58 protein-coding genes (2 of these 58 running past the window's edge) are annotated in these 56,479 nt (G+C 65.0%); 25 read left to right on the forward strand and 33 right to left on the reverse strand.

Annotation, left to right across the window (positions count from 1 at the left end; genetic code table 11):
• Window positions 1–37, reverse strand: partial view of a bifunctional diguanylate cyclase/phosphodiesterase gene (locus J1M87_RS01900; RefSeq protein WP_206487131.1) — the beginning only. The gene continues 2,186 nt to the left of window position 1, outside the view; the window shows 37 of its 2,223 coding nt (coding positions 1–37); the start codon lies at window positions 35–37; its stop codon lies beyond the left edge, outside the window.
• 198 nt (window positions 38–235) lie between these two features.
• On the opposite strand from J1M87_RS01900, the gene J1M87_RS01905 reads away from it, so the two are divergent.
• Entirely contained in the window at window positions 236–955 is a 720-nt protein-coding gene (locus tag J1M87_RS01905) for a Clp protease N-terminal domain-containing protein (RefSeq protein ID WP_206487133.1), read from the forward strand.
• A 19-nt stretch (window positions 956–974) separates the two neighbouring features.
• Here J1M87_RS01905 and J1M87_RS01910 read toward each other — a convergent pair whose 3' ends face one another.
• The gene (locus J1M87_RS01910; RefSeq protein ID WP_206487135.1) at window positions 975–1,949 is read right to left on the reverse strand and encodes an NAD(P)/FAD-dependent oxidoreductase; all 975 of its coding nucleotides are present in this window, start codon (window positions 1,947–1,949) and stop codon (window positions 975–977) included.
• Window positions 1,950–2,187: 238 nt separating this feature from the next.
• Here J1M87_RS01910 and J1M87_RS01915 point away from each other — a divergent pair, with 238 nt between their 5' ends.
• On the forward strand, window positions 2,188–2,430 hold the full coding sequence (locus J1M87_RS01915; RefSeq protein WP_206487138.1) for a hypothetical protein: 243 nt from the start codon (window positions 2,188–2,190) through the stop codon (window positions 2,428–2,430).
• Here J1M87_RS01915 and J1M87_RS01920 read toward each other — a convergent pair.
• Entirely contained in the window at window positions 2,427–2,585 is a 159-nt protein-coding gene (locus tag J1M87_RS01920) for a hypothetical protein (RefSeq protein WP_206487140.1), read from the reverse strand. The two genes, J1M87_RS01915 and J1M87_RS01920, sit on opposite strands and share 4 nt — an antisense overlap.
• 253 nt (window positions 2,586–2,838) lie before the next feature.
• Between J1M87_RS01920 and J1M87_RS01925 the strand changes: the two genes are divergently transcribed.
• Together J1M87_RS01925 and J1M87_RS01930 are read left to right on the forward strand one after the other, a co-directional pair.
• Window positions 2,839–3,723, forward strand: coding sequence for an SGNH/GDSL hydrolase family protein (locus J1M87_RS01925; protein WP_206487142.1), 885 nt, complete (start codon window positions 2,839–2,841; stop codon window positions 3,721–3,723).
• 81 nt (window positions 3,724–3,804) lie between these two features.
• A complete protein-coding gene (locus J1M87_RS01930; protein WP_206487146.1) occupies window positions 3,805–4,437 on the forward strand; it encodes a LysE family translocator in 633 nt (210 codons plus the stop codon).
• Here J1M87_RS01930 and atzF read toward each other — a convergent pair.
• The 5 genes from atzF to J1M87_RS01955 are packed head-to-tail and all read right to left on the reverse strand — an operon-like array spanning window position 4,371 to window position 11,095.
• On the reverse strand, window positions 4,371–6,116 hold the full coding sequence (gene atzF / locus J1M87_RS01935; RefSeq protein WP_206487152.1) for an allophanate hydrolase: 1,746 nt from the start codon (window positions 6,114–6,116) through the stop codon (window positions 4,371–4,373). The two genes, J1M87_RS01930 and atzF, sit on opposite strands and share 67 nt — an antisense overlap.
• A complete protein-coding gene (locus J1M87_RS01940) occupies window positions 6,106–8,118 on the reverse strand; it encodes a 5-oxoprolinase/urea amidolyase family protein (protein WP_206487157.1) in 2,013 nt (670 codons plus the stop codon). The genes atzF and J1M87_RS01940 overlap by 11 nt, the downstream gene beginning before the upstream one ends.
• Complete coding sequence (locus J1M87_RS01945) at window positions 8,115–8,753, reverse strand: urea amidolyase associated protein UAAP2 (RefSeq protein WP_206487159.1); 639 nt, start codon at window positions 8,751–8,753, stop codon at window positions 8,115–8,117. The genes J1M87_RS01940 and J1M87_RS01945 overlap by 4 nt, the downstream gene beginning before the upstream one ends.
• On the reverse strand, window positions 8,750–9,541 hold the full coding sequence (locus J1M87_RS01950) for an urea amidolyase associated protein UAAP1 (protein ID WP_206487164.1): 792 nt from the start codon (window positions 9,539–9,541) through the stop codon (window positions 8,750–8,752). The genes J1M87_RS01945 and J1M87_RS01950 overlap by 4 nt, the downstream gene beginning before the upstream one ends.
• 6 nt (window positions 9,542–9,547) lie before the next feature.
• Window positions 9,548–11,095: an amino acid permease gene (locus J1M87_RS01955; protein WP_206487166.1), complete on the reverse strand. Its 1,548-nt coding sequence runs from the start codon at window positions 11,093–11,095 to the stop codon at window positions 9,548–9,550.
• A gap of 187 nt (window positions 11,096–11,282) precedes the next feature.
• On the opposite strand from J1M87_RS01955, the gene J1M87_RS01960 reads away from it, so the two are divergent.
• The 3 genes from J1M87_RS01960 to J1M87_RS01970 are packed head-to-tail and all read left to right on the forward strand — an operon-like array spanning window position 11,283 to window position 13,241.
• Window positions 11,283–11,984 carry a TetR/AcrR family transcriptional regulator gene (locus tag J1M87_RS01960; protein WP_206487169.1) on the forward strand — a complete coding sequence of 234 codons (702 nt, stop codon included), beginning with the start codon at window positions 11,283–11,285 and terminating at the stop codon, window positions 11,982–11,984.
• Window positions 11,981–12,430: a cupin domain-containing protein gene (locus J1M87_RS01965; protein ID WP_206487171.1), complete on the forward strand. Its 450-nt coding sequence runs from the start codon at window positions 11,981–11,983 to the stop codon at window positions 12,428–12,430. The genes J1M87_RS01960 and J1M87_RS01965 overlap by 4 nt, the downstream gene beginning before the upstream one ends.
• A complete protein-coding gene (locus J1M87_RS01970) occupies window positions 12,423–13,241 on the forward strand; it encodes a spermidine synthase (protein ID WP_206487175.1) in 819 nt (272 codons plus the stop codon). Before J1M87_RS01965 ends, J1M87_RS01970 begins: the two co-directional genes overlap by 8 nt.
• On the opposite strand, the gene J1M87_RS01975 is transcribed toward J1M87_RS01970, so the two are convergent.
• Genes J1M87_RS01975 through uraD form a run of 5 tightly spaced genes read right to left on the reverse strand, consistent with a single transcriptional unit; the run spans window position 13,238 to window position 17,229 of the window.
• Window positions 13,238–13,999: an IclR family transcriptional regulator gene (locus J1M87_RS01975; RefSeq protein ID WP_206487177.1), complete on the reverse strand. Its 762-nt coding sequence runs from the start codon at window positions 13,997–13,999 to the stop codon at window positions 13,238–13,240. The two genes, J1M87_RS01970 and J1M87_RS01975, sit on opposite strands and share 4 nt — an antisense overlap.
• 44 nt (window positions 14,000–14,043) lie before the next feature.
• Window positions 14,044–15,447 (reverse strand): nucleobase:cation symporter-2 family protein, encoded by a 1,404-nt coding sequence (locus J1M87_RS01980; protein WP_206487178.1) that lies wholly within the window; start codon window positions 15,445–15,447, stop codon window positions 14,044–14,046.
• A gap of 11 nt (window positions 15,448–15,458) precedes the next feature.
• Complete coding sequence (gene pucL / locus J1M87_RS01985; RefSeq protein ID WP_206487179.1) at window positions 15,459–16,358, reverse strand: factor-independent urate hydroxylase; 900 nt, start codon at window positions 16,356–16,358, stop codon at window positions 15,459–15,461.
• A gap of 5 nt (window positions 16,359–16,363) precedes the next feature.
• Window positions 16,364–16,693, reverse strand: a complete 330-nt coding sequence (gene uraH / locus J1M87_RS01990; protein WP_206487182.1) for a hydroxyisourate hydrolase — start codon at window positions 16,691–16,693, stop codon at window positions 16,364–16,366.
• Window positions 16,690–17,229 (reverse strand): 2-oxo-4-hydroxy-4-carboxy-5-ureidoimidazoline decarboxylase, encoded by a 540-nt coding sequence (gene uraD / locus J1M87_RS28470; protein ID WP_307830708.1) that lies wholly within the window; start codon window positions 17,227–17,229, stop codon window positions 16,690–16,692. Before uraD ends, uraH begins: the two co-directional genes overlap by 4 nt.
• A 220-nt stretch (window positions 17,230–17,449) precedes the next feature.
• On the opposite strand from uraD, the gene J1M87_RS02000 reads away from it, so the two are divergent.
• Genes J1M87_RS02000 through allB form a run of 7 tightly spaced genes read left to right on the forward strand, consistent with a single transcriptional unit; the run spans window position 17,450 to window position 24,871 of the window.
• A complete protein-coding gene (locus J1M87_RS02000; RefSeq protein ID WP_206487447.1) occupies window positions 17,450–17,845 on the forward strand; it encodes a gamma-glutamylcyclotransferase in 396 nt (131 codons plus the stop codon).
• 12 nt (window positions 17,846–17,857) lie between these two features.
• Window positions 17,858–18,688, forward strand: coding sequence for a hydroxypyruvate isomerase family protein (locus J1M87_RS02005; protein WP_206487186.1), 831 nt, complete (start codon window positions 17,858–17,860; stop codon window positions 18,686–18,688).
• Window positions 18,689–18,697: 9 nt separating this feature from the next.
• A complete protein-coding gene (locus tag J1M87_RS02010; RefSeq protein ID WP_206487193.1) occupies window positions 18,698–19,579 on the forward strand; it encodes a 2-hydroxy-3-oxopropionate reductase in 882 nt (293 codons plus the stop codon).
• A 1-nt stretch (window position 19,580) separates the two neighbouring features.
• Complete coding sequence (gene gcl / locus J1M87_RS02015; RefSeq protein WP_206487194.1) at window positions 19,581–21,380, forward strand: glyoxylate carboligase; 1,800 nt, start codon at window positions 19,581–19,583, stop codon at window positions 21,378–21,380.
• A gap of 2 nt (window positions 21,381–21,382) precedes the next feature.
• Window positions 21,383–22,516: a glycerate kinase gene (locus tag J1M87_RS02020; RefSeq protein WP_206487197.1), complete on the forward strand. Its 1,134-nt coding sequence runs from the start codon at window positions 21,383–21,385 to the stop codon at window positions 22,514–22,516.
• A complete protein-coding gene (alc, locus tag J1M87_RS02025) occupies window positions 22,513–23,556 on the forward strand; it encodes an allantoicase (RefSeq protein ID WP_206487199.1) in 1,044 nt (347 codons plus the stop codon). Before J1M87_RS02020 ends, alc begins: the two co-directional genes overlap by 4 nt.
• A complete protein-coding gene (gene allB / locus J1M87_RS02030) occupies window positions 23,546–24,871 on the forward strand; it encodes an allantoinase AllB (protein ID WP_307830709.1) in 1,326 nt (441 codons plus the stop codon). Before alc ends, allB begins: the two co-directional genes overlap by 11 nt.
• Window positions 24,872–24,976: 105 nt before the next feature.
• On the opposite strand, the gene J1M87_RS02035 is transcribed toward allB, so the two are convergent.
• The 8 genes from J1M87_RS02035 to J1M87_RS02070 all read right to left on the reverse strand — a co-directional run bounded on the left by J1M87_RS02035 (window position 24,977) and on the right by J1M87_RS02070 (window position 34,388).
• Complete coding sequence (locus J1M87_RS02035; RefSeq protein WP_206487204.1) at window positions 24,977–25,360, reverse strand: hypothetical protein; 384 nt, start codon at window positions 25,358–25,360, stop codon at window positions 24,977–24,979.
• Between the two features lie 953 nt (window positions 25,361–26,313).
• Window positions 26,314–26,682: a hypothetical protein gene (locus J1M87_RS02040; protein WP_206487206.1), complete on the reverse strand. Its 369-nt coding sequence runs from the start codon at window positions 26,680–26,682 to the stop codon at window positions 26,314–26,316.
• A gap of 46 nt (window positions 26,683–26,728) precedes the next feature.
• A complete protein-coding gene (locus tag J1M87_RS02045) occupies window positions 26,729–27,811 on the reverse strand; it encodes an XdhC family protein (RefSeq protein ID WP_206487208.1) in 1,083 nt (360 codons plus the stop codon).
• 1 nt (window position 27,812) lies between these two features.
• Window positions 27,813–29,255, reverse strand: coding sequence for an NCS2 family permease (locus J1M87_RS02050; protein ID WP_206487212.1), 1,443 nt, complete (start codon window positions 29,253–29,255; stop codon window positions 27,813–27,815).
• 119 nt (window positions 29,256–29,374) lie between these two features.
• Window positions 29,375–31,699: a molybdopterin cofactor-binding domain-containing protein gene (locus tag J1M87_RS02055; protein WP_307830710.1), complete on the reverse strand. Its 2,325-nt coding sequence runs from the start codon at window positions 31,697–31,699 to the stop codon at window positions 29,375–29,377.
• Complete coding sequence (locus J1M87_RS02060) at window positions 31,696–33,048, reverse strand: 8-oxoguanine deaminase (protein WP_206487216.1); 1,353 nt, start codon at window positions 33,046–33,048, stop codon at window positions 31,696–31,698. The genes J1M87_RS02055 and J1M87_RS02060 overlap by 4 nt, the downstream gene beginning before the upstream one ends.
• Window positions 33,045–33,518 (reverse strand): (2Fe-2S)-binding protein, encoded by a 474-nt coding sequence (locus tag J1M87_RS02065; protein WP_206487219.1) that lies wholly within the window; start codon window positions 33,516–33,518, stop codon window positions 33,045–33,047. Before J1M87_RS02065 ends, J1M87_RS02060 begins: the two co-directional genes overlap by 4 nt.
• 3 nt (window positions 33,519–33,521) lie before the next feature.
• Complete coding sequence (locus J1M87_RS02070) at window positions 33,522–34,388, reverse strand: xanthine dehydrogenase family protein subunit M (protein WP_206487224.1); 867 nt, start codon at window positions 34,386–34,388, stop codon at window positions 33,522–33,524.
• 146 nt (window positions 34,389–34,534) lie between these two features.
• Between J1M87_RS02070 and J1M87_RS02075 the strand changes: the two genes are divergently transcribed.
• Complete coding sequence (locus J1M87_RS02075; RefSeq protein ID WP_307830711.1) at window positions 34,535–36,040, forward strand: PucR family transcriptional regulator ligand-binding domain-containing protein; 1,506 nt, start codon at window positions 34,535–34,537, stop codon at window positions 36,038–36,040.
• On the opposite strand, the gene J1M87_RS02080 is transcribed toward J1M87_RS02075, so the two are convergent.
• The 4 genes from J1M87_RS02080 to J1M87_RS02095 form a co-directional block, all read right to left on the reverse strand.
• Entirely contained in the window at window positions 36,016–37,878 is a 1,863-nt protein-coding gene (locus J1M87_RS02080; RefSeq protein WP_241256237.1) for a bifunctional diguanylate cyclase/phosphodiesterase, read from the reverse strand. The genes J1M87_RS02075 and J1M87_RS02080 overlap by 25 nt on opposite strands.
• A gap of 82 nt (window positions 37,879–37,960) precedes the next feature.
• Window positions 37,961–40,330: a lysylphosphatidylglycerol synthase transmembrane domain-containing protein gene (locus J1M87_RS02085; RefSeq protein ID WP_206487226.1), complete on the reverse strand. Its 2,370-nt coding sequence runs from the start codon at window positions 40,328–40,330 to the stop codon at window positions 37,961–37,963.
• Window positions 40,331–40,339: 9 nt separating this feature from the next.
• Window positions 40,340–40,927, reverse strand: a complete 588-nt coding sequence (locus tag J1M87_RS02090; protein ID WP_206487228.1) for a GNAT family N-acetyltransferase — start codon at window positions 40,925–40,927, stop codon at window positions 40,340–40,342.
• Window positions 40,896–42,179 carry an MFS transporter gene (locus tag J1M87_RS02095; RefSeq protein ID WP_206487230.1) on the reverse strand — a complete coding sequence of 428 codons (1,284 nt, stop codon included), beginning with the start codon at window positions 42,177–42,179 and terminating at the stop codon, window positions 40,896–40,898. The genes J1M87_RS02090 and J1M87_RS02095 overlap by 32 nt, the downstream gene beginning before the upstream one ends.
• A gap of 92 nt (window positions 42,180–42,271) precedes the next feature.
• Between J1M87_RS02095 and J1M87_RS02100 the strand changes: the two genes are divergently transcribed.
• From J1M87_RS02100 to J1M87_RS02110, 3 genes are all read left to right on the forward strand, one after another.
• A complete protein-coding gene (locus tag J1M87_RS02100) occupies window positions 42,272–42,586 on the forward strand; it encodes a helix-turn-helix transcriptional regulator (protein ID WP_206487232.1) in 315 nt (104 codons plus the stop codon).
• A 33-nt stretch (window positions 42,587–42,619) separates the two neighbouring features.
• Window positions 42,620–43,768, forward strand: coding sequence for a macrolide family glycosyltransferase (locus J1M87_RS02105; RefSeq protein WP_206487234.1), 1,149 nt, complete (start codon window positions 42,620–42,622; stop codon window positions 43,766–43,768).
• 64 nt (window positions 43,769–43,832) lie between these two features.
• A complete protein-coding gene (locus J1M87_RS02110; RefSeq protein ID WP_206487236.1) occupies window positions 43,833–44,681 on the forward strand; it encodes an alpha/beta fold hydrolase in 849 nt (282 codons plus the stop codon).
• 64 nt (window positions 44,682–44,745) lie between these two features.
• Here the strand turns inward: J1M87_RS02110 and J1M87_RS02115 are convergent, their stop codons facing one another.
• Complete coding sequence (locus J1M87_RS02115; RefSeq protein WP_206487238.1) at window positions 44,746–45,072, reverse strand: hypothetical protein; 327 nt, start codon at window positions 45,070–45,072, stop codon at window positions 44,746–44,748.
• A 30-nt stretch (window positions 45,073–45,102) separates the two neighbouring features.
• On the opposite strand from J1M87_RS02115, the gene J1M87_RS02120 reads away from it, so the two are divergent.
• Entirely contained in the window at window positions 45,103–45,855 is a 753-nt protein-coding gene (locus tag J1M87_RS02120) for an alpha/beta fold hydrolase (protein ID WP_206487240.1), read from the forward strand.
• Here the strand turns inward: J1M87_RS02120 and J1M87_RS02125 are convergent.
• The 4 genes from J1M87_RS02125 to J1M87_RS02140 form a co-directional block, all read right to left on the reverse strand.
• Window positions 45,844–46,587, reverse strand: a complete 744-nt coding sequence (locus J1M87_RS02125) for an AIM24 family protein (protein ID WP_206487242.1) — start codon at window positions 46,585–46,587, stop codon at window positions 45,844–45,846. The genes J1M87_RS02120 and J1M87_RS02125 overlap by 12 nt on opposite strands.
• A gap of 9 nt (window positions 46,588–46,596) precedes the next feature.
• Window positions 46,597–47,274, reverse strand: a complete 678-nt coding sequence (locus J1M87_RS02130) for an AIM24 family protein (RefSeq protein ID WP_206487244.1) — start codon at window positions 47,272–47,274, stop codon at window positions 46,597–46,599.
• 1 nt (window position 47,275) lies between these two features.
• Window positions 47,276–47,884, reverse strand: coding sequence for an AIM24 family protein (locus J1M87_RS02135; protein ID WP_206487458.1), 609 nt, complete (start codon window positions 47,882–47,884; stop codon window positions 47,276–47,278).
• Between the two features lie 67 nt (window positions 47,885–47,951).
• Window positions 47,952–48,929: an LLM class F420-dependent oxidoreductase gene (locus J1M87_RS02140; protein WP_206487246.1), complete on the reverse strand. Its 978-nt coding sequence runs from the start codon at window positions 48,927–48,929 to the stop codon at window positions 47,952–47,954.
• Between the two features lie 59 nt (window positions 48,930–48,988).
• On the opposite strand from J1M87_RS02140, the gene J1M87_RS02145 reads away from it, so the two are divergent.
• Window positions 48,989–49,369, forward strand: a complete 381-nt coding sequence (locus J1M87_RS02145; RefSeq protein ID WP_206487248.1) for a VOC family protein — start codon at window positions 48,989–48,991, stop codon at window positions 49,367–49,369.
• A gap of 41 nt (window positions 49,370–49,410) precedes the next feature.
• On the opposite strand, the gene J1M87_RS02150 is transcribed toward J1M87_RS02145, so the two are convergent.
• Complete coding sequence (locus J1M87_RS02150) at window positions 49,411–50,511, reverse strand: S1C family serine protease (protein ID WP_206487250.1); 1,101 nt, start codon at window positions 50,509–50,511, stop codon at window positions 49,411–49,413.
• Window positions 50,512–50,614: 103 nt separating this feature from the next.
• Between J1M87_RS02150 and J1M87_RS02155 the strand changes: the two genes are divergently transcribed.
• Entirely contained in the window at window positions 50,615–51,940 is a 1,326-nt protein-coding gene (locus J1M87_RS02155) for a sensor histidine kinase (RefSeq protein ID WP_241256238.1), read from the forward strand.
• Window positions 51,937–52,602, forward strand: a complete 666-nt coding sequence (locus J1M87_RS02160) for a response regulator transcription factor (RefSeq protein WP_206487252.1) — start codon at window positions 51,937–51,939, stop codon at window positions 52,600–52,602. Before J1M87_RS02155 ends, J1M87_RS02160 begins: the two co-directional genes overlap by 4 nt.
• Before the next feature lie 8 nt (window positions 52,603–52,610).
• Here J1M87_RS02160 and J1M87_RS02165 read toward each other — a convergent pair whose 3' ends face one another.
• A complete protein-coding gene (locus tag J1M87_RS02165) occupies window positions 52,611–52,997 on the reverse strand; it encodes a hypothetical protein (protein WP_206487254.1) in 387 nt (128 codons plus the stop codon).
• Between the two features lie 34 nt (window positions 52,998–53,031).
• On the opposite strand from J1M87_RS02165, the gene J1M87_RS02170 reads away from it, so the two are divergent.
• Both J1M87_RS02170 and J1M87_RS02175 read left to right on the forward strand, forming a co-directional pair.
• Window positions 53,032–53,865, forward strand: a complete 834-nt coding sequence (locus tag J1M87_RS02170) for a DUF72 domain-containing protein (RefSeq protein WP_206487256.1) — start codon at window positions 53,032–53,034, stop codon at window positions 53,863–53,865.
• Between the two features lie 130 nt (window positions 53,866–53,995).
• Complete coding sequence (locus J1M87_RS02175; protein WP_206487261.1) at window positions 53,996–54,967, forward strand: NAD-dependent epimerase/dehydratase family protein; 972 nt, start codon at window positions 53,996–53,998, stop codon at window positions 54,965–54,967.
• Window positions 54,968–55,002: 35 nt separating this feature from the next.
• On the opposite strand, the gene J1M87_RS02180 is transcribed toward J1M87_RS02175, so the two are convergent.
• Complete coding sequence (locus J1M87_RS02180; protein ID WP_206487266.1) at window positions 55,003–55,431, reverse strand: VOC family protein; 429 nt, start codon at window positions 55,429–55,431, stop codon at window positions 55,003–55,005.
• Between the two features lie 62 nt (window positions 55,432–55,493).
• Here J1M87_RS02180 and J1M87_RS02185 point away from each other — a divergent pair, with 62 nt between their 5' ends.
• Window positions 55,494–56,479, forward strand: partial view of a YafY family protein gene (locus J1M87_RS02185; RefSeq protein ID WP_206487268.1) — the 5' portion only. 40 nt of this gene lie beyond the right edge of the window; the window shows 986 of its 1,026 coding nt (coding positions 1–986); it begins with the start codon at window positions 55,494–55,496; the stop codon falls past the right edge of the window.

Consider the following 56,479-nt stretch of genomic DNA (forward strand, 5'->3'; position numbering starts at 1 on the left):
TGTGCATGGCAAAGGGCGCAGCGACCTTCGTGTTCATCGAAGGACCCACTTCCTTCTCGCTCGCGGCGTCCGCGCGGATTCTCGGCGGTGCCTCCACCGGTGAATATACGTCTTGCAGCACTGCGCACGGTGACCAAGTTCGATGTGGAGATGCAGATTTCACAACGGATGTTGCGCCGCACGAATGCGTCAACCTGGGGTTGACGACCAGGGATCGTCAACCTACGGTTGACGAATGACCGAACCGAAGAAAATGACGAACCCCGTCCGACTCGACGACCTCATCGAGGCGATCGAGAAAGTGCATACCGATGCACTCGATCAACTGTCCGATGCGGTGATCGCCGCCGACTCCCTCGGTGAGATCGCCGATCATCTGATCGGCCATTTCGTCGACCGCGCACGACGGTCAGGAGCGTCGTGGACCGACATCGGTGCATCGATGGGTGTGAGCAAGCAGGCAGTGCAGAAACGATTCGTCGCCAAGGGCGGCGACGGCCCCGCAGATCTCGATGCCAGTCAGGGCTTCTCGCGCTTCACCCCGCGGGCGCGCAATGTGGTGGTGGGAGCGCAGAACGAGGCGCGCGCGACCGGACAGGATCAGATCACCAGCGCGCATCTGATCCTGGGATTGCTCGGTGAGCCAGAGGGGATCGGGGCGAAGCTCCTGGTTGCCCACGGGCTGACTGCCGAACAGATCCGTGCGGCGGCGACGGCATCGCTACCGGAACCGGCTGCCGAGCTACCCGCCCTCATCCCGTTCGACGCCGGTGCCAAGAAGGCCTTGGAGCTGACCTTCCGGGAGGCCCTGCGATTGGGGCACAACTACATCGGAACCGAACATATCCTGCTGGCGTTGCTGGAGAACGAGGACGCAACTCTGCTCTCGCTCGGAGTCCGCAAGGAAATGGTCGAGGAAGGCCTGGCGGCGGCGCTGAACAACCTGGGCAACTGAGCACCTGAACGCTGGAAGGTCAACGCACCGTGGCTCTCGCCGACTCCACGGCTGCGCGCACCTCCTCCTCGATCAGATCGCCGTTGATCGCGGCACCTGCTTTGACTCCCGCTGCAGATGCTGCGACCACGGTGTCCATCGGTGTCGCGACATTACCTGCGACCCAGACGCCGGGCACCGAGGTGGCACCGACGGGGTCGGCCTCGATGTACGTGCCGAGAACATGGTCGTTCATCACCATCTCGGTGGTGTCGAGCCCGAGTGAGACCAGGATGTCCGCGCGTGAGCTGAAGGCGGGTCCCACGACCAGCGCCTCCAGTCGAACCTGGCGCCCACTGCCCAGCTTGACGCCGACGATGGCGTCGTTCTCGACGTCCACGCGCGCGATCGCCTCGTCGACGACCTCGATACCGCGTGCGGTGAATCTCTGCGTTTGTTCCGCGGTGAACTCCGGTGCGGTGTGGGAGAACACCGTGACGCGGTCCGTGAGCTGACGCCACATCTGCGCCTGGTGCGCGGTCATGGCGCTGCCGATGATCCCGATCGCGCGGTCTCGCACTTCCCATCCGTGACAGTACGGGCAGTGCAACACATCGCGGCCCCAACGCTCGGAGAGGCCGGGGATGCTCGGCAGGACGTCCGTCAGGCCGGTGGTGACCAGCAGGCGGCGGCCTTCGACGGTGGAACCGTCCGCGAGTGTCACCTCGAAACCTGTTTCGGTCCTGGATGCCGACCGGGCAGTGCCCTCGAGAATGTGCGCGCCGTAGTGCTGCGCCTCGGCACGGCCGAGCCGAATCAGTTCCAGCGGCGACTCGCCATCGCGGGTGAGGTAGTTGTGCGAATGTGCAGCGGGCGCATTGCGCGGGTCGCCGGCGTCGATGACGACTACGGATCGCCGGGAGCGGCCGAGGGCCACCGCAGCGCTGAGTCCGGCGACGCCGCCGCCGACGATGATCACCTCGACCGGTGCCTGCTGAGAAGTGAGTGAAGTCATGCGGAGAGTGTGCGACGACTGCCGAGAAAACGACAAGAAAGTTTGCGATATCGGCAAATGTTAGGAACTGAAAATACCGTTGGAAGATTCTCGGACGCGATAGCGGGGCGAGATCCGATTTAGTTTCCCGACGGCCGACTTCGGGGTCGGCAATGGCCTCGATAAGCGCGGATCTACCGCTTGAACAGGGTGTTCATTCGAGGTCTACTGGTCGGTAGAAATCAAGCCAGGGGGGCTCATGGGGCACTTCGAGATCGGAGCGACCGTCATTGCGGTTCGCGATCTTGGGCGCGTGCGATGGCGAAGCGGCATCCCGAGGGGAACCGTGGGCGTCGTCGTCGGAGTCGATTGGCTCGGTGACGCGCGAGTGAACTTCGCCGTCGGCGCATCGAAGCCGGACCGCGGGGAGTCGGTCGAACACATCGTCACGGCGGACGATGTCCGCATACTGCGTGCCGCTCCCCGCCGTCGGATCGGCTAGCCGTTGTCGGTTCGCTCGTCGTCGGTAGCGGGGCCGGCTTTGGTTGCTCCGCCTTCGCTGGACCAATCGTTGCCCTCGGGAGCCGCAGCCGGATCCGACTGAACGTCTTCCTTGGCGTCGGGGGACGATGTGCTGTCGTTGTTCGGGGTAGTCATGATTGCGGGTTACCCGTGCGGAGCCGATCGAACCGTCGGCACCGCACGGGTGAGCTGCGTGCGGTCTCTACAGCCCGAAGGGCAGCGTGCCCGGTGCCAGCTCGAAGCCGCTGCTGCCGGCAGAGATCGAACCGAAGCCGCTGAGGATTGCGTTGATGAAATTGGTGATCATGAATTGTGCCTGCCTTCGTGGTGTAGATGCATTTCTCTGGACAACCCGGTCGAGATTACCGGTACCGGTAGCGTCGAAGCTGTGAGAAGACATCGAATCGGCGTCGGTCTCGCTGTCATCGCCGGTGTGCTCACGGCCTGCAGCACGGATTCTCCAGCGCAGGAAGCCCTCGCGACCGCTCCTCCCGCACCGCTGAACTACGTTGCGCTCGGAGACTCCGCTGCGTCGGGACCACGTATCCCCGATCAGGTGGGCGAACCGGGATGCCAGCGGTCGGACTCCAACTACCCGCATGTTCTCGCACAGGAACTGGCGGCCGTCTCGTTCGTCGACGTCACCTGTTCGGGGGCCGTCACCGAGAACATCGTCTCCGCTCCGCAAGGCACGTCCAGTGGCGAGGTCCCCGTGCAGCTCGACGCGCTGAGTGCCGACACCGACCTGGTGACGGTCACGATCGGCGGAAACGACATCGGGCTGGTGTCGACGGCCGTACAGTGCCTGACCTTCACGAGCACCTCGGCGACCAACGTCTGCAAGGACCGGCTCACTGCCGGCGGGGTCGACTCGGTCGCCGCCGCCATCGCCGAGCACGCACCGACCTGGGGAGCGATGCTCGACGCGGTGGCAGAGCGCGCGCCCGACGCGAGGATCCTCGTCGTCGGCTACGGCACCTACCTGCCCGACGGTGGCTGCTTTCCCACGCAGCCGATGTTGCCCGAGGATGCCGACTACATCCAGAGCAGCATCACCGCGATGAACGAGGCTCTGAAGATGCAGGCGAACGAGCACGGTGCCGAGTTCGTCGACACCGAACCATTGAGCATCGGCCATGATGTCTGCGCAGCTCCTGACCAGCGCTACTTCGAAGGAGTCATCCCGCAGAATCCTGCCGCGCCACTGCACCCGACGGCGGCGGGGATGGCAGCGATCGCAGACGGTGTCGCCCTGGTCGTGCGAGGGAACTGAGCCGAACAACCGACCAGTAGAGGCCATCAGCCGGGAACTGGCTCTTCTCACGCGGTCGGGTCGTCGTGAAGTCTCGACCGCATGGTCTCGTATTCCGCTGTGATCGGCGTGTTCGCTGTAGCTCTCGCGTTGGTGCTGACCCCGGGACCCAACATGATCTACCTCGTCTCGCGCAGCATCTCGCAAGGCAGGCGGGCGGGAATGGTGTCTTTGGCCGGCGTCGCACTCGGGTTCCTGATCTATCTCACGGCCACCAATCTGGGCTTGGCCGCGGTGTTCACCGCCGTTCCTGCGCTGTACACAGCGGTCAAGCTGGCCGGGGCCGCCTACCTCGCCTGGCTGGCGGTGCAGGCGCTGCGGGGGACGGTCTCGGCATTCGAACCGGCCGAACTGCAACAGGATTCGACCGGTCGACTGTTCACCATGGGCTTGGTGACGAATCTGCTCAATCCGAAAATAGCGATCATGTACATCTCGGTCATCCCGCAGTTCGTCGACCCTGCAGCCGGACACCTTGTGCTGCAGGGCTTCACACTCGGCGGGGTGCAGATCGTCGTCGCGGTGGCGATCAATCTGGCGATCGTGGTGCTGGCCGGATCGATCGCCCGCTTTCTCGCCCTGCGACCGACGTGGCTGAAGGTGCAGCGCTACGTCATGGGTACGGTGCTCGGGTTCCTTGCTGTGCGGGTCGCCGCCGATGGCGGTAGGCCCTGATACGCACGCCAGCCGCCGTACTCGGTGATGTCGGTACCCCGTTCCGCTGCGTCGTGCGCGCAGCAGAATCCGGTGACCCATCTACCGTCGGACAACTCGACCGGACCCAGGCCCATCGGAGCGGGCAACTCTGCCAGGAAGGTGCCGAGCGCTGCGGCAGACATTCGATACAGCTCTCCGGCGATGGGCGCGCCGCCGCCCGACCGCCGTACCAGGCCCGGCTTGGGCGGGGTGGTGTGCAGATCGACCAGCCGATAGTCCGCAGACGTGGTCACCTCTCCACTGAACCGGGCACCGCGATCGATCAACTGACGGTGCACCGGGAAGCCGCGCAGGTGCGCCCCCACGGCGAGCACCTCGATGCCGTCGTCGATCAGTGCGGGTGACGATGTGCCGATCAGTCGCGCGGCGAGATCGATCGCGACCTGATCCTCGAAGGCGGGCACGACGAACATCACTCCGAACGGAGCGCCGTCGGCCGTCGCGGCACCGGGAACAGCCACCGCCGCCATGTCGAGCAGATTGCAGAAGTTGGTGAAGGTACCCAGACGGCGATTGATTCCGATCGGATCGGACTGCACCGCCGCGATGGTGGGATGCTCGGTGGTGGTGGGCAGAAGCAGACCGTCGGTATCGCACAGGAGTTCCCGCGCAGCGGTTTTCGCTCGTGCAAGAGCGTCGAGATCGTCCACGTAGCGGTGCGCGGAGGGTTCGGCCGCAGCTCCGACGATCGCGGCGACCGTGGGATCTGCTCCGGCCGGTGCCGAGTCGAGAAACGGCCCCACCGCCGAATAGCGCTGCGCCACAATAGCTCCGTCGTACAGCAGTGTTGCCGCGTCGAGCAGGGCGGCGATGTCGACCTCGACGTGGGTGAAGCCCTTGTCGGCCAGACCCGCGACAGTATCGGCGAATGCCCGACGGTACGCCGGGCTCAACGATGCGAGATCCTCGGCTCGGGGAACGGCGAGGCGTGGCTGCGGTGCGGCAGCCAGTCGGACTTCGCTCGGCCAGGATCGGCTCCTGGGGTCGGTGACAGCAGGTCCGCTCATGACTTTCATTGCTGCAGTGGCACTGTCGAGGTCCTGGGCCAGTACGGTGACGCAATCGTAGTCGGCGCAGGCGGGCACGACCCCGCTGGTCGGTACGATCCCCAGCGTGCTCTTGATGCCTACCAGGCCGTGGAACGCGGCCGGAACTCGACCCGAACCGGCTGTGTCGGTGCCGATTCCGATGTCGACTATTCCCAGGGCCACGGCGGCTGCGGAGCCCGAACTCGAACCGCCCGCGATCAAGGTGGGGTCCCAGACGCAACGCACCGCTCCGTAGGGGCTGCGGGTGCCGACCAGTCCGGTGGCGAACTGATCCAGGTTGGTCTTGCCGAGCACCAGCGCGCCGCGGCTGGTCAGCCGTTCGACCGCAGCGGCGGATGCCGCTGGTGTGTAGGCGAACTCGGGGCAGGCGGCGGTGGTGGGCAACCCCGCCACGTCGATGTTGTCCTTGACCGCGACGAGCACACCGGCGAGCGGTAGCTCCGCACCGGCCGCGAGCGCCTCGTCGATCGTGACGGCCTCGGCCAGCACCTCGTCCTCGTCGCGGAGCGTGATCCACACCTCGGGTCGGTCCACTTCGGCAATACGCTTGTACGCCTGTAGAACTCGCTCTCGTACCTCAGGTCGCATCGGTTCTGCCCTTCTTCGTGTCGAATTCTCCTGCTGCCGACCATGCGTCGCGCTCGGCTCCGAAGGCCACGGCCTGGGTCGCGCGGAATCGGGCGATCGAGTCGGCGTTGGTCTCGAGGAAGCTCTCGTGTTCGGCGAGGGAGAACTCACCGTCGGTGATCTGCACTCCGCCGCGGCGTCCGGCGGCCAGATCGGCGCGCAGGTCCATCAGCTCCTCGGGTTCGACCGAGTACCAGGAGATGCGGTCGAAGAACCGGAGCAACCACGGGGTGCCCTCCTCGAACGGTCCACCGCTGTAGGTGGCGCTGTGGTTCCACACCTGCGTCGTGCGGCCGACGAACTGGTAGCCGCCGGGGCCTTCCATACCGTAGATGCACAGGTAGGCCCCGCCGATGCCGACGGCATTCTCCGGTGTCCACGTGCGAGCGGGGTTGTACTTGGTCGTCACCAGTCGGTGTCGTGGATCGAGCGGGGTCGCCACCGGTGCGCCCAGATACACATCCCCCAGCCCGAGCACCATGTAGTCGGCGGCGAAGACGGTGTCGAACACCTCGGCCACGGAATCGAGGCCGTTCATGCGCCGGATGAACTCGATGTTCCACGGGCACCAGGGGGCGTCGGCGCGCACCCCGTGCATGTATCGCGCGATGGCCTCCCTCGTCGACGGGTCGTCCCAGGACAGCGGCAGCCGAACCCGGCGACTGGGGACGATCAGCTCGGAGGCGGCGGGCAGATCGTCCTCGACCTCGGCGAGCAGCCCCATCAACGAGTCGATCGACAGGACATCGGGATTCACCTTCACCTGCAACGAACGGATGCCGGGGGTCAGGTCCACCAGCCCGCGCGGTGCGATCGCCTCGATGCGCTGATGCAGGGCGTGCACCCGCGCGCGCAGGGACAGATCGAGTTTCATATCGCCGTACTCGACGAGAACGTTGTCGTCTCCCGAGCGCCGATAGGTGACGCAGGTGTCGGCGTCGCGGCGGGCGATGACCCCGTCGTCACCGTCGCCGCCTGCGGAGAAGACGGCAGGTAGTGACGCGCGTCGGGCCAGACCCAGCGAGCCGAGCGGTGCGGTCGCCGCGGCCCGGACCGGAACGAATCGGATGGTGTCCCCGGGCCGGAGTTGGCCGAGCTTCCAGCGTTCGGCGGCAACCACGGTGACGGGGCAGACGAATCCGCCGAGACTCGGGCCGTCGGGGCCGAGCAGGATCGGGGTGTCGCCGGTGAAATCGAGTGCGCCGACGCTGTAGGCGTTGTCGTGGATGTTGGACGGGTGCAGCCCGGCTTCACCGCCGTCGGTCCTGGCCCATTGCGGCTTCGGTCCGATCAACCGGACACCGGTGCGGTCGGAGTTGAAATGCACCTCGTACCGCGTGGCGTAGAGGGTGTCGATATCGGCGCGGGTGAAGAACTCCGGAGCCCCGTGCGGCCCCTCGGTGACGGCGATGTCCCAGCTCGACGTCAGTACCGGTAGGTGTTCCATCGGGATCGGCCCGAGAATGCCGGGGTCGTCCGAGCGCCCTGCCAGCCCGATCACGTCGCCCTCACCGAGGGTGCCGCCGCGATGTCCGCCGAACTTGCCGAGCGTGAACGTCGCTGCGCTACCCAGATAGTCCTCGACCTCGAGGCTGCCCTGGATCAGAACGTAGACCCGGAGGCCATGCCCGGTGGTGGTGCCGACGTCCAGGGTCGACCCGGCGGGAACCAGCACCGGCCGCCACTGCGGGGCAGGTATTGCGTCGATCGTCACCGGCACCGCGGCACCGGTGACACAGACGTAGGTATCGGCATCGAAGGTCAATGCCGGACCGGCCATGGTGGATTCGAGTCCCGGTGCGCCCTCCGCATTGCCCAGCGCGGTGTTGCCGAGACGGAACGACAGATCGTCCATCGGTCCGGACGGCGGTACGCCCACCTTCCAGTACCCGATGCGTCCCGGCCAGTCCTGCACCGTGGTGAGCATCCCGGGCCGCTGCACGGTCATCTTGGTCGCGTTCATGCCGGAGCCGACTCTCGCGTCACGATCATGCGCACTGCGGTGGGGTCGAATCCGTTGCAGGGGTTGTTGATCTGCGGGCAGTTCGACACCAGTACCAGGGTGTCGATCTCGGCACGCAGCGAGAGCGTCTTGCCGGGAGCCGACAGACCGTCGACGATGCCGAGAGTGCCGTCGGAGTCGACGGGGACGTTCATGAAGAAGTTGATGTTGGGGGCCAGGTCTCGTTTGCCGAGTCCCCACTTGGAGCCCTCGATGAGGAAGTTCTCGACGCAGGCGTGCTGATGCCGGGTGTGGTGGCCGTAGCGCAGGGTGTTCGATTCCTTCGAGCACGCCCCGCCGACGGTGTCGTGGTTACCCACCTCGTCCCGGACGATTGTCATCAGTGGTGTTGAATCATCGCTGCGCAGAACGGTTCCGGTGGTCAGGAACAGGTTCTGCTGCGCGGCGATCGTCGAGGCGGCCGAGTAGCGAATCGAGTGGTCGTGTGCGCTGTACAGCAGGGTGTCGACTGCTTGATTGCCGTACAGGTCGACGATGGTCAGAACATCTCCCGCTTCGACGACGGCGGACCAGGGGCCGAATGCAGGGGCGATCTCGTCCCGCACGATCGTGCTCTCGAGGGTGCTGGTGGTCATTGTGCTGCTGCCTTCCATGCGTTCTCGGTGTTCGTCACTGCGCGTTGGTATTCCGGCTCGGTGTTGGTCAGCTGGAGCAGTTCCTCCGTTGCTCGCCAGGCGAGCACGTCGAGGGATGTCGTGGGGTACTCGGGGCGCGGATCGAGCGGGTGAGCGGTGTTGGCGAGCAACACGATCACCGGCAGGTGGATGAGTAGATCCACCGATCGCCCCGGCCCGGCCGAGCCGGTACTGGTGAGCGCGCCATCTGCTCCGACCGTGATGCCGTGGAAGAACGACAGGGACGGCGCGACGTCCCGCGGTTGGAGTCCGTGCTTTGCCGCGGCGAGCGTGAACAGCTCGCGCCCGGCCGGCGCGGCCGAATGTGGTCCGCTGACTCCGTATTTCGCGGTGTTGGTCGAGGTGGACGTCGTGCCGCACAGTGCGTCGTGACGACCGGAGGTGTCGTCGACGATGGTGGCCAGAACGCGGCCTTGATCCGAGAGGAGCGGTTGGCCTGCACCGAGGTACGCCTGCCACGGAACCTTCACGGTATCTGCGGTGTTGAGTCGTTCCCACGGTGCTTCGGCGCGGTAGAGCAGCAGATGCGCGCAGGCGCTGCCGTCGACGTCGAGCAGCCGTAGCCGGGTTCCGCGGGCGAGGACCGCGGAGGTGTAGCTGCCGCCGGGTACCGACTCTGCCCAGGTGAGCTCCGATATCCCCTCCGGTGCGGTGGGTGCGGGCGCGACGGTCGCCTGAGATCGGGCGTGCGCTTTGGCCGATTGCGTGGTTGCAGTTGCTGAGCTCATGTGGGTTCAGGCTCCGATCGTGACGGGCTTCGGGTGGGCTTTTCCGTGCGGAAGGCAGGCGATTCCCACGAGGATCACGGCGAGGACGGTCAGGGGTGCCGCCCATCGCAGCAGTGGGAATTCGCCGGTGGGGTCGAAGATCTCGGCCCGCGGCCACGACAGGTTGATCACCATCAGCCCGCCGTACAGAACTGCGGCGATGTTGACGGGCACGCCGAGGCGGCCGAGGGTGAACAGCTTCTGCCCGTCCGCGTCGTGCTGCACTCCACCGCGCGGCCAGCCTTTGAGCCGCTGGATCAGCAGCGGGACGGTCACCATCATGTAGGCGAGGTAGATCAACACGATGCAGACGCTGGACAGCGTGGTGAATATCGCGGAGTTGCCGACGTTGACGGCCAGGATCGCGATACAGGCGAGGCCGATCAGTACCGAGGGGGCGATAGGGGTGCCGGTGCGCGAGTTGACCTTTGCGAGAGCTGCGGAGGCAGGCAGGCGACCGTCGCGGGCCATCGAGAACATCAGCCGCGAAGCCGCGGTCTGGATCGCGAGGGTGCAGATGAACACGGCGATCGAGACGTCGATCAGCAGGATCGTGCCCCACGGAGAGGTGAGGATCGAGTCGATCACGTACGGCAGGCCCTGCGTTGCCAACTGGCCGTCGGTGAGGCTCGGTGCGGCCATCAATGCGCCGACGATCATCAGTCCGCCGCCCAGCGCCGAGGCGGAGAGAGCGAGTCGGATGGTGCGAGGTGCGACGCGTCGGGGATTGCGGGTTTCCTCGGCGAGTTCGCCCGCCGAGCCGAAGCCGACCATGACGTAGGCGGCCATCAGGCCGGAGACGATCCATGCCCCGATGTAACCGGGCTCGGCACCGGCGCTGCCGGTATCGAGGACCACCTGGGGTCCGCGCTCGGCGTGGGTGAAGAACACCAGGACCAGGGCGATGACGCCGACGATCTCGCAGGTGACGCCGATGCTGTTGATGCGCGACATCCAGTCGACGCCGATGCAGTTGATGGTGGTGGTGAGCACCAACAGAATCGAGCCGAGCACAACGGCATTCGCGGCACCGCTGGGCGAGGTGAGTGCGGTGTCCTCGCCGATCATCTGGAACCCGCTCCAGATGCTGGGCAGCACGACCTGGAGGGCGATCGCCGCCGCGGAGGCGGTGACGATCTGCGCGATGATCATGAACCATCCGGCGAACCATCCGACCAGTTCACCGCCCATGCGGCGGGACCAGTGATAGATGGCACCCGAGATGGGATAGCGGGCAGCGAGTTCGGCGAAGTTGAGCGCCACCATGAACTGACCGAGAAACACCAGTGGCCAGGTGAGGAAGAAGGCGGGTCCGCCGAAGCTGAAGCCGAGGCCGAAGAGTTGGAAGATGGTGGTGAGAATCGAGACGAACGAGAAGCCGGCGGCGAAGGATGCGTACTTGCCGAGGCTTCGGTGCAGTTGCTGGTCGTAACCGAGGGCAGCGAGATCCGAATGGTCCGAGGGGTGACCCGGTTCGGAACCGGTACCGGGGGCAGGCAATGTCGTCGAGCTCATGAGGTCTCCTCCGGGCGAGGTGGGTGGTGAGCGATCACCCGCTGCATCGCCGAGGCGGGTTTCTGTCAGTTGATAGTTTTCGGCACCGTCGTTCCCTGTCGGTGACCGTCGTGCAACGAACTCGTTTCCTCTATTTCGATCAGATGACAGAAATCTCACCCGCATGCAGACCTGACAGGATGAGGACATGACCGGCGCAGGCAGACCGAGACTGAGCACGAAGAAGCGGCCCGGCGACACCGCACGCGAGGAGATACTCGACGCCTCGGCCGAGCTCTTCACCACCCGCGGATTCACCAACACCTCGACCCGCGTCATCGCCGAGGCCGTCGGGTTGCGTCAGGCCTCGCTCTACCACCACTTCGCCACCAAGGACGACATCCTCGACGCGCTGCTCAGCGGCACCGTCGACGAACCGCTCGCCGTTGCGCAGCGGATTCGGGACTCGCGGGCCGACCCCGCCACCCAGATGTACGCGCTGGCCTACTTCGACGCGGGGCAACTGGGTGCATCGACGTGGAATCTGGGCGCGCTCTATCTGCTGCCCGAACTGCGCAGCGAGCGTTTCGAGACCTTCCGTGACCATCGCTACCGACTGATGCGGCTGTACGCGGCCATCGCCTCGGACACCCTCGTCCAACTCGGTTCCGAGCGCAGGCCGGGCACCGAAGATCTGCCGTTTCGTCTGGTCGAGACCGTGGTGAACGCTCGGGCCGATGTCGAGAACGGACGCCACGACCCGACAGCGGATGCAGCAGGGATCGCGGCAGCCGCGGTGCGAGTGCTCGGCTGGACCGGGGATCTCGAGCCCGTGCACGAGGACGCGGAGACCCTGCTCGAGGCGGTCGCCGGAATAGCCGTCGATGCTCAGCCATTGGACCGACCATGACTTCCAGGACGTCACTGCCCGACTGGGCCCAGAGCCTCGACCTCGAGCCCCACCCGGAAGGTGGGTGGTTCCGCGAGACCTGGCGCAGCGAGATCACCATCGCCCAGGCGGGGCTGCCCGAGGGGTACCCCGGTCCACGCGCAGCCGGCACGGCAATACTGTTCCTGCTCATGCCCGGCCAACAATCGGCCTGGCACACCGTGAGGGGTACCGAGATGTGGCTCTACCACCGCGGTAGCCCGGTGCAACTCGACCTCGGTGGCACCGGCGCCGAGCCGGGGGCGGTGACCTCGCTGCTGGTGAGCGCCGATTCCCCGCAGCAGATCGTGCCACCGTCGCAGTGGCAGCGGGCGCGGCCGGTGGGTGACGAGCCGAGCCTCGTCAGCTGCGTCGTCACTCCGGGATTCGATTTCGAAGACTTCAGGCTCGAGATCGGCCATGGGTAGGAAGCGGGCACCGGCGGGCGGGCTGCAACCCGGCGTGTTCGAGATCGACTCGGGCACCTGCGAATTGGTTCGCGATACGTTCTCCGACGACGGCTGGATCGTCAACGTCAACGATGTGCCCAGCTCACACATCGACATGAGCGACCCCACCGTCCTCGAGTTCGAATACATGCGGTGGATATCGGGACTGGTTCGAGCGCAGTGGGATTCGAGCTTCGCGCTGAGGGCTCTGCATCTCGGGGGCGGGGCCTGCACGCTGGCCCGATCGTTCACCACCGAGTTTCCCGGTGCCCGTCAGGTGGTCGTGGAACTCGACGGCAGGCTCTCGGAACTGGTTCGCGAGTGGTTCGATCTACCGCGGGCACCGCTGCTGCGGATCCGCGTCGGCGAGGCGCGAGCGGTCACCGAAACACTCAGCGAGAACAGCCGTGACCTGATCGTGCGAGATGTCTTCGCCGGAGCCACAACTCCCGCGTCGCTACTCACCGCCGAGTTCACCGCGCATGTTCGACGCGTCCTCTCACCCGGCGGTATGTACGTCGTCAACTGTGGTGACCGGCGCGACCTCTCGCTCGCGAAGCAGGAGGCGTCGACCATTCGCAGTGTGTTCCCACACACGGCGATCGTCGCTGATCCGGCGATGCTCAAAGGCAGACGCTACGGCAACATCATCATCGCCGGCAGTGACGTCCCGATCGGGGAATCCCCGTCATTGGCTCGCGAGCTACTCGGCGGCGCAGTCCCGGCGCACGTGTGGCTGACCGACCAGGTGAAGACGTTCTCGAAAGACGCGAAAGTGTTGCGAGACTAAGGTGCCGGAACGTTGCTCGCGAGATCCTTGGACAGTCGCTCGGCGGCCGAGATCAACAACGGCACGAATTGCTCGGCCGACTCGGCGGTGACTCGGGCGGTTGGCCCGGCAATCGACATCGCCGTGAGCGTCGGGGCACCGAGCACCGGCACGGCGAAGCACCGCACTCCCACTTCCTGTTCACCGTCGTCCACGGCGTAACCGCGTTCGCGGGTCAGCGCGAGATCCGCGAGCAACGCATCGAGAGTGGTGAGGGTGTGGACGGTGCGGGGCGCCATGCCGAGCCGATCGACGATGGCACGGACGGCGTCGTCGTCCAACTGCGCGAGCAGGGCCTTGCCGACGCCGGTCGAGTGCGGCAGCACGCGCTGGCCCACCTCGTTGAACATCCGCATAGCGTGCTCCGACGGCACCTGCGCGACGTAGACCGCCATGTCGTCCTCGAGAAACGCCATGTTCGAGGTCTCGTGCGTGATCCGGACGAGCTCGGCCAGATAGGGCTTCGCCCATCCGCCGATCAGCTTGGATGCGCTGTCGCCCAATCGAATGAGCTTGGTGCCCAGAGCATATCGACGTGACGGCAGCCTGCGGACGTAGCCGAGAGAGACCAGGGTTCCGATCAGTCGGTGCACGGTCGGCATCGGCAGATCGGTGGCCTCGGCCAGTTCGCTGATTCCGATGGACCCGCCCGACGCGGCCATGATGTCGAGCAACTCGAACGCACGTTCCACGGACTGCACACCGCCACCTGCCGCCACAGTCCACCTCGCACCTTCGTAGTCGCCGTCTCTCCCGGAGAACTCTACTGGTGATGCCGGGTTGCCACCGGCGGTGCCGCGGTCACCACCGAGGGTGAGGGTTTCTGGCCTCGCGTGATCACGTTGAAGGCGATGTTCAGCAGGACGGCGACGATGCTCGCCGCACTGATGCCCGAGTCCAGCACCACATGGACCCAATCGGGGAAGGCCGCGTAGAAGCCAGGCACAGCGATGGGGATGACGCCGAATCCGATGGCCACCGCCACGATGACGAGGTTCAGATTGCCCTCGAACTCCACCTTGGACAGCGTCCGGATACCGCTCGCCGCCACCGAGCCGAACAATACGATTCCCGCGCCGCCGAGCACTGGAAGCGGAACCGATGCCACGACGAGCCCGAGGATGGGAAACAGACCGAGGAAGAGCAACACCGAGCCGCCGGCCGCGACGACGTAGCGACTCTTGATCCCGGTCACGGCCACGAGCCCTACGTTCTGCGCGAAGGCACTGGCCGGGAACGTGCCGAACACGGGAGCGATGGTGGTGGCAACCATGTCTGCGCGCAGTCCGTCGCCGACGCGTCGGGCATCGACGTCGGTGCCCACGATCTCACCGACGGCCAGGATGTCCGCGGTGGTCTCGGTCATGATCACGAGGATGACCACAACCATCGACATGATCGCCGCGATCTGAAATGTCGGCGCGCCGAAGGCGAACGGCTCGGGGAACCTGAAGACGGCACCGTTCCCGACCTCGGAGAAATCGGCCTTGCCGATCAGGATGGCGAAGAGCGTGCCGACGACGATGCCGATCAGAATCGACAGGCGCGAGAGCGTGCCCTGCACCAGCCTGCTGACGAGGAGGACGATGAACAGGCTGAATGCTGCGAGTCCGATATTGGACATCGAGCCCCAGTCGGTGGCCTGTTGATCGCCGCCCATCGCCCACCGAACCGCAACCGGCAGTAGCGAGATACCGATGACGGTGATGATCGTTCCGGTCACCACGGGAGGGAAGAAGCGCACGATCTTGCTGAAGAACGGGGTGATGAGAATACCGATGGCACCGGCGGCGATGATGGCCCCGAATACCGAGTTCAATCCACCAGGACCGCTCGCGATCGCCACCATCGTCGACACCGATGCAAACGAAATTCCCTGTACCAACGGCAATTTTGCGCCGAAGTACGGCAGTCCCAGGGTCTGCAGCAAGGTGGCCGCTCCGCTGACGAACAACGCTGCCGAGACCAGCAGTGCGATCTCGGTGCCGCTCAACCCGGCCGCGCCCCCGACGATCAGGGGTGGGGCGATGACGCCGCCGTACATCGTCAGGATGTGCTGCAACCCGTAGACGTACGACCGGCCGATCGACAACCGCTCGTCCTCGGGACGGGCGGGATCGTGCGGCGTGGTGGCTCGCTTCGTGAGCTTCGAAGTCGTCAGCTTCATGGCCGCCTCCCCTAGCAGAATCCGGGCACGGTATCCCAGGCGCGACCCGCGTCCGGGGCGTCGTCGCGCTCCACCGTCGCCTCGATCAGACCGTAGGGGCGGTCGGCGACGAAGAAGACCTCACCGGGATTGTCGAGTCCGAATGGCTCGAGATCGACGAGGAAGTGGTGGATATTGGGCATCGAGAATTTGATCTCGGCAATCTCCGGATGCGCCTCGAGTACTTGCTTGCCCATCTGGAACAGGCTCTGCTGCAATGCGAGAGAGTGAGTGGTCGCGAAGGCGTCGAGCATGATGGAACGGACGTCGTCGAAGGTCTTGTCGAAGTCGAGATCGGTGGAAAGGTACCGCCAGCGGGCGCTGACCGACGTGGCCAGGATTCGGTCCGTCGTCTCCTGCAACGTGGTGTACCGGTCTTTCGGGTAGCCCCAGAACTCGGAGGCCGTCGAATTGAGCACCACGAGGTCGCTGATTCCCGAGACGATGGAGATGTCGTCGCCGTCGACGGTGACGATCGTGTTTCGCTTCTCGTCGCTCGATTTGACGAACGAGTGGTCGTAGCCGTCGCCGGGCGTACCGTTGCTTCCGATGCGGGACCACTGGTATTGCTCGACCTCCCAACGGCCGCCGGTGATCCAATCGAAGCTCTCGGTGAAGTGAGCGCCGAGGCGGAGCGCGAAATGCTCGATGGTCCCGATGCCGTCCCGAGCGAAGGCGTACACGGTGTTCTTCTGGGTGTCGGTGGGAACGACGTGGGCGTTGTCGCCCTCTGCGTGTACGGCGTCGAGATCTCCGCGCAGCTGTGAGCTGACGTTGACGTCGGTGATCCGGTGCCGTGGGGTCTCGCGGTCGATGCGGACGAGTCTGCATTCGGCCTTGCCGTACTGGTTTGCTCCGAGCACGATGGTCATGGTTTCTAGCTCCCTCGATAGGTGGTGAAAGCGAACGGGCTCAACAGAAGTGGGATGTGATAGTGCTGATCGGATGCGGTGATCGCGAAGGTGACGACTACTTCGGGGTGAAAACACTCGGTGTGCTGGGCCGCAAAGTACGCACCGGTGGCGAAGATGAGGCGATAGGTTCCCGGCGTCAGTTCCTCCGGGCCGAGCGAGGAGACGCGGCCCTGTTCGTCGGTAGTGGACCGTGCTATCGCATTGCCGTCCGCATCGCTGAGTTCGATCGAGAGACCTTGTGCAGGAATGCCTCTCGCTGCATCGAGAACGTGCGCGGTGACGTGGCTGGTCATGGTTCCAGGCTTCCCGTTGCCCGCACGGCGGCGATCTCACGCAGCTCGTGCTCGACGACCGCAGCTTCGGTCTGCCGATCGTTGCCGAGGCGGTCGCCCAGGGCGCGCAGCACTTCCTCGGCGTTCCTGCCTGCTGCTCGGATCAGAAAAACCTGCCCGAACCGGTTCTCGTAGGCCAGGTTCCCTGCTCGCAGACGTTGCTCGATGCCCTCGCCCGAGATGTCGACGCCGGATTGCTCGGCGCTCGCGTGGCGCGCAGCGACATCCTCGCCGCCCGGGCGTTCCCCGATGCGAGGATGCACCGCGAGTGCACGGCGTATCTCGTCCTCGGTCAGCGGAGCGGCAGCGTGCGCGATCGTTCGACGCAGGGACTGGGCGTCGGTGAAGGGTCTGTGCTGGAGAACCTCCTCGATCCAGCGGGGAACGTCCAGGCAGTGCGAGAGCATTCGAGCCGCGTCGACCTCGGAGGCCGCATTCAATTCGGCGACGACATCGCCGCCGATGTGTGATTCCGCAATACGAAATGATGATTCCACCAATCGAGCGTGACACCGATCACAACAACTGTCAAGGGTGGATTGGCGTCGACTGTGCGTCCGATGTTCCAGCGTTGCGGCGAAGGATGATTCGGCATGCAAGACGGATCGGGTCTTGACAGGACTCCGTGGCGCACGCCACACTCGATCCATCCAACGGAATACTGATTCCATAATACGGACTTTGACCGGTATGCTCGACCCCGAGAGGAACGACTTCATGGCGGAGCTCTTCTGTAACGGTGGTGCCATGCGCGGCGGAAGCCTGCACCACAACGTCTCGTCACACCCATTCGTGGGCACGGTGCGCACCACCCCGCATTACCGCTTCTATTCGGTGCGGGACGAATTCCCCGCGCTGCTGCTCGACCACACCGCAGGCGCGGCGATCGAAGGCGAGTTGTACGACATCCCCCTCGACGCCATCCGGACCACGTTCCTGCCGGACGAACCGCCGGAGCTGGAGCTGACGGTAGTCGCACTCGACGACGGACGATCCGTCCTCGGTGTCGGACTACGGCCAGGGGTGCTCGAGGCCCGGCCGGGCGAGCTCACCGACATCACCTACACCGGCAGCTGGCGTCGGTACCGCGGACTTCCAGCACCGCAGAACTGAAAGGTCATGTGCATGAACAATATTGCTGACACACATGTCAACTACACCGTCAACTGCTCCATTCTCTTCGCCGACGTTCCCTTGCTCGATCGGCCGCAGCGGGCCAAAGACGCAGGCTTCGAGGCCGTCGAGTTCTGGTGGCCGTTCTCGACACCGGTCCCCTCCGACGCCGAGATCGATACCTTCGTGTCCGCGATTCGCGATGCCGGGGTGCAGCTGACAGGACTGAACTTCGCCGCCGGCGATATGCCCGCCGGTGATCGCGGCATACTTTCCGACCCTGCGCAGGTTCGGGCCTTCCGAGACAACATCGATGTCGCTGTCGCAATCGGAGAACAGTTGGGCACCAAAGCCTTCAACGCTCTGCACGGCAACCGGCTCGACGGAGTGGACCCGATGCAACAGGACGACGTCGCAATCGAGAACCTTGCCGCAGCAGGGAGAGCAGCAGCGAGGATCGGTGGCGTCGTACTGCTCGAGCCGGTCAGCGGCGCGCCCGCATACCCGATCACGACCGCCGCCGGTGCCGTCGCCACCATCCGACGCGTAGCGCGTGAGCAGGACGTACACAACCTTCGTCTGCTCGCCGATCTCTATCACCTCGCCGTCAATGGAGACGACGTGCCCGCGGTACTCGATGCACACCACGATCTGATCGGGCACGTACAGATCGCCGACTCCCCGGGCCGCGGCGAACCAGGAACCGGAACACTCGACCTGGGCGGGCAGCTCGCCGCACTCTCGGCACGGGGTTACGACGGCTACGTCGGACTCGAATACAAGGCCACCCGCCAGGACACGTTCGACTGGCTCCAGTCGGACCGCGTCACCACTACCAAGTAGGGAATCTTCATGAGCACCATTGCATTCATCGGACTCGGAATCATGGGCAGCCCCATGTCCGTCCACCTCGCCAAGGCGGGCCACCACGTGGTCGGCTACAACCTGACACCCGATCGCACCGGACCCCTCGTCGAGGCGGGCGGCACCGCGGCCGACTCCATCGCCAAAGCAGTGCACGACGCCGACATCGTCGCGATCATGGTCCCGGACTCACCGGACGTGCAGGACGTCCTCACCGGTGAGGGCGGGGTGTTCGACAATGCGCGACGCGACGCGCTGATCATCGACTTCTCCAGCATCCGTCCCGACGTCACCGCCACGTTGGCTGCCGACGCCGCCTCACGCGGCTTCCGCATCCTCGACGCCCCGGTGTCCGGCGGCCAGGCCGGAGCCGAGAACGCGACCCTGTCGATCATGGTCGGCGGTAGCGCCGAGGACTTCGCCAGTGCCAAGCCGATTCTCGATGTCGTCGGTAAGACAGTCGTGCACGTGGGCCCCAACGGTTCCGGTCAGACGGTCAAGGCTGCCAATCAGCTGATCGTTGCAGGCAACATTCAGGTGCTCGCCGAGGCGATCGCGTTCCTCGAGGCCTACGGTGTCGATCTTGCTGCCTCCGTCGAGGTTCTGGGCGGGGGCCTCGCGGGCTCGGCAGTACTGAACCAGAAGGCGCAGAAGATGTTGGATCGCTCGTTCGAGCCGGGATTCCGTATCGATCTGCATCACAAGGATCTCGGCATCGTCACCTCGGCCGCACGTGAGGCAGGAGTGGTGATCCCCATGGGCGCGGTGCTGGGCCAGCTCATGGCCTCCGCGCGAGCCAATGGCGATGGAGGACTGGACCATTCGGCACTGTACCGCGGCGTGGCCCGGCTCTCGGGCAAGGAGAACTGACGTGGCGACGATGCGCGCGGCCGATGCCGCAGTCAAGATCCTCGAACTCGAAGGCGCGACAACCGCATTCGGACTCCCCGGCGCGGCGATCAACCCGTTCTACGCGGCGATGCGCAACCACGGGGGCATCCGGCACGTGCTGGCCCGGCACGTCGAAGGTGCCTCGCACATGGCGGAAGGCTTCACCCGCGCCGCACCGGGCAACATCGGCGTCTGCATCGGCACCTCCGGTCCCGCCGGAACCGACATGATCACCGGTCTGTATTCGGCCATGGCCGATTCGATCCCGATCCTCGCCATCACCGGTCAGGCCCCGGTCGCGCGGTTGCACAAGGAGGACTTCCAGGCCGTCGACATCGCGTCGATCGCTGCCCCGGTCACCAAAATGGCGATGACGGTGCTCGAACCCGCCCAGGTTCCCGGTGCGTTCGCGCAGGCCTTTCATCTGATGAGGTCCGGTCGTCCCGGCCCGGTTCTGATCGATCTGCCCATCGACGTGCAGATGGCCGAGATCGAGTTCGACCCCGAGACGTACCAGTCGCTGCCGGTTCACAAGCCCGTCGCCTCCCGCGCTCAGGCAGAGAAGGCCATCGACATGTTGCTCGCGTCGGAGCGTCCGTTGATCGTCGCCGGCGGCGGCATCATCAATGCCGATGCCTCCGACTTGCTGGTGCAGCTCGCCGAGATCCTCGATGTACCGGTCATCCCGACGCTGATGGGCTGGGGCACCATCCCGGACGATCACCGCCTCGCGGCGGGAATGGTCGGTTTGCAGACCGCGCATCGCTACGGCAACGCGACCCTGTTGGCCTCGGACTTCGTGCTCGGAATCGGAAACCGTTGGGCCAACCGGCATACCGGTGGGCTCGAGACGTACCGGAAGGGTCGCAAGTTCGTTCACGTCGACATCGAACCGACCCAGATCGGACGCGTCTTCGCACCGGACTACGGCATCATCTCCGACGCCAAGGCAGCGCTCGAGCAGTTCGTGGCCGTCGCCGAGGAGCGGCGCGCGGCAGGGACACTGCGTGACCTGTCCGGCTGGGTCGAGGACTGCGCGACGCGCAAGCGCACCATGCATCGCCGTACCCATTTCGACAACGTGCCGATCAAGCCGCAGCGCGTCTACGAGGAGATGAACAAGGTCTTCGACCGCGACACCCGCTACGTCAGCACCATCGGACTCTCGCAGATCGCGGGTGGGCAGTTCTTGCACGTCTACTCACCTCGCAACTGGATCAACTGCGGCCAGGCCGGCCCGCTCGGCTGGACCATACCCGCGGCCCTGGGCGCGGCGGCGGCGGATCCGAGCGCGAATGTCGTTGCTCTGTCCGGTGATTACGACTTCCAGTTCATGATCGAGGAGTTGGCCGTCGGTGCACAATTCAATCTGCCGTACGTGCATGTGGTGGTGAACAATTCGTACCTCGGATTGATCCGGCAGGCGCAACGCGCCTTCGACATGGACTTCTGTGTGCAGCTGGGATTCGACAACATCAACGCCCAGGAGGCGCAGGACACCCAACCCGGCATCCCCAAGGGCTACGGCGTCGACCACGTTCAGGTGGCAGAAGGTCTGGGCTGCAAGGCACTTCGGGTCACCGAGCCGGAGCTCATCGGCGAGGCGCTCGTTCGCGCCCGGACCCTCGCCAACGAGCACAAGGTTCCCGTGGTCGTCGAGATCATCCTCGAGCGGGTCACGAACATCTCGATGGGCACCGAAATCGACAACGTCGGTGAATTCGAGGAGCTGGCAACCACCTCGGCCGACGCACCCACCGCGTTGCTACTGCTGGACTAGAGATGACGCGAATACTGCTCGCTCCCGACAAGTTCAAGGGCTCGCTGTCGGCGGCGGAGGTCGCTCGGGCGTTGGCCTCGGGGATGGCCTCGGTCGATCGTTCGCTCGAGACGGTGAGCCTTCCCGTCGCCGACGGAGGTGACGGCACCGTCGATGCCGCCGTCACCGCCGGTTGGGACCGAGTGGCGGTGACCTGCTCGGGACCGACCGGTGAACCGGTGGAGACCTCGTACGCTCGCCGCGGCAACGACGCGGTCGTGGAGTTGGCGTCGGCGGTGGGGCTCGAGCTGTTGCCCGGTGGAGAATTGGATGCGTTGGGGGCGAGCACCTTCGGCTTGGGTACGGTCATCGCGCATGCGCTGGAGGCCGGTGCGGAGCGTATCGTCATCGGACTCGGAGGCAGCGCTTCCACCGATGGCGGAGCGGGCATGCTCGTGGCGCTCGGTGTGCGTGTGCTCGATGCGGACGGTAACGATGTCGCGCCCGGCGGTGGTGCAGTGCGCGGTGCGGTTCGCCTGGACCTGTCCGGACTGCTGCCGGCGGCGCGGGCTGCCGAGTTCGAGTTGGCCTGCGATGTGGACAACCCGTTGCTCGGTGTCACCGGGGCCGCGGCCGTCTACGGCCCACAGAAAGGCGCGGGGCCGCAGGAGTTGCTGTACCTCGAACACGGGATGCGGCAGTGGGCGCATGTGGTGCGCAACGCAATCGGTCGTGACGTCAGCGGCGTGGCCGGTACCGGGGCAGCAGGTGGCACCGCCTTCGGAGCCATGGCTGTACTGGGTGCCGTCGCGAAACCGGGTATTGGCACGGTGCTCGGGCTCATCGATTTCGACAGCGCTCTGGAGTCGGCCGATCTGGTTCTCACCGGCGAGGGATCACTCGATGAGCAAAGCCTCTACGGCAAGGCACCCATCGGAGTCGCGCACGCCGCGCGCGCGGCGGGGGTGCCGGTGATCACCGTCGCAGGTCGAAGCGCCGTGGGCATCGACCGATTGCGCACGCACGGGATCGTTGCCTCCTACGCGCTGTCCGATCTCGAACCGGACCCCCGAATCTCCATGCGCGACGCAGCCGGACTGCTGCGCGAGGTCGGCCGAACAATCGCCACCACACACATTTTGGAAGGAACGTCATGACCAGTACAGATTTTCGAGCACTCACCGATCTCGCGTCGAGGTCTCTCGGCGGTAGCGTGTCCGCGGCCAACGACGAACTGTTCGCCCAGCGAGAGAACCTGATCAAGCCCGATGCCCCGCTGTTCGATCCCGCCGACTTCGGCCACAAGGGAAAGGTGTACGACGGGTGGGAGACGCGGCGTCGCCGTGACGAGGGTGGTCACGACTGGGCGATCGTGCGACTCGGAGCTCCGGGAATCGTGCACGGTGTCGTCGTGGACACCGCTCACTTCACCGGCAACTATCCGCCGTTCGTCTCCGTCGAAGCTGCGTCGATCGAGGGCTACCCGTCCATCGAGGACGTACTGAATGCGCAGTGGCACACCATTGTCGACAAGGCTGCGGCACAGGGAGATACTGCGAACACCTACGAGGTGGCAGACCGACACCGGTGGACGCACGTGCGCCTGTCCATCTATCCCGACGGGGGCGTGGCTCGGTTCCGGGTGCACGGCCAGGTGGTGCAGGATCCGCGTTTTCTGGCGGGCACCATCGATCTGCTCGCGGCCGAGAACGGCGCACGACTGACCGATTGTTCCGATGCGTTCTACTCCTCGCCCGCCAACATCATCCTGCCTGGGCGCGCCAGAAATATGGGCGAGGGCTGGGAGAACTCCCGTCGCCGAGGCGGGGGCAACGACTTCGCCGTCTTCGCTCTGGCAGCCCCCGGTGCACCACGCCACGTGGAAGTGGACACGAGCTACTACGTCGGAAACGCACCGGGCTGGATTCGGCTCAGCGCCGTGGATTCTCGTCATCGACACCTCGCCGACCCGACAGCGTGGACCGAGATTCTTCCCCGCACCGCGGTGCAGCCCGATACCCGACACCGCTTTCTCTTGAACGAGTCGCAGGCGTACACGCATCTGCGGCTGGACGTGTACCCCGACGGCGGACTGTCGCGACTGCGGCTGTTCGGCGAACTCGATGCGGCGGCGCTCGATTCGTCCGACATCGCGTGGAGGGCGTCCGAGCTGGAGAGTGTTTCCAGTGCAGTCTGATTCGGTCGACCTGGTCGTTCGGGCGTCTCGTGCGGTGATCGGTGGGCGTGAGGTGTCCGCGTCCGTTTCTGTGGTCGACGGCCGGATCGTGGCGATCGACCAGCCCGATGCGGCGGTGCGCGCCGAAACCGAGATCGTGCTCGGTGCCGACGAGGTGTTGCTACCCGGGCTCGTCGACACCCACGTCCACGTCAACGAGCCAGGGCGCACCGAGTGGGAAGGGTTTGCCAGCGCAACCCGGGCCGCCGCCGCGGGTGGTATCACGACCATTGTCGATATGCCGCTCAACAGTATTCCGCCGACGGTCGATGTTGCGGCGCTGGACGTCAAGCGCCGGGTGGCGGCCGACCAGTCGGTGGTCAACGTCGGATTCTGGGGAGGGGCGGTCCCCGGAAATATCGATCAGCTGCGGCCGTTGCACGATGCCGGTGTCTTCGGCTTCAAATGCTTTCTGCTCGCGTCGGGGGTGGACGAGTTTCCGCCGCTGACGGTGCCGGAACTGGAGAAAGCCCTGGTCGAGATCGCATCGTTCGACGGGCTGATGATCGTCCACGCCGAGAACGCGGAGCTGATCGCCGAGGCACCGTCTGCGGAGGGCCGTGAGTACGCGGGGTTCCTGGAATCGCGTCCGCGTGCCGCCGAGAACCGAGCCATCGAGCAGGTGATCGAGCTGTCCCGCCAGACGGGGTGCCGGGTACACATTCTGCATCTCTCGAGCGCGGATGCTCTGCCGATGATCGCAGCGGCGAAACGCGACGGCGTGCGGGTGACGGTCGAAACCTGCCCGCATTACCTGTGTTTCGACGCCGAGGCCGTGCCCGCGGGGGCGACTCAGTTCAAGTGCTGCCCGCCGATCCGCGAGGCCGGCAACCGAGAGGCACTGTGGCAGGGGTTGCTCGACGGCACGATCGACACCATTGTCACCGACCACTCCCCGTGTACGCCGGATCTGAAGCGATTCGACACCGGGGACTTCGGTGAGGCCTGGGGTGGGATCGCGTCGCTGCAGGTTTCGTTGGCCGCGGTGTGGACCGAGGCGCGGGCTCGCGGCTGTGCACTGACCGACATCGTGCGGTGGATGGCAACGAATACGGCCGACCAGGTGGGAATGGCCGAGCGAGGGCGCATCGAGGTCGGTTGCGCTGCAGATCTGGTGGTGTTCGCCCCCGACGAGGAGTTCACCGTCGACGTGGCACGGCTTTACCACCGCAACCCGGTCACTGCATACGATCGACTCGGCCTGTCGGGTGTGGTGCGGCGGTCGTGGATCGCAGGATCGGAATCCTCGACGGGACGTCTGCTGGCGCGCGACTAGAACGGCGATGATGCCGGATCGTCGGGGTTGAGTCGTGTTCTGAAGCTGACTGTCTCTGGGGTTGATCACACTGTGCTCTGGTGGTGCACTGGATGTCTGGCTAGGTCAGGCTCGGCGGATCAGTGCGCCCAGCGCCAGGGATCCGAGGGCCATCCCCGTGGCCGCGCTCAACCCAGACCACCGAAAGCTATCGGACATGGTAAAGATTCCGGTGCCGCCGACGACGAACAGAATCAATACCGCGACGCTTCCCGCTGCGGCGACTTTACCCGCCCGTACGGCATGGTTACGGACGCTGACAGCGATAACTACTGCTGCGATAGCGACTGAATACAGCACCGCAGCAGTGCTGAATGTTGACCATCCAGATGCTGAGACTGAAACCGGAATAACTACCGCCGCAACAACTACGAGGGCAATCACCCCAAGGCCGGGGCCGCCGAAGAACTCTCTCGTACGCCGATCGGCCTTCAGTAGGGGCTCACTCATCAGATGTACTCCCAAATAATTCCTCCGGCGCAACTGACAGCGCATCGATCTGCTCGATGCGATCCTGGTCCACGGGTTCGTCTCGAGCCGCACCCGGCGTGGGTGCCGAGCTTTCGCTCGGGTGAGCAGTCGCGGGCACTGCGAACATTGTCAAGGTGATCGCGGCAGCCAATCCTGAGGACACAACAACATCTTTTACGCGCATGGTTCTCACTCCAGTGCTCAATGTCCCTCGCTCTGGCGAGGAGACGTTCGATTCAGGCAAGACTGAGACCCGGGGCTCGCTGCGAGCAAGTCACCGGGGCCGAGTTGATCGGAACGTGGCACGTTCGGGTCGGAGTGTGCCCATCAACCCACACGGTGGTGGGTCGGAGGAAGACCGTCCCGACGTGGACCAGGAATCTAAGTCTTCACATACACCGAGGTGTATTGATACGAAAGTTACCAAACAGCCCGGCACAGTGCATGCTCGTATTCGAGAAGTCGTTTACTTCACGGTCATCACGACCAGCAAAGCGGACTGTCCGGCGTCGAGGTCGATCATCGACGCCGACAGGTCGATGGGCTCGTACCCACCATCGACAGTGAGAAATCGGATTCTTGGCCACCACCGAAGACAGCGCCACACCGGATCTCACACGGCCTCCGACCATCACCACCGACATCTGCCGCGGCTCGATCACATCGATAAGCAACCAACCGTTCTTCTCCGCCACCACGCCACCATGTCATGCTCGTTGATGCTGCGCAGGCCTCACCCGCGCGGCAGCGGTCAACGCCTGCAACGACACCGTCGGTACCGCCATGATCGTCACGCCCAGTGAATCGAACTAGAACATATGTTCGAACTGATGGTGAGGGTAGACGACGCTACCGACACAAACGGTGGACGGGAATCCAAGGCCGCGAAACTACCGCGTTGAACTGAGGATTCGGTGTCGGAAGTGCAGACGTCAGGCTGTGTGGATGCCGTACCTGAACAGCGTGTTCCACCGTTCGTCTGTCAAGAACAGTGGAAGGATGGCGGCCGTGAGTGCGCCGGACGCTGCTACTACGTAGTTGCCTGCGACCAGTGACGCCACGGAACCCAGCGCGAAGCAGGCCAGCGTCATCCGCGGTAGCAACCACGTTGGCTTGCAGGCGCTCCGGCGAATGCCGTACACAGCGACCGCAGCCACGGACACCAGGACCAGTAAGTGCCCAGCGGTACGTGCACTATCGGATGGATCGAGACCCTGGAGTGTGGCGACAGCAGCCATGGCGCTCAGAAGCGCAATGCTCACCAGGTTCAGTTGCCGGTACCGAGGTAGGCCGCGAATCAACTGAACTCCTTCGCTGATGCGGACGATGTCTCGAGAACCAGGGTACCTACGCGTATTTCGACTCCGCCGTAGCCCCGTCGTGGTGGATCGGGCCGGCGGTGCGAGTCAGTGGCAGCGCGCTACCCCCACGTCGCACGGCCACGAATTCCGCAGCGATCGCCAACGCAGTTTCCTCTGGAGTTCTCGCACCCAGGTCCAGGCCGATCGGCGACTTCAAGCGTGCGAGCTCCTGCTCGGTCAACCCCACCTCGCGCAACCGTGCCGCGCGATCGTCGTGGGTCCTACGCGATCCCATGGCCCCCACGAAGGCCACGGGCAACCGCAGGGCGACCTCGAGCAGCGGTACATCGAATTTGGCGTCATGGGTGAGTACGCAGATCACCGAGCGGGCATCGACCGTCGTCCGCGCCAAGTAGGAGTGCGGCCATTCGGCGACCACCTCATCGGCGTCGGGAAACCGTGCAGCAGTGGCGAATACCGGCCGTGCATCACATACCGTCACGTGGTATCCAAGGAATTTGCCGACGCGGGCGAGCGCGCCCGCGTAGTCGATTGCCCCGAAGATCAGCAGCCGCGGGGCGGTGGCGTACGACTGTACGAAGACCTCGAGTTCTGGCCGGCACCGCAGCGACCTGATGCCGGTGCCGCCGGAGTCCAGCATCGCCAACGCCTCTCCGACGACCGCTGAATCCACGTCCGCGAATCCGGTAGTACCCATCGTTGTCGAGGACGAGACGGCGAGCGACTGCCCTGCGCCGTCGAGGAGCGTCACCGTCGCCACCGCAGTGTCCGACGCGATGGCCGCGAGCACTGCCCGCGGCGGGCCGAGCCGTACGAAAACCTCGATCACCCCTCCGCAGGTCAAGCCGACCGCGAATGCGTCGACGTCGCTGTACCCGAACGATTCCCGCGTGGACCTACCGGTCTCGAGGACCTCGCGACACAGTTCGTACACCGCGCCTTCGACGCACCCGCCGGAGACGCTGCCGACGGCTTCACCGTCGGCGCAGACCGCCATGGCGGCACCCGGAAGCCGTGGAGCGCTTCCGGATACCGCGATGACGGTCGCTACCGCGTAAGGAATACCTGCCTGGTCCCAGGCCGAGAGACGGTCGACGATGTCTTTCACGTTACGAGATTCCCAATGCTTCTTCGATGGGGTGCAGGGCGAAGTAGATCAGGAAGATGCTCGTCATCAGGTACAGCAGCCAATGCGTCTGGCGTGCTGTGCCTTTGGCGAGGCGAACGATCGTGTAGGAGATCACGCCTGCGGCAACGCCGACGGTGATCGAATAGGTGAACGGCATCAGCACGATGGTGAGGAAGGCAGGTATCGCGATATCGGTGTTCTGCCAGTCGATCTTGCGCACGTGCGTCATCATCAGCGCGCCGACCAGGACCAGCGCCGGTGCTGCGGCTCCCACGGGAACCACCCCGGCCAACGGTGTGAAGAAGATCAGGCTGGTCAGTAATCCGCCGGTGACGATGCTGGCCAGACCGGTTCGGGCGCCTTCGGTGACGCCTGCCGCCGATTCGACCACCGCTGTATTGGCAGAGCCGTTGATCGCGCCTCCGACGATGGCACCGATGCCGTCGACGGTGAGGATACGGCTCAGCCCTGGCATCTTGCCCTGCTTGTCGACCAGACCTGCCTCTTCACCGACGCCGAGGATGGTGCCCATGGCGTCGAAGAAGCCGGAGAGTACGAGTGTGAACAGCACGACCGAGGCTGTCACCACCCCTGCACGGGCGAATCCACCGAACAGATCGACATTGAACAGCAGATCGAATTGTGGTGTGGCGACGATGGAATCGGGGACTTTCGGAACCACCGGTCCCCACGCTTTCGGGTCTACCTCGAACACCGAGTTCACGATGATCGCGAGATTGGTGGCGACGAAGATCCCGATCAGCATCGCGCCCGGAACTTTTCGGACGAACAGCATGATCATCAGGACGAGTCCGACGCAGAAGACGAACACCGGCCACCCTGCGAGTTTGCCGAACGTACCGAGGGTCACTGCGGTCGATGCCGCCTCGTGGTGACCGACGAAACCGGCGTCGACCAGTCCGATGAGCGCGATGAACGCGCCGATGCCGACGCCGATGGCCTGCTTGAGCACCAACGGAATCGCATCCATGATGAGCTGCCGAATGCCGGTGAGAGCGAAGACGACGATGACGACACCCTCGAGGACCACCAGACCCATCGCCTGCGGCCAGGTCATGAACGGTGCGGCCTGGAACACCACGATCGGCGTCACCCCCAGGCCCGCCGCCATGGCGAGCGGGGCGTTGCCGACCACACCCATCAGTATCGTCGTCAGGCCGGCGGACAGCGCCACCATGGTCGACAACTGAGCCGGATCGAGGGTGGCACCAGTGACGTCACGGGCATCGCCGATGATGAGCGGGATGAGGACGATCAGGTAGGCCATGGCCACGAATGTGGTGACACCACCGCGTATCTCACGCGATACCGTGGAGCCACGGCCGGTGATGTCGAAGAACCTGTCGATCTGGGATCGACCGCGTCCTCGTCGATCTGTGCTTGTCGTGCGTACATCGGTCATGATCGGCCCTCCCAGGGCGTGATCAACCTGTCTCGAGCGTCGACGGTGACCGTGCCGGGGGAGTTGGCGTCAGGTACCGCTGTGCGGGAGAGGGTTTCGTCGAGTGGGAATGAGATGGTCTAGCTGTTGACGATGTGTTCGGGGCGAACCGGCACCCGCGTCAACGCGAGGCCGGTGGCATTGCGGATGGCAGCGATGACGGCGGGCGTGGACGACAACGTGGGTGGTTCGCCGGCGCCACGAAGGCCGTAGGGGGCCAATGGATCCGGATTCTCGAGGATGTCCAGCTTCATGGGCGGCATATCGAGAATCGTCGGGATCAGGTAGTCGGTGAACGACGGATTCTTCACCAAACCGTCCACGACGACGATCTCCTCCATCACGGCGAGACCGAGCCCTTGGGCTGTGCCGCCGTGGATCTGGCCCTCCAGGGACAGGCGGTTGAGGATCTTTCCGACGTCCTGAACAGCGGCCATCTCGACCACTTTCACCAGCCCGAGATCGACATCGACATCCACCACGGCGCGATGGACACACAGGGCGAGCTGGGTGTGGCTCGCTCCCTGACCGGTCACCGGATCCATTCCGCTGGTGGGACGATGGTGGAACTCGCGGGTCTGCTCGACGACGCGATCGCCGAGCACGTCCTCGATCGTGGCCAGGACGCCATCGGTGGCCGAGACGATCTTGCCGCCGTCGAGGCTCAGATCGGCCACGGCTCGGCCGAGGTACAGGCCCGCCAGCACGAACACCGCCTCCCGAACGGCCTCGCAGGCGGCCTTGACGGCGCCGCCGGTCATGTACGACTGCCGCGAGGCCGAGGACGACCCGGCGTTGCCGACCTTGGTGTCGGCGGGGTGGATGACCACCTTTGTGACACCGAGTTCGGTGCGCGCGATCTGTGCCTCCAGTGTCACCAGCCCCTGGCCCACCTCGGCGGCAGCGGTATGTACCAATACCGTTGCCTCACCGCCGATGACTTCGAGCCGGACGCGAGCAGTGGAGTAGTCGTCGTAGTTCTCGGAGAAGCAGATGTTCTTGATGCCGACGCCGTAACCGATCCCGCGTACGACGCCCTCGCCGTGCGTGGTCTGCGAGGCACCGCCGGGCAGGTTTCGGATGTCCGACGCGTCCATGGGGGCAGGCAGTTCCATCGCTTCGGCTCGGGCGAGCATCTCGGCGAGCGGTGCCGGAGCCTCGATGACCTGGCCGGTCGCCAGGACCGATCCCTGACTGACGGCATTGATCTGCCGAATCGCAACCGGGCCGATGCCGCAGGCCTCGCCGAGTTTGTCCATCATCGATTCGTATGCGAAACAGGCCTGTACAGCGCCGAATCCGCGCATCGCACCGCACGGTGGATTGTTGGTGTACACCCCGTAGGCGTCGATCTCGATGTTGGGAATGACATACGGTCCGACGCCGAGCGATGCGGCGTTGCCGACGACATTGAGAGTGGCGGAGGTGTACGCACCGCCGTCGAGGATGATCTCCACATCGGCGAACACCAACTTGCCGTCGCGGGTGGCACCGTATTCGTAGTGCATCTGTGCGGGGTGGCGGTGAACGTGTCCGAAGAACGACTCGTAGCGGTTGTAGACGATCTTGACCGGTTTGCCGGTGTGCATCGCCAGCATCGCCGCGTGGATCTGCATGGACAGGTCCTCCCGGCCGCCGAACGCTCCACCGACACCGGCGAGGGTCATCCGAATCTTCTCCTCGGGCAGGCCGAGGCACGGGCCGATCTGTGCGAGGTCGTTGTGCATCCACTGAGTAGCGACGTAGAGGTCGATGCCGCCGTCCTCGGCGGGTACGGCCAACCCGGACTCGGGCCCGAGAAAGGCCTGGTCCTGAATACCGACGGTGAAATCGCTGCTGACGATCACCTCTGCACTCGCGCGGGCAGCGGCGACGTTGCCGACCCGTACCGGCTGATGCCGCGCCACTCCGCCGCGTTGCTGCACTTTCGGGTAGTCCGGGTCGAGGGCTGCGCGTCGTGCATCGGTGAGGGGCTCGAGTAGGTCGTAGATCACGACGATCTTTTCCATTGCGCGGCGGGCTGTCTCGGGATGATCTGCGGCGATCAACGCGATCGGCTCACCCTCGTGCCGCACCTCGTCGAAGGCGAGCACCGGTTGATCCCAGGTGTGATCGAGCCCGAAGCACTTGCGTCCCGGCACGTCCTCGTGGGTCAGTACAGCTTCTACTCCCGGTGTGGCGAGCGCCTGCGAGATGTCGACCGAGACGATCTTCGCGCGGGGGTGCGGACTGCGGAGCGTTGCGCCCCAGAGCATTCCGTCGATGAACAGGTCCGAGGAATAGGCGAACTCGCCTTTCACTTTCAGCGTGCCGTCCGGCCGCAGCGGGCTGTCTCCGACGCGTCCGCGACCGGGAGCCGGAGTATCGACCGGAACTTGCCTGGGGGTGGTGGTCGGTGTGCTCACAATACGTCCTCTGCGAGTTTCATCAGGCGACGGTGCGCATCGGCTCCGGCGCGACCTATTTCGTCCTGCGGTGCACTGGTCAAGATGTCGTTCTCGACGATCGTTCGACCGCCCACCATCAAGCGAGCGAGCGGCGGGGTCTGCCCGTAGGCGAAGGCCACGACCGGGTCGTCCACGGCCGAGTAGAAGCCGTCCGTCCGCCAGATCGCGATGTCTGCCAGCTTGCCGACCTCGAGCGATCCGATCTCACTCTGTCGTCCGAGTACCGTTGCTCCGCCGAGGGTTCCGATCTCGAGGGCTTGACGGGCCGTCAGTGCGGTCGGTCCGTACTTGGCGCGCTGCATGTACATCGCCTGACGAACCTCGCCTGCAAGTGGCACCATCTCTGCCGAGGCCGAGCCGTCGACTCCGAGGCCGACGGGAGCGCCGGCGGACAGCAGGTCCGAGATTCGAGCGATTCCCGCGCCGAGGCGAGCATTGGAGCTCGGGCAGTGGGCGGTGCCGGTGCCGGTGGCCGCCATCTTCGCGATATCGGAATCGTGCAGGTGAACCGCGTGGGCGAACCACACATCGTCACCGAGCCAGCCGACCTGTTCCATGTATTCGACCGGGGTGCAGTTCATCTGAGCGAGGCAGTGCTCTTCCTCGTCCAGAGTTTCGGCCAGATGGGTATGCAGCCGAACGCCTTTCGCGCGAGCGAGCGCGGCGGATTCGACGAGCAGCTCCTTGCTGATGGAGAACGGCGAACAGGGAGCGACCGCGATGCGCAGCATCGAACCGAAGGATCCGTCGTGGTAGCTGTCGATGGCCTCTGCTGTGGCGGTGAGGATGTCGTCGAGCGACTCGACGACCTCATCCGGTGGCAGACCGCCGTCGGACACGCCCCGGTCCATCGAGCCACGACACGGCTGGAATCGGACTCCGATGCGCCGTGCCGCGTCGATCTCGGCCGCGAACAGATCGCCCCGGCCCTTGGGGAAGATGTAGTGGTGATCGGTGCTGGTGGTGCAGCCCGACTTGGCGAGCCAACCGAGCCCTGCCGCAGCGGCACCCCCGACCACCTCGGCATCCATCTTGGACCACGGCTTGTACAGTGCAACAAGCCATTCGAACAGAGTGTTGTCCTTGGCGAGGCCCTGTGAGGCCCATTGGTACAGGTGGTGGTGGGTGTTCACCAGTCCGGGGGTGACGAGGCAGCCGGACGCGTCGATCGTCTGCGCCCCGTCGATGACAGGGGCCGGGCCCGATCCGATGGCGCTGATGGTGGTGCCCTCGACGACGAGATAGCCGTCGGGGATCTCGGCACCGACGATGGGTGCGATGTAGGCACCCGAGATCACCGTGGTCATTTGGCTTCGGCCTTTCGAGTTGCTGCCAGCCGGACGGCATCGAGGATCTTTTCGTATCCGGTACAGCGGCAGAGGTTTCCAGCGAGAGATTCGCGAATCTCCACATCGGACGGGTTGGGAACGCGCTCGATCAGATCGTGCGCTTGCACCACGAGCCCAGGGGTGCAGAATCCGCACTGAACGGCTCCACACTCGACGAACGCTTCTTGCATCGGGTCCAGCTTCTCGCCCTCGGCGAGGCCCTCGACCGTACGGATCTCGCGGCCCTCGACCTGGCCGGCGGCCACCAGGCAGGCGCACGCCGGGACGCCGTCGAGATACACCGTGCACGAACCGCATTCACCCTGCTCGCAGGCGTTCTTCGATCCAGGCAGGCCCAGACGCTCACGCAACAGATACAGCAGACTCTCGCCCTCCCAGACGTCGTCGGCTTCCATGTTCTTTCCGTTGACGGTGCAGTTCACTCGCATGTTTCAGGCCACCTTCCGTGCGGCTGTGAGGTCTCGCCATGCCCAGCCGAGCGTGCGGCGGGCCATGACGGACAGGGCGTGTTTCCGGTAGTCGGCTGTGCCCCGTACGTCGTCGATGGGACTCGCTGCTGCACTGACCAACCGGCCGAATTCCTCCGACACCCGTGGATCGAGGGCACCGTCCCAGTCGAGTTCGGCCGCGAGGTAGTTCTCGGCATCGTAAGCCCGGCGCGGCGTCGGCGCAGCGGAGCCGAGACCGGTACCGACGCGACCTTCCTGCGGGAACAGTGCGAGCGAGAACGAACAGACGGCGATGACCATCGCGTTGCGCGTGCCGATCTTCGAGAAGTACTGCGGTCCCGCTGCCGGTGCGACGTGGAAGGCGCGGATGAGTTCGTCCGGAAAACAGGAGTTTCGCTTGACGCCGAGGTAGAACTCGGTCGCGGGAATCATGCGGGCACCGCGCTCGGCCGATTCGACCTCCACGGTCGCACCCGCCGCGAGCAAGGGCGCATGCAGATCACCTGCTGGTGATGCCCCACCGAGATTGCCGCCGACGGTGCCCCGGTTGCGGATCTGCGGTGAGCCGACGGTGCGGGACGCCTGGGCGATGCCGGGAAGCGCATCTCCGAGCTCGGCGATGATGCGGACGTAGGGCACACCGGCACCGACCCGCAGTGTCCCGTCGGGCAGCTGTTCCCATTCGGTCAGTTCGGTGATCGGGTTCAGATCGAGCAATGCGCCCGGCCGGTGCAGATCGAAGTTCATCTCGACCATGACGTCGGTGCCGCCCTGGATGGGCACCACGTCGACATCGTCGGCCTTTGCGGCCAACGCGTCGCTCCAGGTCTGTGGTCGCAGAAAGTCCATGTTCGGTGCTCCGCTCGCTGTTCATGTTCTGTGTTCACCCAGTACAGCCGCCGGGCGCACCGCGAACGAGAGACAGGAACGACGAAGTATGACGCCGATCACAGTGTAGGTTTTGGAGGATCCTACGAAGAGGAGGTCGATGCGCCGTGCGACTACGTGATCTGGCCGATCTTCCCGACTTGAAACTGCAGCCGATGGTGACACCCGAGCATTTCGATCCGTCCATCAGATGGGTCGTGACCACCGACATGCTCGATCCGAGCCGCTACCTCAGTGGGGGAGAACTGGTCTTGACCGGTCTGATGTGGCGAACAGGCCCGGAGGACTCGAGCACTTTCGTGCACGCGGTGTCCAAGGCGGGCATATCGGCGCTCGCGGCCTCCGATGGCGGTGTGGTTCCGGACGACCTGATCGAGGCCTGCCGCGAACACGGACTACCGCTCTTCCGGGTTCCCGCCGACGTCGCCTTCGCCACGGTGACCGAGAGTGTCGTCCGGCAACTGTCCTCGGCGCGAGCGTCCGATCTGAGCCTGGTGCTGGATCGGCATCGACGGCTGGTGGCGAGCGCAGGCCCCGGTGGTGGTCTGGGGGCGCTGCTGGAGATGGTGAGCTCCGATCTGGGCATGAATTGCTGGGTGATCTCCTCCTCGGGGCGGGTCCTCGCAGGCTCCGAGGATCTGCCCGATACCGAGGCGATCGGACGGGAGTTCCTGACCTCGCCGCACCTGCCGCGGTACTGCAGGGCTCAGCGAGTGTCGATCTTCCCGGTCGACGGCGAGGCCTCACCGCGCGTCGTCGATTGGTTCCTGGCTTTCGAAAGCGATTGGCAGACATGGGATTCACCGAGACTGTCGCTTGCCGGGCAGCTGGCGTCCATCGTCGCCGTCGAGCGCAGTCGAGTCGACGACCGAGTGTCCGGATCGGGCATCCTGGCACAGGAATTCTTCCGCTCGATCGCCGGCGGTGCCACGGCGAACGACATACTGGCACAGATGCAGGTCATCGGACTCGATACCGATGCGCACTACGCGGCCGTCGTCGCCGCCACCTCGGGAGAGACGCTACGGCTCGGTGAGCTGCGCCCACTTCTGCGAGAAGTGTTGGCTCCGCTCGAGATCACGCTGGGAGTGGTCGGCACCGAGGCCATCGCGTTGGTGCCGGCTCGTACCGACAAGACCGACTCCGTTCGGAACGCGGTCAGATCGCTGGCCCCCGGATTGATCGGCAGTGGCACCTCGATCGGAGTCAGTGCTCCCACCGCACCCGCGGACATCAGAAGCGCGATCGAGGAAGCGCGCTACGCCCGCAGGCTCGCCGAGGGGCGAGGCGCGGACTGCAACGTCGTCGGCCATGATGAACTGGCAACGCTCACAATACTTCTGGCAAACGTTCCCGATGACGTTCGACGCATGTTCACCTCTCGCCTACTCACCCCTCTCGCCGAATACGACGCACAGCACCACAGCGATCTCATCGCCACGCTGTCGATGTACCTCGACACCAACGGGGCCTGGACGCGATGTGCCGAGCAACTGCACATGCACGTCAACTCCGTCCGCTACCGCATCCAGCGGGTCGAGGAACTGACCGGGCGAGATCTGTCTCGTCTGGAGGACAGAATCGAGTTCTACGTCGCTCTGCGCTTGCGATGACCAGTCCGGGTGGATGCACCAGGTCGCCCGGTGAGGAAGCCCTGCACCATGTCTGCTCCGAGTTCTACGGCCACACGCAGTTCCGCTTCGGTCTCGATGCCCTCCATGATGACCCTCGACCCGATCTCGTGAGCGAATTCGATCACCGACGCGGCAGCGGCCCTGCGGACCGGGTCGGTGTCGATTCCGTGCACCAGCGCGTAATCGACCTTGAGGGTGTCGGGCCGCAATTCGACCACCTGACGAAGTCCGGCGAAACCGGCACCCACGTCGTCGACGGAGATGAAGATGCCTACCGCGCGCAAGGATTCGATGCTTCGGGTGACCGCACGATAGTCGTCGACCCGCTCGTGCTCGGTGATCTCGAGGTGAAACTGTCGATCCTTCTGGAACGGGCGAAGTTTGGTAGGCAGATCGGTACTGCGGATGGTGTTCGCCGATGCGTTGAGGGAGAGAAAGGTCCCGGCGGGAAGTGACTCGGAAGCGGCAAGTGCACGGTCGATGGCGGCGACTTCGAGAAGCGGCCCGATTCCGGCATTGGTCGCATCGCGGAACCACATCGTCGGTGAGCCGTAGCCGAACGGAAAGCGTGAGAGTGCCTCGTAGCCGACGACCTCTCTGGTGACGGTGTCGCATATGGGTTGGAACACCACGTCCGGTCCGCCTGCCGAGATCAAGCCCTCGATGCGCGTTCGCACGTCGGCTCGGGTTCCGGTGGTGCTACCGCGGGATCTGCCATCGTCCTCGGACAGTCGAGACTTGCTGCGGTACATCTCGATGTCTGCCAGCGCGATCAGCTTGCGAACCACGGCCGGAGTGACGGGTTCCCCGGCGAGAAACTCGGAGGCAGATCCGACACTGGCGGTGTAAGGCGGCCCCGAGTAGCTCTCGTCGAGGCCGACTCGGATCCTGTGGTCGCTCGATGCGATCTGCTCGGCGGAACCGATGTGCACGATGACGAACTCGTCTCCGCTCAGGCGCGAGACCACGGAGGTCTCCGGAACGGCCGAGACGAGCCGCGAGGCGATATCGATCAGCACCGCGTCGCCGGTGGGATGACCGAAGCGGTCGTTGATGTCCTTGAATCGGTCGACGTCGAGAACCGTCACTCCGATGGTTCGATCGGTTGTGGTGTCGGCGTACGCGTCGTTGACGCCGTCGATTGCTTCGAGCAATCCGCGCCGGTTGTACAGGCCCGTCAGCGAATCGATGACCGCGCCCGATGCCCGAGAGCGCAGGTACCGAAGGTAGGTTCGCATCATCAGCGGGGTGAGATACAACGTGGCCACGGTGACTGCGGTTGCGCTCACCAGCCACGGGTTCGTTCCCTGCCGCACCGCAAGGACACCGAGCGTGAGCACCGTCGCCACGGATACGGCCAGGTGGGTCCACATCACTCGGCTGGAGCTGGCGATGACGGTGAACACGCCCACGATCGTGAACATCATGCATCCGGTCAGTGGGACGAAGCTGTCGACGCTGCTGAACAGGATGGCCACGATGCTGACGTCGGCATAGAGTACGAAGGCGTTGGCCAGCGGCGGCGAGGGCCACGGCCGCACGAACCAGGCAATGGCTACCGGAATCGCCGTCAGTGAGCCGATCAGAACGAAGACGGGCACACCGCCGTAGTAGATGCCGCTCGGTGCCATCAACACCCCGGACAGGCCGAACAGCAGTGTCAGACATCCGATGAAGTAGCGCACCCAACGCTCGCGGGTGGTATTGGCGAAGAAGGTGTGATCGTCCGCGGCGTCCTCGTGCGGGGCGTCGAGCCCAGGTCTGTAACGCGTACGGCCCTTGGCCGCCGGAACGATCCCCGGATCGGAAATGGGCATACCTCTCGTGGGCAGGTCCCCGGCCACCACGAACGCTACCAGTGCCGCCGAGATCGGAGTCGGAATCGGATGGACGCTCCGCTCAGACCATGTCTTTGCGGGTCAGCCAGCGTAGCGTCGGCCACCCGAGAAACACCGGCAACCAGCAGGTCAGGACCCGGTAGAGCAACACCGACGGCACGGCGATCGAGGCTGGCAGGCCGAATGCGGCGAGACCACCGATCAGGGCGGCCTCCACGGCACCGACGCCGCCGGGAGTCGGCGCGGCGGAAGCCAACGTGCCACCGATCATCGTCACGACGGTCACCGTCACGAACGTGGTTCCACCGCCGAAGGCCTCGATACTCGCCCACAGGGCGAGAGCCGCGCCCAATGTCGTTGCTGCACAACCGAGGATGATGACGGAGAAGCGTTTGGGATCTCGGGCGAGCTCTCCGAGTTCGGTGAGGACCTCCTTGATCTGCGGTCGCACAGCGACTCGGAGCCACCGTCGGAGCTTGGGAACGAACATGAACGTCCCGACCACGCCGAATGCGGCACCGGCAATCAGATACAGCACAGTGTTGCCCGGCACCATGTTCGACAATCCGGAGGAGGTGCCGGCGACGACGCTGAAGAAGATCAACAGGCTCACGTGCGTGATCACCTGGACCGACTGCTGCAACGCCACGGCTGCGGTCGCACGAATGGTGCCCAACCCGCCCTTCTGCAGGAATCGCACGCTCAGCGCGAGACCGCCGACACCCGCTGGAGTCGTTGTGGCCGCAAAAGTGTTGGCTACCTGCATGACCGTCAGATTCCAGAAACTGACCTTGCCGAACGCGCACGCCCACAACGCGGCTCCGGCACCGATGTACGTCAGGGCGGAGACCGCCAGACCGAGCAGTGCCCACCACCAATTGGCCGAACCGAGTTCGGTGACGAATGCCGGCACTGCGCTGATGAACGGGTAGGCAACGTAGACCAACCCGATCAGCAGGACGAGCGAGATGATCTGGTTTCGGCTGAACCGGGTGACCTGTTCGGCTTCGATCTTGGCGGCACCGGTCTGATCGAGAACCTCGAGTCGAACCTCTTTCATGATCGAGCGCGCATCCGGAACCGATTGTCGAACGCGAGGCTCGATGGCGGACTTGGTCAATCGACCCGACGCCGCGATCACGACATCGAAACCGAGCACCTCGATCGCAGTGGCCACCGCGCGCGTGGGGCCGAAAAGGTGTGCCGTGGTGAGCAACAACTGCGCCACGTCGGACTGCATCTGGGCATCCGAGGCCCCGAGTTCGGCATGGACATAGCCGCAGAACAAGGCTCGGCCGTCGAGGATTCGGAGCTCGTCTCGACGCAGATCGCCGTGGGAGATCCGGTTCTCGTGCAGCGTCGCCAGCGAGGTCCACAGCGCGCTGAGGGTGGCGTCGTCGTGTTCGGCGTCGATCGGCTCGCCCAGTGGCGGGCTGTGGGCGTACAGGGTCCACCCTCGATCGAGTGCCGCGACTGCCAGGGGATGACTGCCCGCCGCACCCAGACCCTCGATGGCCAGACCCATCAACGCACGATGCTCGACGGCTCTGCGCATGGATGCGTGCAGTGGCGCAGTCTCGCTGCCGCGCATCGTGATCCAGCGCCAGAACTGTCTCAGCGCGCCGCCGCTACGCTGATTCTGGCCGTACAACTCGACCACCACGTCGCCGTCGGGCGTGTGTGCGTTGAGCACCAGCGGGCCCGGGCCCGCCGGCCGGACGACGGTGAAGCTGGCGACGGTGACGCCTCGACCACGGAACATGCGTACCGCCGCGTCCAATGGAACTTCGAGCGCAGGCGTGCCGACCAACAACACGATGACCGCTCCGACGAGCCACCCCGCAGCAAGCCCGAGCATTGAGCGGGCCGGGACGACGGTGGAGACGACGAGGTGGATCGGTACGAACGCGAGCAACAGCGTCCACCATGCCCGACGCCACCGCGCGGGCAGGCCGGGGCCGGACACCGTCAGCGCCGCGGCCAACATGGCGATCCATCGCGAGTCGTCGAGGAATTGCGACAGGAAAGTGTCGAGTCGTTCGGGAACGTCGAGGTCCCAGGTGGGAGTGGAGATTCCGGTGCCGGTGATCGAGAGCGCCAAGGCCGCCAGCAACGCTGCTGCCGCGTAGCCTGCAAGCAGCTTCCATTTGCGGCCGGCGACGAGTCCGATCAGTACTCCGAAGGGCAACGCGAGGATGGCGACGCCGTAGACGATGTACACGGCATTGGACTGGTCGGGGCTGAGCACGCCGACGATGTTCGACACCGATTGCTCGAGCGCATCCCACTGATTCCTGGTGATCAGCGAACCGGCAATGACCACGCCCAGCAGTACCGATGCCGCTACGACCCGGACGATGTCGCTGGTTCTTCGGACCAGCGGTTGAAGCAGGTTTCCCGCTACGGGAATGTCCCGCCCATCCACACGCATGGGGTCAACCTACCGTGCGGTACGCCTGCGGAGCTCGTTGCGGACGGCGGGCCATTCGGATTCGATGATCGAGAACACCACGGTGTCGCGCAGTGAACCGTCGGGCATCCGTTGATGATTGCGCAGAATGCCGTCCTGCTTGGCCCCGAGCTTTGCGATGGCCGTCCGCGACTGCAGGTTCATCCAGTGGGTGCGGAACTCGACGGCGATGCAGCCGAGCGTTTCGAAGGCATGCGTCAGCAGGAGCAGTTTGCTCGCGGCGTTGGTGCCGGTTCCGTGCGCGGAACGGGCATTGAAGGTGTAGCCGATCTCGACGCGCCGGTTGTTCGGATCCACGTTGCAGAACGTCGTCGCGCCGATGATCTGGCCGGTGTCGTTGCGGCGCAGAGTGAACGGAAGCATGGTGCCTGCCTCGAGCAGGCCGAGCCGTCGATCGATCTCGGCCGCCATGTCCTCGGGTTTCGGCACGCTGGTGTACCAGAGGTTCCACAGCTCGCCATCGCGGGCGGCGTCGCACAGTCCTTCGAGATGGTCGTGGCTCAGCGGCTCGAGGGTCACGAGATCGTCAGCGAGGGTCACCTGTTGCAGAAAGGGCATTCGCAGACGATACGTTGGATCGTGCCGTCCGGGAAAGCACGATGATGACGGCAGCGGTGACGGCGACGGACACGGCCACGAGGGCGATGACCTCGGAGAAAGCGTGGGCATAGGCGTCGGCGAATCCAGGTTGGCCGGACGCGGCGGCGTCTGCGGCGGCTCCGTCCGGAACCTGACGCCGGACCAGGAGAGTCAGTAGCCAGGCATAACCAGCGACTGCCGCGGCCTCGCTGCCGATGCGGAACAGGTTGAGCACCCCGGCGGCGGTGCCGTTGCTGTGCGCAGGCACCGCGGCAAGCGCCTGGCCGTCGACCAAACCGATGGGGAGCCCGAACCCGAGCCCCACCAGAATCATCGGGATCACCAGAGCAGCCAATGGGACCCCGGGCTGCAGGAACAGCATGCCGAGGTTGCCGAGTACGAGGCAGCCGAGGCTCGTGAGGATGACGCGGTCGGGGGTCAGGGCGTCGAACCTCCTGCTCAGTCGAGCGACAGTGAGCGGGGCGAGCAGAACCGGGATGGTCATCGCCAGCATGAACAGTCCGGCTCGTCCGGGACTCAGAGACGCAACGCCGCTGAGGGCTGCGGGCAGGTAGGTGAGCAGTGTGACGAATCCGAGGGCTCCGGCGACCGGGACCAGGCACAGCGCGAGGAATCGGCGGTTGCGTAGCAGCGTGAAATCCAGGAGGCGGTCGGAGGTGGATTCTGCCCGGAGGACAGGCAGGGCCGCAGTGCCGATGGCCGCGAGGGCCAGGACGAGTGCATGCGCGGCGAATACTCCGCGCCAATCGAATGCTGCGACGAGCAACCCGGAGATCGTGGGCCCGAGCGCCAACCCGAGACCGTTCACGGTGCCGAACAGGGCGAATGCCGTGGCCCGTTTGGTCCCCTGAAAATGCAGCGACAGAATCGAGGTGGAACCCACCAGGACCGCAGCGGCGCCGATGCCTGCGAACACCCGTGCCGCGTCGAGCCACATCAGCGACGGCGCGGACGCGCTGATCACGCTGGCTGCGGCGGCGAGCACTACACCGCTGCGGAATGACGCGCGGTGCCCGATGCGATCGGATATTGCACCCCAGACGACGGTGAACAGGGCGAACGCGAGATTGAAGCCGTTGACGACCCACTGCAGCGGCGCTGGATCCGAGCCGAGGTCCGCCGCGATCACCGGGAGCGCGATGGCGGTGCCCGAGATGGACATCGGCACCACGAACTGCGCTGCGAGTACGACCGGTAGTACTGCCCTCATGAATCCCCCTGCACACAGTAGGTACGATGATTTTCGTACTAAAACAGATTCAGAGGTACGATGCAAGTCGTACCTATTGTTGGGAGAAACACATGGCGGACGAGCACGGGCATCCCGAGCCCGCGGAAATGCAACTCGGTGCGGTGATGTCTGCCCTGGCCGATCCACTGCGCCGAAAAGTGGTCACCGAGCTGGTCGGCGAGGACGACGGTGCCGAACGGACCTGCATGTCGTTCGAGCTCGGCGTCACCAAATCAACTCTGACGCATCACTTTCGAGTGCTACGAGAGTCGGGCCTGGTGTTTCAGGTCGATCGCGGCAACAGTCGTAAGGTCAGGCTGCGACGCCAGGAACTCGAGCAACGCTTTCCCGGCCTGCTCGATCTGATAGCAAACGAAATCCGCTAGCCGAGCGCGGAGCGTCCGTCATACGGTGGGTCCATGCACATCGCCATGATCGGAACGACGGCTCCCAGCCACATCTACCCATCACTGGCCGTGATCGCCGAGTTGGTGCGCAGAGGGCATCGCGTCACCTACGCAGTCGGGAAATCGATGTCGCATCTGGTGGAACCCGCAGGGGTGGAGGTGGTCTCGTTCGAGTCGATGCTGCCGGACGGCGAGGCTTCGTGGCCGGACGATCCGGCCGCGGCGATGCACGTGTTCCTCGACGAGGCGATCCGGTCGTTTCCGCGGCTCACCGCGTTCTACGACGATGACCAGCCGGACCTGTTCCTGTACGACATCGGTGGTATGACCGCACCCGTCCTCGGTGTGCGTTACGGGGTGCCTGCCGTGCAACTCTCGCCGACATACGTGGCCTGGGACGGATACGCCGAGGATCTCGGTGATGCGATGACGGCCATTCGACAGTCACCCACCGGCGTCGCGTACCGGCAGGCCTACGCAACCTGGTTGCGAAACAACGACATCGACGCCGATCCGTGGGAGTGGATCACGTATCCGGCGCACTGCCTTTCGCTGATTCCTCGGCAGATGCAACCGAATGCCGATCGAGTGGCCGACTCCGTACAGTTCGTCGGACCGTGCCTGGACCCCGTACGTCTGAACGACCGCAGTTGGACCGCCCCCGATGCGTCGAATCTGTATATCTCGCTCGGTACCGGATACAACGATCGCCCCGAGTTCTACCGGCTCTGTATCGAGACCTTCGGCGATACCGACTGGCATGTGGTGATGTCCATCGGTGCACGCGTCGACCCGGCAGTGCTCGGTGAGCTACCCGCGAATATCGAAGTACACGAACATGTTCCGCAGCTCACCGTGCTGGCCTCTGCCGAGGTCTTCATCACCCACGCCGGGATGGGCAGCGCCGTCGAGGCCCTGTGGTTCGGCGTGCCGACCGTGGCGGTGCCGCAAGCAGTCGATCAATTCGGCAACGCCGCGATGCTCGCCGAACTCGGGGTCGGCGTTCATCTGGACTTCGAGAACGTGACTGCGGACAGGCTCCTCGAGGCCGTCGCAGCCGCTCGTGAATCGACTCCGCGCGCAACGGCGGTCAGCGCCGAGGTGCGAGCGCACGGGGGCGTCGAACCGGCAGCCGATGCGGTCGAGGCATTTCTCGCGTGACGAGTACTGCCGAGAGGCGTCCAGGTGCCGGTGAGATTCCGGTGCGTGAGTAGTCGGTACCTGCATGAGCACCTTCACGAAGAATGTTCCCGGCGCATCCATCACCTACGACATCCACGGTGAGCTGACGGCCGGCTCGATACCGCTGTTGTTGATCGGGTCACCGATGGACGCAGGCGGCTTCGCCACCCTTGCCGCGCACTTCCCGGATCGGACGGTGGTCACCTACGACCCGCGCAACACCGGCCGCAGCACGCGGGACGATCCGACGGCGGCGGTCACCGTAGCCCAGCACGCGGATGACCTGCATGCGCTGTTGGGGGCACTGGGTTCTGGACCGGTCGACATGTTCGCCTCCAGCGGCGGAGCAGTGAACGCCCTCGAATTGGTCGCGCGCTATCCAGACGATCTTCGTGTACTCGTTGCCCACGAACCCCCTGCGGGAGGCGCGCTTGCGGATCGAGCCGCACTCGAATCGGTGTGCTCGGCGATGGTATCGACCTACGACTCCTCGGGACTGGGACCGGCCATGGCGCAGTTCATCGCCCTGGTGATGCACAGGGGCGAACTCGACTCGGAGTACCTCGCGCGCCCGGTACCCGACCCGTCGGCATTCGGTCTTCCCACCGAGGACGACGGCGATCGCACGGACCCGCTGATGGCAAACATGCGCGGCGGCGTCGTGGAATTCGTACCCGATGTCGAGGCCGTGAAAGCTGCGAGGACCCGAACGGTGGTCGCGGTCGGCGCGGATTCCGGCGGGCCCTCGGACGGCGAACTGGCCGCTCGCTCCGCGTACGCCGTCGCCGAGCTGCTGGGCACGGATGCCGTGGTCTTTCCGGGCGGTCACGCCGATTTCTCAGGGGAGCGGGCGGAGGAGTTCGCGGCCGCTCTGCGGGAAGTGCTCGCCTGACCGCAGGCACATGTGCGAAATCGGGTGCAGCCAGCCGCGCTCAGCGCGGGCAGCTGCACCCGATTCAGTCCTCCAGAACGCTGACGCTCACGCCATAGGGCAGGAAGCGGACGCGTCGGTGCGGGTCGGTGTTGTCCTTGTGCGCGCGGAGCGCATCGAGTTCGGTGGCGTAGAGCTGGTCGACCTGCGGTGACCCAGCATCGTCGACGCTGTAGATCGCCCAGACTCCGTCACCCCTCTGACCTGTGGTTTCGGGCTCCGGCGGCGCTTTGGGTGCCCCGACGTTGGCGGCGAACAGTGACCCGACCACCTCGCGTAAGCCCTCGGTCGCTTCCCGGGCGAACTTGTCGAAGTCGTCGGATCCGAAGCCGAAGGGTCCTTGGTTGGCCATGGCTGTACCTCCTGAAGGTGATACTCCAGTATGCGCGTTTTCTCCGAACAGCCGCCGCGGCTTCGCACGTTCGTGGTGCCGGGCAACTCCGACCCGGCCCTGGTGTTTCTTCACGGACTCGGCTCGGCGGGGGTCCCGGCATTCGGTGCCCTCGCCGTCGACCCCGCGTTCGAGGGGCGAACGCGGGTACTGCCGGACCTGCTCGGCTGCGGTTACAGCGACCGTCCACATCATCTCGGCTATTCGCTCGACGACCATGCCGCTGCCGTGGCAGACCTACTCGATCGACAGCACTTGACCTCCGTCGATCTGGTCGGCCACAGCTTGGGTGGTTCGATCGCCGTCGTGCTCGCATACCGTCGACCTGATTTGGTGGGACGGCTGATCGTGCTCGAACCCAATCTGCTGCCGTGGGACGGTACTGCGAGTGTCGACATCGCCCGGCAGTCCGAGGCCCGGTTCGTCCAATCCGGACTCGCCGCGCTCATCGCCGACGCCGATCCCGAGTGGGCGTCCACGCTGCGCATCACCGACCCCGTTGCGCTGCATCGCACCGCCGTCGGACTGTGCGTCGGGCCGGAGCCGACGGTGCAGTCCATGCTGGAGTCGCTGACCGTACCGCGATCGTTCGTCTACGGGGAGCGCACCGGCGCGCCGAGTCAGGAGCACCGATTGGCCTCGGCCGGAGTGCATTTCGCATGCATCGCCGATGCCGGGCACGTCATGATGGCCGATAATCGCGAATGCGTCGTGGAGGCACTGCGAGCAGGGCTACTGCTGTAGGCGTGAGCCGATGGTGGTGTGCAGTGCCCGCAGTGAGTTCTGTCCGAGCGAGACCGTCTGGGATTCTATGTAGCGCAACAGGTGCGAATCGTTGAGCACCTTTTCGCTCGACTGGATCAGCACCGTGCCGGCGCCGGTGAAATCGAACTGCCGCTCCTCGCCGCTGTTCGCCCCGAGAAATCCGCGCGCCGCACCGAGGAAGTTCTGCATCCAGTCTGCATCGAAGTGATGGGACGGTGAGGGGCAATCTGCCCATCCCACAAGGGCTTCCGGATCGATACGAAGCGGCGGCTCGGCGAACATCACGGGGCCGTTGGATGACGCCAGGAACTTTCCGGTGCCGAGCAGAGTCAGGAATCCCGGCACGATGGACTGCTTGAGATCCAGAGTCGGCTCGAACGCAAGAAGGTTCGCGGCCCGGATGGTGAGGTTGCCGTCGTCGAGGTCGTAGCTGTTGATGTTGAATCCGCGGTCGCCCAGAATCAGCTTTCCCTGTCCCTGCGCGAGCACCCAGTCGTTGGAATACAGCGGTGACGAGAACCGCGCCGCCACGATGGCAGGCATGGATGTCTGCCCGAGCGGCTCGAAGCGAACATTGCCGTAGTACGCGATCATCGCGCCCTTCGAGGTGAACCACGGCTGGCCGGACAGTTCGACGCAGAACGCGTAGCCGTTGCCGGGGACGTTCTCGTCGGCAGGCAGGGTGTACGGGGTATGAATGTCCAGGCTCATCGCTGCTCCTCAGAACTTCTGCTCGGACGCCTGGACCCACACCGTGCCCATGCCGGTCATCTTCAACTGGATTGCCTCGCCGCTGCCTCTGCCGACGGCGTCCCGCCATCCGACGTTGGCGGAGATCTCGACGGCGATGTTGCCGATATGGCAGACGTACGCCTGCGGATCCACCACCACCTGAGGGTGATCGGGGCCCACTTGCAACGCAATCGCTCCCCCGTGCGAGAGAACGGCGACGCTGCCCTGCCCGGTGAGCTGGGTGGTGAACAAGCCTTGGCCCGTCATCGCGCCACGCACCGCTCCGCGGACTCCGCCCTGAGAGGTCAGCGCCACGATGGAACTCTGCAGGTACCCGTCGTGCACCAACAGGCGGTCGGCTTCGACGGTGAGCATCGAGGAACCGTCGAGTTCGATCACCTCGACATACAGGCCGGCGTGCCCGTAGAAGACCTCGCCCTGCCCCTCGGCTGCCATCATGGCGACGTGTTCGCCTGCCATCATTCGTCCGGCCATCCCGGCAACGCCGCCCACACCCGGCATGGCCCCGGCGCTTCCGCCCATCGACTGCGGAACGAACCGGACGTCGCCGGTGTAATACAGCATCGATCCACGACGTGCCAGCACGTTCTGATGCGGTGCCAGAACGGATTTGACGACTTTGCTGTTGACGAGTTCGAGCGGCACGTCAGCGCTCCTCGGGTTGGATGTAGACGACGCCCTGGCCGTCGAAGCGGAGGGAGAACGCCTCGCCGCTGCCGCCGCCGATGGCCGAACGCCACGTGACATCGGTGACGAAACTCTGGTTGAGCTGTCCGCGGTGGGCGACGAATGCGTCGGGATCGACGACAAGGGGGTACTGCGGATCGACGGCGAGGGCGATGAGGGGCCCACCTTTGGACAGCAGCGCCACCGTGCCCGATCCGCCGACCACGGTAGTGAACAAGCCCTGGCCCGAGGTTGCACCGCGTAGGCCGGAGAATTTGATATCGGTGCGCAGTTGGCCTGCGAGAGCGAGCAGCTGAGAGGACTCGACGTGGAGGTTGTCGCCCTGCACCTCGACGAGAGTGATGTCCTGGGCGTCGACGGCGAAGTAGACAGTGCCCTTACCGGACACGTCCATCAGCGACAGTGATTCGCCGGTCACCTTCTGCTTGAGTGCGGCACGAAAACCGCCGCCCCCACCCACCCCTGCGTTCTTGAAGGTCACGTCGCCCTCGTACGCCACCATCGAACCCGACAGCGCGCGCAGGGAATCTCCGGTCAGGTCTGCGACCAAGACGCGGTGCCCGTTCATCCTCAGCTGAGCCACGGGGGAACTATGCCACCGCTCGCGCCCCCGCGGCTACTGCTGGAGAAAAAATCTAGACGAGCGGCTTCAGTGCCTTACCTGCGAGTTCGACCACACCGGGCTGATGTCCGTTGGCGACGAGGTTGATGATGATGCCGTCGACGCCCCGATCGAGGACGCGCCGCTGGACCTGCTCGGCGACGTCATCGGGCGTTCCGCAGAAATGGCGATCGGTTGCTTTCGCCGCATCCTCGTCCGAGAGGTTCGCCAGATCGAGACCCTGCTTCAGCACGAACTCGCGCTGCAGTTCCTTGGCCTTGTCGCCGTCCTCGTCGATGATGACGAAGGCGAGGAAACTGGTCTCGAGGTCCTTCGGGTCGCGGTCGACCTCCTCGCAACGTGCCTGGACGGCAGCGATCTTGCGCGGCAATTCGGTTGCATCGCAGATGATGTTGAGATGATCGGCGAACTGTGCAGCCAGGCCGAAGGTCTTCTTCTCGCCGCCGCCGCCGAGCATGATCGGCAGATCGTCACGGACGCGCGGCTCGTTCATCGCGTTCTCGACCTGGTACCAGAGGCCGTCGAACGTGGGGCGCTGGCCGCGCAGCATCGGTTCGATGATCTGCAGGGCCTCGTCGAGCCGCTCGAATCGGTCGGTGAACGTGCCGAACTCGAGTCCGAAGCTCTGATGTTCGAGCTCGAACCATCCCGCTCCGATGCCGAGAATCGCGCGACCGCCGCTGACGACGTCGAGCGTGGTGACGGTCTTGGCCAGGATCGCGGGGTTCCGGTAGGTGTTGCCGGTGACCAGGGCAGAGAGCTGGATGGTGTCGGTGGCCGTGGCGAGAGCGGACAGGGCAGAGTAGGCCTCGAGCATCGGCTCGTCGGGCTTGCCGATTCCGGGAAGTTGGTAGAAGTGATCCATCACGAACGCGGTGTCGAACCCGGCCGCTTCGGCCTCGCGCGCCTGCGCAATGACCTGGGGAAAGAGTTCCGCGACCGAACCGTCGTAGCTGAAGTTGGGCATCTGGTAACCGAGGCGAATAGTCACCTGATCCACGCTACTCGGATTTCGGCCCGTGCTGCGTGTGAGAGGACGATAATTCGACGATGACAATCATGGACCTGACCAGGGCACCGTTCTCCGGATTTGCCGTCGACGATCTCCCGGCGGCGCGCGCCTTCTACGCCGAGACGCTCGGACTGACGGTCACCGAGAACGACATGGGCATGCTGGAATTGCACCTGGGGACCGGGGCGATCGTGCTGATCTATCCGAGGCCCGGACATGTACCAGCGCAGTACACGATCTTGAACTTTCCGGTTGCCGATATCGAGACCGCAGTCGACGCGTTGATCGCGAAAGGAATTGTTTTTCAGCAGTATCCGGACATGGGCACCGATGAGAAGGGAGTGTTTCGACACGGCGGCCCGTTGATCGCCTGGTTCACGGATCCGGCAGGGAACGTGTTGTCGGTGCTGGAGGGCTGAGCGAGCCCTCAGGCTGCGGGAGTGGAGCCTGCGGAACGACCCTAGGCTGACGGCATTCCTTGCGCCAGAGTGACTGTGCCGGAACTTCTGATGCCGCTGTCGTCCACCCATTCGACGGCGGCCGATTCGCCCGGCACGCGGCCGATGAGTGCTTCCGACAGGTCCGAGGCGGATCGGACATCGGTGCCGTCGAACTTCACGATGATGTCTGTGCTCGACAATCCCAACGTCTGGGCCGGGGAATCAGGGGCGACCGATACGACTGCCGCGCCGAGTGCAGGCTTGTTCTCGAAGACCGATACATCACGCACGGACACTCCGAAGTACGGCGTCGGACCCACATGCACTGTGCCACCCGATCTTCCGGAGACAACCTGATCGAGCACGGCGACGGCCTCGGCGATGGGAACGGCATACGCTTCGGGTGCCTGTGGCGGTGAGTACTCGGTGCCGTTGCGCGCGTCCTCCGACAGACCCGCGGTGTTCACCCCGACCACCCGGCCCCAGGCGTCGAACAGTGGGCCACCCGAATCGCCCGCTCGCACATCGGCATCGACCCGAATCATCCCTTCGAGAGTGTTCCGCGAGCCGTCCACAGAACTGCGGGTGAGCACCCGCTGGTCGAGTGCAGTCACTGCACCGGGCGCAGGCACCAGCACCCCTGCGCCCGAGGCATTCCCGATGGCGGTCACCGCATCACCCACCTCGGGAAGTGCGTCCGGGGCAAGCTCGACCACCGGCAGGTCGGCCGCGGTGATCAACTGCACGACCGCCACGTCGCGGGATTTGTCGTAACCCAACACGGTGGCGTCGTATATGAGTCCGTTGCCCATGTGTACTGCGCTGATGTCGGTGGCATGCTCGACGACGTGGAAGTTGGTGAGCACGATTCCGTCGGGTGCCACGACGAAACCGGTGCCGGCGACTCCGGAGAAGCCGGCCGACGCGGAGAGGGTGACGACGGCTGGATCGACCCGAGCCGAGAGTTCGTCGAGTGTCAGCGGCGGCGGTTCGACGACGGGAGCCACGGGTGTCGGCGCGGCAGCGAAGTCCGCTGTTCCTGGGCCGAGCGTCGGGGCCGTGAACAGCGCCAGTCCGGCGGCGACCAGCGTCAGCATCACCGCCCGTCCGCCCGACCGCATAGCAATCGATTATGGTCCGATGACGATGGTGGTGCCAGCTACACCGGCGAATCGAAGGGTTGGCACCATCGATTTGCCGCGCTGGGACCGACAAACTTCACGTATGGCTTTCATCGAACGTACCGGGTACACGGAGGACAAGGTGTGGAACGCGATCCTGCGGGCACCGTTCGAGGCGCGAACCTGGCGCGAGGGCTGCTATCTGATGGTCAGTTCGATGGTGGGGTTCCTCGGCGCGATGTACCTCCTCCTCGGGTTCGTCACCGGTCTTTCCCTGGTGGTGGTCCTGGTGGGGATACCTCTTCTCGCCCTGGTGATCGTCGGCGGGCGTAGTTGGGGGGCTCTGTATCGGGCGCTGTCGGAGTCGATGCTGCGCTCCCCGGTGCCGCCGCCGCCGCCGCAGTTTCGGGCCGGTGGGATGTTCGGTGTCGTGCGATCGGGCCTGTCGGATCGAGCCGGCTGGCGTGCGCTGATCTTTCTGGCCATCGAATCGGTTCTGTCGTGGGTCAGTGCCCTCGTGATCCTCACCTTTGTCGCGTTTCCTGCATTCCTTGTCGTGTCGCCGGTCGTGTGGCTGGTGGTTGCGCCGATCAACTACGACTCCGACGGCGTCGCACACCAGTCGGTGATGCAGATCGGCTCGGTCTACTTCGACACGCTTCCGCAAATGTCGGCGCTGGCGGTGGTGGGCATTGTCGGTCTGTTCTTTGCGCCGTGGCCTGTTCGGGCACTGGCTTCGGTGGAACGATTTCTGATCGGTGCGCTACTCGGAGCTACCGAGGACGATGCGAGGGTGGAGCACTTGGAATCCTCACGCGCGGCGTTCGTCGACGATTCCGCGGCCACGCTGCGCCGGGTCGAACGGGATCTGCACGACGGTGCGCAGGCGCGATTGGTCACGATGGCGATGGCGTTGGGCCGCGCCGAGGAGAAGATCGCACGGGGGGAGGACGCGTCGGAGTTGGTGGCGGCGGCACACGGCACAGCGAAGGAGGCGTTGGCCGATCTACGTGAGGTGGTTCGCGGTATTCACCCTCCTGCACTGGATGTGGGTGTCGAGGCCGCGCTGCAGACCCTGTGCTCGCGCAGTACCGTGCCGGTGGAACTGTCGGTGTTGCTACCGTATCGACCCGGCCAGAGTATCGAGACCATCGCATATTTCACCGTGGCCGAGTTGCTGACCAACGTGGCCAAGCATGCGAGCGCGTCGTCGATCTGGGTCGACGTCCACGCCGACGGTACGACGATGGTGATCACGGTGCGAGACAACGGTATCGGAGGCGCAAAAATCGGTGGCGGGACGGGTCTGACGGGTCTGCTGGCCAGAGCCGGATCCGTCGACGGCACACTGCGTGTGGACAGCCCGCTGGGCGGGCCGACGGTGGTGACGGTGCAGCTGCCGATGACCTCGGAAGGAAGTCGATTGTGAAGGTCGTCATTGCCGAAGACAGTGTGATTCTTCGAGATGGATTGGCACAGTTGCTGATCGACCGTGGTCACGAGGTGGCCGCCTCGGTGGGCGACGCCGAATCGCTCGGGGTTGCCGTCGAGGAATTGTCGCCGGACGTCGCGATCGTCGATGTGCGAATGCCGCCGAGCTTCACGGACGAGGGGCTGGTCGCAGCGGTACATCTGCGGCGTCGCCATCCGGACGTGGGAGTCATGGTGTTCTCTCAGTGGATCGAAACCCGTTATGCGGCCGAGCTTTTGTCCGGAAGTGCATCCGGGGTGGGCTACCTGCTCAAGGATCGAGTGGCCGATGTGGCCGAGTTCGTCGAGGCCCTGACCCGCGTCGCTTCGGGTGGTACTGCGCTGGATCCGGAGGTGGTGGCGCAGTGGGTCGGGTCGAGTGCTCGACGCGCGATTCTGAACACGCTGACGACCCGCGAAAAGGAGGTGCTGGACCTGATGGCCCAGGGTTTGACGAACGCTGCTCTCGCTGCGGCGCTGCACGTTTCGGAACGAGCGATCGAGAAGCACGTGGGAAACATCTTCGGCAAGCTCGGGCTACCCCCGTCGGACATCAATCACCGGCGCGTGATGGCGGTCCTGCACTATCTCGGTCGCCCGTCGAGCTCGACCTCGCCGTGACTTCACGATCACCGATACCAACGCCATAACCGTGGTGCCACCGTCACCAGCAGGAGTGCCAGAACAGTGACCACGGCCTGGCCGACGCGTCCTGCCGTCACACCGCCGGCCGGATCGTGGGGTGGGTAGTTCACCACGGCGTTGGCTGCCGCATCGAGGATCAGGGTCGTGGTACCGAGCAGTAGTCCGATTCGCCTGCGTCGCGCGATGAGCACCGCCGCGAGCGGATCGAGTACGACGAGGGCGACGAAAAACCATGCGATTACTGCAGGTGTGCCTGGATAGGGATGCCCTGCGCCGCCGATCAGCTGTACAAGATGCACGGCCGTGCCGTACGCGAACACCGCTGTGAACAGGTACGTCAGCACGTGGACGTGCCGTGGGGCGGATCGCACGGAAACGACGGTACGCGCCGTCTACAGTCTGCTCATGCCCGCGCCTCATCGCCCCCGAGTTCTGATCGGTATTTCCGGCTGGACCTACGCGCCGTGGCGCGGCGATTTCTATCCGGCGGGCCTGGCGCACCGCAAGGAGCTCGAGTACGCCTCGGAGCATGTGACGTCGATCGAGATCAACGGGACGTTCTACGCGATGCAGAAGCCGTCGAGCTTCACCAAGTGGCGCGAGGAGACGCCGGACGAGTTCGTTTTCTCCATCAAGGGTGGCCGCTACGTCACGCACATCAAGCGCCTGGTGGGTGTCGAGAGTGCACTCGCGAACTTCTTCGCCACCGGAGTGCTGACCTTGGGCGACAAGCTGGGGCCGTTTCTGTGGCAGTTGCCGCCGAACCTCGAGTTCGATGCGCAGAAGGTGGCGGACTTCTGTGCTCTGCTGCCTCGAACCGTCACTGCTGCAGTGACTCTGGCGCAATCGCGCGATGACAAGTTGGCGGAGGATCGAGTGTTGTTACCTGCCGCTTCGCCGAGGCCGTTGCGGCACTGTGTCGAAGCCAGGCATGCCAGCTTCGCCTCCGACGACGCGGTGGAGTTGTTGCGGCGCAACGATGTTGCGTTCGTTGTCGCCGATACCGCGGGCAAGTATCCCTATGTCGAGACTGCGACAGCCGATTTCATGTATGCCAGGTTGCACGGCGATCAGGAGCTGTATGCCAGCGGGTACACAGACGCCGCCCTGGATCGATGGGCCGAGAAGATCGCGGACTGGACGTCGACGGGACGCGACGTCTACGTGTACTTCGACAACGATGTCAAAGGTTACGCACCGTCCGATGCAATGAAACTGATCGAGCGAGTCGGTAGATAGATAGATATTCGGCTCTCTAGCGTGTGACGAATACGGCGCTAGTGAACGCTAGCGGGTCTCGCTGCTGTGAGCGGAGCGGACCACTGTCGATCCGCTGCGATGGCAGCCCGTTCACCGGCACACTGGGTTCATGAAACTACTTGTTCTCGGCGGCGGCGACTTCGTCGGGCGCACTGCCGTCGAACATGCCCTTGCGCTGCAGTGGGACGTCACGGCGCTCAATCGTGGAACGGCACCATCGGATGCGCGTGTCACCCGACTTCGGGGAGACCGGCGTGCGGCCGATGGGCTGGATTCCATTCGAGAAGGCAGCTGGGACATCGTGTTCGATACCTGGTCCTGGGAACCCGGCGTGGTGGCGCGTTCGGCTGCTTCGCTCGCCGACCGAGTGGGCAGCTACGTCTATGTCTCGAGCCGATCGGTGTACGACGCGCCGACGGCGGGAGCGAGCGAAACCTGGCCGACGGTGCAGGGGCCGGGCGAGGACTATGCCCGATGCAAGCTCGGCGGTGAGCTGGCCGCCCACGCGGCATTCGGCGATCGAGCACTACTGGTGCGGGCGGGGCTGATCCTCGGGCCGTACGAGAATATTGGCCGACTTCCCTGGTGGCTGAACAGAATCGATCGGGCGGGGGACGTGCTGGCACCCGGTCCCGCCGATCTGGCCCTGCAGTACATCGATGTCCGCGATCTCGTCGCGTGGAGTCTCGATGCAGCGGCGCGAGGGCTGGGCGGAGCGTACGACGTGGTGAGCCGGCCCGGTCACGCGACGATGGGCGAACTGCTGCAGTGCTGCATCGCCGCGACCGAATCCGAGGCTCGCTTGTGCTGGGTGGAACCGGACGTTCTCAGCGCTGCGGGCGTGCAGCCGTGGACGGAGCTACCGATCTGGATTCCGCCTGGTGCGGATCATGATTCGCTGCACGCATCCGACGTTTCGAAGGCATCGGCCGCAGGGCTTCGGACACGTCCGATTCAGGAGACCGTCGTGGACACGTGGAAGTGGCTGCAATCGCTGAACGGGCGGACGCCCATCAGGGGTGATCGGCCGCCCGTCGGGCTCCCGGCTGATCGGGAGGCGGCAATTCTGGCGGGTCGGTGACTCGGCAGACGGTCCGGGGCGTGTGCCCCGCGCTCTCAGCGGTCGTAGCGGCCGGAGAAGCGGTCGATCGCCTCCGCGCTCACCGGGCTGAACACGCCAACGAGGTTCTGGTCGGGATCACGAAGGAAGAAGACCCGGTTGCCCCACGGCATGAGTGCCGGCTCGGCGACGAACTCCGCGCCCAGGGCGGTCAGGCGGGCGTACTCGGCGTCGACGTCGTCGACGAGGAACTCGAAGATCGCCGACCGGTTGGCGGCTGCCTCGGCAGAGCCGGGTGCGAACATCGGCACCGTGGCGGTGCTGCCGATCGCGAGGGTCGCGGTCGGGGTGAGGATCTCGGCGAAGACCGGCGCGGGGCGTACGGCGGTGGTGCCGGTGAGCTTCTCGTAGAACTCGACCATCGCGTCGAGGTTGTCGGTGATGACGCGGGTCGAGACGAATGCGGTGGCATGTGAGTTGGTCATGGCTGTGACGATATGGCCGATACAGGGCTGAATCCGCCCGGTATTCGTGGGAATCTGTTCACGTGGCCCGCTCGACTGCTCGTGTGTTGACCCTCCTGGAGTCTCTCCAGTCCGGAGGGATTCAGTCGGTCGCCACTCTCGCCACCCGGCTGGGCGTCGACGAGCGGACCGTGCGCCGCTATGTCGCGCAGCTGGTCGAGATGGAGGTGCCGGTCGAGTCGATCCGCGGGCGGCACGGTGGTTACCGCTTGGCGCGCGGCTACCGGATGCCACCGCTGATGTTGACCGACGAGGAGGCACTCACGCTGCTCTTGGGGCTGGTCGTGGGCAGCCGTGGCGGCGGGTTGCCGATCGACAGCGAGACCGTGGAGAGCGCTGTCGGCAAGTTGCGGCGCGTCCTACCGCGAGGAACGGCGGCACGGCTGGACGCGCTGCTGTCCTCCGCGGACCTGGCGCTCCTCGGTCCGCTCGGAAGCAGGAGCGCGGACACTGTCGGTGACACCGATCCGAAGGTGTTGATGGTCATCGCCGAGGCCACCCGCGATCGCCACCCCGTCGAGATCGGCTACACCCGCAAGGACGGGCAAGCCAGCCGGCGCACGATCCTCCCCTACGGCATCGTCGCCCGCTCCGGACGCTGGTACGTCACAGGCCACGAGTCGGCTACCGGTGAGGTCCGGACCTTCCGTGTCGATCGGATCACCAACCCTGTGGCGTTGCCCGGATCGTTCAACGTTCCCGGCGACTTCGACGCGAGCGCGATCGTTCTGGCGAGCCTGGCCGCCACCCCGTGGCGCTATCGGGTATCGGTCCGCGTAGCCGGCACCATCGACGACCTACGCTCGCAGTTTCCCGCCGGCCTGGCGACGCTGGAGCCGGCCGCGTCCGTCGACACGGAGCCGTGGACCCGCGTTCGCCTGCGCGCCGAGCGCCTCGACTGGGTGGTCCCGTATTTCGCCGGACTCGGCCGCGACCTGTTCATCGAAGAACCAGGCGAGCTTCGAGAGCAGGTCCGGATTCTGGCCGGGCGTTTGCTTGCTGCGTGCGG

The sequence above is a fragment of the Rhodococcus sp. KRD162 genome, assembly GCF_017168335.1.
Lineage (GTDB): Bacteria > Actinomycetota > Actinomycetes > Mycobacteriales > Mycobacteriaceae > Rhodococcoides.

Coding starts and splice junctions, on each gene's coding strand:
- J1M87_RS01905 (WP_206487133.1), top strand. CDS start 236: ATGACCGAACCGAAGAAAATGACGAACCCCGTCCGACTCGACGACCTC.
- J1M87_RS01910 (WP_206487135.1), bottom strand. CDS start 1,949: ATGACTTCACTCACTTCTCAGCAGGCACCGGTCGAGGTGATCATCGTC.
- J1M87_RS01915 (WP_206487138.1), top strand. CDS start 2,188: ATGGGGCACTTCGAGATCGGAGCGACCGTCATTGCGGTTCGCGATCTT.
- J1M87_RS01920 (WP_206487140.1), bottom strand. CDS start 2,585: ATGACTACCCCGAACAACGACAGCACATCGTCCCCCGACGCCAAGGAA.
- J1M87_RS01930 (WP_206487146.1), top strand. CDS start 3,805: ATGGTCTCGTATTCCGCTGTGATCGGCGTGTTCGCTGTAGCTCTCGCG.
- atzF (WP_206487152.1), bottom strand. CDS start 6,116: ATGCGACCTGAGGTACGAGAGCGAGTTCTACAGGCGTACAAGCGTATT.
- J1M87_RS01940 (WP_206487157.1), bottom strand. CDS start 8,118: ATGAACGCGACCAAGATGACCGTGCAGCGGCCCGGGATGCTCACCACG.
- J1M87_RS01945 (WP_206487159.1), bottom strand. CDS start 8,753: ATGACCACCAGCACCCTCGAGAGCACGATCGTGCGGGACGAGATCGCC.
- J1M87_RS01950 (WP_206487164.1), bottom strand. CDS start 9,541: ATGAGCTCAGCAACTGCAACCACGCAATCGGCCAAAGCGCACGCCCGA.
- J1M87_RS01955 (WP_206487166.1), bottom strand. CDS start 11,095: ATGAGCTCGACGACATTGCCTGCCCCCGGTACCGGTTCCGAACCGGGT.
- J1M87_RS01960 (WP_206487169.1), top strand. CDS start 11,283: ATGACCGGCGCAGGCAGACCGAGACTGAGCACGAAGAAGCGGCCCGGC.
- J1M87_RS01965 (WP_206487171.1), top strand. CDS start 11,981: ATGACTTCCAGGACGTCACTGCCCGACTGGGCCCAGAGCCTCGACCTC.
- J1M87_RS01970 (WP_206487175.1), top strand. CDS start 12,423: ATGGGTAGGAAGCGGGCACCGGCGGGCGGGCTGCAACCCGGCGTGTTC.
- J1M87_RS01980 (WP_206487178.1), bottom strand. CDS start 15,447: ATGAAGCTGACGACTTCGAAGCTCACGAAGCGAGCCACCACGCCGCAC.
- pucL (WP_206487179.1), bottom strand. CDS start 16,358: ATGACCATCGTGCTCGGAGCAAACCAGTACGGCAAGGCCGAATGCAGA.
- uraH (WP_206487182.1), bottom strand. CDS start 16,693: ATGACCAGCCACGTCACCGCGCACGTTCTCGATGCAGCGAGAGGCATT.
- J1M87_RS02000 (WP_206487447.1), top strand. CDS start 17,450: ATGGCGGAGCTCTTCTGTAACGGTGGTGCCATGCGCGGCGGAAGCCTG.
- J1M87_RS02005 (WP_206487186.1), top strand. CDS start 17,858: ATGAACAATATTGCTGACACACATGTCAACTACACCGTCAACTGCTCC.
- J1M87_RS02010 (WP_206487193.1), top strand. CDS start 18,698: ATGAGCACCATTGCATTCATCGGACTCGGAATCATGGGCAGCCCCATG.
- J1M87_RS02020 (WP_206487197.1), top strand. CDS start 21,383: ATGACGCGAATACTGCTCGCTCCCGACAAGTTCAAGGGCTCGCTGTCG.
- alc (WP_206487199.1), top strand. CDS start 22,513: ATGACCAGTACAGATTTTCGAGCACTCACCGATCTCGCGTCGAGGTCT.
- J1M87_RS02035 (WP_206487204.1), bottom strand. CDS start 25,360: ATGAGTGAGCCCCTACTGAAGGCCGATCGGCGTACGAGAGAGTTCTTC.
- J1M87_RS02050 (WP_206487212.1), bottom strand. CDS start 29,255: ATGACCGATGTACGCACGACAAGCACAGATCGACGAGGACGCGGTCGA.
- J1M87_RS02060 (WP_206487216.1), bottom strand. CDS start 33,048: ATGACCACGGTGATCTCGGGTGCCTACATCGCACCCATCGTCGGTGCC.
- J1M87_RS02065 (WP_206487219.1), bottom strand. CDS start 33,518: ATGCGAGTGAACTGCACCGTCAACGGAAAGAACATGGAAGCCGACGAC.
- J1M87_RS02070 (WP_206487224.1), bottom strand. CDS start 34,388: ATGGACTTTCTGCGACCACAGACCTGGAGCGACGCGTTGGCCGCAAAG.
- J1M87_RS02080 (WP_241256237.1), bottom strand. CDS start 37,878: ATGCCCATTTCCGATCCGGGGATCGTTCCGGCGGCCAAGGGCCGTACG.
- J1M87_RS02085 (WP_206487226.1), bottom strand. CDS start 40,330: ATGCGTGTGGATGGGCGGGACATTCCCGTAGCGGGAAACCTGCTTCAA.
- J1M87_RS02090 (WP_206487228.1), bottom strand. CDS start 40,927: ATGCCCTTTCTGCAACAGGTGACCCTCGCTGACGATCTCGTGACCCTC.
- J1M87_RS02095 (WP_206487230.1), bottom strand. CDS start 42,179: ATGAGGGCAGTACTACCGGTCGTACTCGCAGCGCAGTTCGTGGTGCCG.
- J1M87_RS02100 (WP_206487232.1), top strand. CDS start 42,272: ATGGCGGACGAGCACGGGCATCCCGAGCCCGCGGAAATGCAACTCGGT.
- J1M87_RS02105 (WP_206487234.1), top strand. CDS start 42,620: ATGCACATCGCCATGATCGGAACGACGGCTCCCAGCCACATCTACCCA.
- J1M87_RS02110 (WP_206487236.1), top strand. CDS start 43,833: ATGAGCACCTTCACGAAGAATGTTCCCGGCGCATCCATCACCTACGAC.
- J1M87_RS02115 (WP_206487238.1), bottom strand. CDS start 45,072: ATGGCCAACCAAGGACCCTTCGGCTTCGGATCCGACGACTTCGACAAG.
- J1M87_RS02120 (WP_206487240.1), top strand. CDS start 45,103: ATGCGCGTTTTCTCCGAACAGCCGCCGCGGCTTCGCACGTTCGTGGTG.
- J1M87_RS02125 (WP_206487242.1), bottom strand. CDS start 46,587: ATGAGCCTGGACATTCATACCCCGTACACCCTGCCTGCCGACGAGAAC.
- J1M87_RS02135 (WP_206487458.1), bottom strand. CDS start 47,884: ATGAACGGGCACCGCGTCTTGGTCGCAGACCTGACCGGAGATTCCCTG.
- J1M87_RS02145 (WP_206487248.1), top strand. CDS start 48,989: ATGACAATCATGGACCTGACCAGGGCACCGTTCTCCGGATTTGCCGTC.
- J1M87_RS02150 (WP_206487250.1), bottom strand. CDS start 50,511: ATGCGGTCGGGCGGACGGGCGGTGATGCTGACGCTGGTCGCCGCCGGA.
- J1M87_RS02155 (WP_241256238.1), top strand. CDS start 50,615: ATGGCTTTCATCGAACGTACCGGGTACACGGAGGACAAGGTGTGGAAC.
- J1M87_RS02170 (WP_206487256.1), top strand. CDS start 53,032: ATGCCCGCGCCTCATCGCCCCCGAGTTCTGATCGGTATTTCCGGCTGG.
- J1M87_RS02175 (WP_206487261.1), top strand. CDS start 53,996: ATGAAACTACTTGTTCTCGGCGGCGGCGACTTCGTCGGGCGCACTGCC.
- J1M87_RS02180 (WP_206487266.1), bottom strand. CDS start 55,431: ATGACCAACTCACATGCCACCGCATTCGTCTCGACCCGCGTCATCACC.